Origin of the sequence: Rathayibacter sp. SD072 (genome assembly GCF_017355185.1) — a bacterium.
Lineage (GTDB): Bacteria > Actinomycetota > Actinomycetes > Actinomycetales > Microbacteriaceae > Rathayibacter.
The window spans coordinates 1-57,671 of sequence record NZ_JADILJ010000020.1; the positions used below are offsets into that span (position 1 = coordinate 1).

Genomic DNA, 57,671 nt, shown 5'->3' on the forward strand with positions numbered 1-57,671 from the left:
CTCGGGGGAGTACCGCATCGCAGGCCTGGACGTCTCGGGCCTCCCCGAGCGCGAGCGGGACGTCCTGCGCTCGCGCACGTTCGGCTTCGTGTTCCAGGACTCGTTCGTGCTGCCGCGCGAGAGCGTGGCCCGCAACGCGGCGCTGCCGCTGCGCATGCGGAGGGAGGGGCGCGACGCGCAGATCTCCGCCGTCGCCGACGTGCTCGACCGGTTCGGCCTGCTGCGGCTGGCGGAGCAGTCGGCGGCCACCCTCTCGGGCGGGGAGCGCCAGCGCGTCGCGCTTGCCCGTGCGGTCGTCGGCCGACCCGCGGTCGTCCTCGCGGACGAGCCCACCGGCAACCTCGACTCGGCGACGACGGCGGTCGTGATGGACCTGCTCGTGGAGCTCCACCGCTCCGGGGTCACCGTCGTGCTGATCACGCACTCGGCGGAGGTCGCCGCGGTGGCCGGACGCTCGATCCGGCTCGAGGACGGCTCGATCGCGTCCGACAGCGGCGCGTCCTCGGCGATCGCCCAGCCGGTCGCGCCGTCCGTCGAGGCCGCTCCGGAGGTCGCGCCGTCCGCTGACGCCGGCTCGCCGGCCCGGCGGCCGGGTCGCCGCGGACCGGCCTGGGCGCTCGGCGACGCCGTGTCGGCCCTGCTGCTCTCGCCCGCCCGCACGCTGGGAGTCCTCGCCGCCTTCGTCCTCGCGATCGCGGGGCTCGTGTCCTCGGTCGGGATGAGCGCCACGGCCGCGCAGCAGGTCACGCAGCGACTCGACGCGGCGGCACTCGATCAGGTGACCGTCCAGATGCCCGAATCGGCATCGGACGACGAGCTGCGGAGGGCCGCCACGGCGATCGCCGCCCTCGACGGGGTGGTGGTCGCCGGTCCGAAGGTGTCGCTGGCCGGAGCGGAGAGCCGACCGGGACGCTTCCTCGGTCCCGACGAGGTGACGACCGAGGCGCCGGTGCTGGCGGTCGACGAGTCCTTCCTCGCCGCCGAGCTGGTCGAGGTCGTGCCCGCGACGGCGCCCGCCTGGCTCGACCTCATCGACGGGTCACCGGTGGCGCTCCTGGGACCGGGAGCGGCCGAGGACCTCGGCATCCCCAGGGGTCGCACCGGCGACACCATCCGGATCGCCGGCCAGGCCGTCGTCGTCGCGGGTTTCATCACGTCCTCGGCCCGTGACCCGGCTCTGACGGAGTCGATCCTCGTCTCGCTGACCGACCTGGCCGTCCCGCCCCGGTCCGAGCGGCAGGTCGTCGCCCGCACCCTGCCGGGGCGCCCCGCGGCCCTCGCCGAGTCGATCCCGCTCGCGATCGATCCCGGACGGCCCGAGCGGATCGTGGTGCAGACCGTGGCCGACCTCCGGCTGCTCGCGCGCGGGGTGAGCAGCGATCTCGCGGCGAACCTGCTCGTGATCTCGGCGGTGCTCCTGCTCCTGGTCTGCTTCAGCAGCGCCACGTCGATGTTCCTCACCGTGTCGGCGCGCACCCGCGAGATCGCGCTCCGACGGGCGGTCGGGGCCACCCGGCGCGACATCCGGCTGCTGTTCCTCATCGAGGGGGCGGCGATCGGACTCGCGGGCGGGGTGTCGGGTCTCGCGCTCGGCGTCCTCCTGACCGCGGTGCTCAGCGGCCTGCAGGGCTGGTCGCCGGTCCTGGACCCCGCCAGCGCGCTCGTCGGCGTCGCCTCCGGCGTCGGTGCGGGCGCGGTCTCGGCGGTGGGCCCGGCGTTCCGCGCCGCGTGGATCGAGCCCGCGCTCGCCCTGCGGGCCGGATGAGCCGGGGGAGGAGCGGGGCTCCTCGTGGCACCGGGTGTCTCCTAGGGTGCTGGTATGTCGAGTCCGCACCCCGACCACCGTCCGCAGCCGGGACGGCCCGAGCCGCCCGAGCAGCCGGCCCAGCCCGTTCAGCCCGCTCCACCCACCGGCGCGATGCCCTACGCGCTCGGGTTCCTCGCCCTGACCGGCCTCCCGTTCCTGTCGATGCTGATCGCGGGGATCGTCATGGCGGCCGTCAATCCGTCATCCCGCGCGCGCGGGGGAGTGGCCGCCGAGAACGGCCGCCGGGCGGCGAACTGGGGGCTGACGGTGATCCTGATCACCGTGCTCACGCTGGTCGGGCACTTCGTGCTGCTCTTCGCCCTGACCGCCGACGCCCCGTCGACGTCCTTCTACCCGATCGGCATCCCGATCACGCTCTTCGGGGTGCTCTGCGTGGTCCACCTCGTGGTGATCATCTGCGGACTCGTGACCGCGAACCGCGGCCGCGTCCTCCGGAACCCCCTCGCGATCCCGTTCCTCCGCCGCCGCGCGGCGTGACGCATCAGGACGTCGCGACCGGCCAGACGTAGTCGAGATCGTCCGGGACGCCCGGGAAGAGCGGGGCGTAGTGCTCGGGGTGCTTAGCGATGAGCTTCGACCGGTGCGACCGGTGCAGCTCCTCCCGGCCCAGCCACGGCGGCAGCGGGAATCCACCGAGGAGGTACGCCTCGGCGTCCTCGGGGACCGTCTCGAGCACGGCCATCGTCTTCTCGAGGCACGTGTCGGCGAAGCCGCGGGCCGACCACACGGCGCACGTCTCGCGCTGGTACGCCATCAGGGCGGGCCGGTGGCCACGCCACATCGCGGTCACCGGGTGGTGCTGCCAGCCGTAGCCGGGCACGATCAGCGCCTTCATCACCTGCAGCGTTTCGACGCGCTGCTTGCCGAGCCGGCGGTCGTCGAGGCTCTCGGCGCTCGCGCGGAAGGAGGGGAAGGGGAGGAAGGTCTGCATCCCCTCCAGTGAACACGAGGGCGTCGCGCATCGGCCACCCGGACGTCACGTCGAGGACGCCTTCGGACCGTAGCGTGCGGTCCATGACCGGACTCCCCCTCCTCGCCACCGACGACGTCCAGCTGCGCTGGGCGCGGCCCGAGGTGCTCGACTCCTCGCGGCACCGGATGCTCCGCCTCCTCACCCTCGCCGAGCGCCTGCGCTTCGAGGCCACCGGCCGTCGCGAGGCGCGCGACAGCTTCCTGCTCGGCCGCGTGCTCGTGCGCGAGCTCGCCGCCGAGACCCTCGGCATCGATCCGCTCGAGGTCGTCGTGGAGGCGCGCTGCACGCGCTGCGGCGGCCCGCACGGTCGCCCGGTCCTGGGCGGCGAGCACCCGGCGCTCGAGCGGATGCGCATCAGCATCGCGCACTGCGAGGGCGCGGTCGTGGCGGCGCTGGCCACCGGTCGCGACGTGGGCATCGACGCCGCCCGCACGCGGGTGGTGCGCGAGCGGATCGCCTCCGGCCGGGAGACCGCCGAGCAGGTGCTCGAGGGGCTGCGCGCGCACGCCGTCACCAAGGCCGACGGCCGCGGAACGGGTCTGGACGAGTCGGTGCGCTTCCGCACGCGCGAAGGAGCGACCGAGGCCTGGATCGACGGCTCCGAGCGCTACTTCGCCGTCTCGGAGCCGTCGGTCCACTCGGCGCTCGTCGTCACCCTGGCTCTCGCCCAGGACTGACCAGCGCTCGACCGACCCGCGCGCGACCGACCGGCGCTCGCCGCGCGCCTCAGAGGTGCGGCGCCACGTGCTCCGCGAAGCCGGCGGCGACCTTGGCCGCGACGTCCGGGTACGGGGTGTCCCAGACGTCCCGGTGGAAGATCTCGACCTCGATGTCCCCGGTGTAGCCGGCCTCGACGACCGCCCGCGTCAGCAGCGGGAAGTCGATGACGCCCTCGCCCACGTAGTGCCGCGAGAGCAGCACGTCGGCGGCCAGCGGAGTGGCCCAGTCGCACACCTGGTACGAGGCGATGCGCCCCTCCGCACCCGCGCGGGCGATCTGCGGCAGCACCTGCGGGTCCCACCAGACGTGGAACGTGTCGACGACCACACCGACAGCGGCGGGATCGAAGGGCGCGGCGAGATCCAGCGCCTGGCCCAGCGTCGAGACGACGGCGCGGTCGGACGCGTACATCGGGTGCAGCGGCTCGATCGCCAGCTGCACTCCGGTGCCGCGCGCGTAGCCCGCGAGCTCGGCCAGCGCCTCCGACACCCGGGCGCGCGCGCCGACGAGGTCGCGCGAGCCCTCGGGCAGTCCTCCCGCGACGAGCACGAGCGCCGGAGCGCCGAGGGCCGCGGCCTCGTCGATCGCGCGGCGGTTCTCGTCCAGCGCCGCGCGCCGCTCCGGCCCCTCCGGGACCGTGAAGAAGCCGCCGCGGCACAGGCTCGACACGCGCAGGCCGCTCTCGGCGACCAGGCGCATGGCCTCCGCCATGCCCACCTCGGCCACGGGCTCGCGCCACAGGCCGATCGAGGAGTAGCCGGCGCGAGCGGTGACGTCGAGAGCCTCCCGCAGCGAGGCGAGCTTGATCGTCGCCTGGTTCAGGGACAGCCGCGGATGCACGGTGCCGGCTCCGGCGGCGACGACCGGCTCGAGTGCGGTCATGCGAGCACCGTCCGGAGCGCGTCGACGCCGTTCACGGCGAGCATCCCGGTCCACCGGGCGGCCGCGAGCTCCGGACGCTCGAGCGCACCGGCCTCGTCGGCGAGCCGCACGATCTCGGACAGGTGCGGCAGCGAGCGGGCGGAGTGCAGCCCGCCGACCATCGAGAACGCGGTCTGGTGGCCGTTCAGCCAGGACAGGAACGCGACACCGGTCTTGTAGTACTGCGTCGGAGCGGCGAAGACCTGGCGAGCGAGGGCCTCGGTCGGCCCGAGGATCCGGCGGTAGGCCTCGACGTCGTCCGCGTCGAGCGCCTGGATCGCGGCGGAGGCGTTGGGTGCGAAGGCGGCGAACGCGCCGAGGAGGGCGTCGGAGTGGCGCACCTCGCCGTCGGCGTCCTGCCCGCCCTCGATCAGGCCGACGTAGTTGAAGTCGTCGCCCGTGAAGAGGGTCGCGCCGAGCGGGAGCCGCGCGCGCACGGCGATCTCGGCGTCCGCGTCGAGCAGCGACATCTTGATGCCGCGGATCTTCGCGAGGTTGTCCTCGATGATGCGGATCACGGTGTCCGACGCCGTGGCGACGTCCTCGGAGCCGAAGTAGCCGGTGAGGACGGAGTCGAAGGCCGGTCCGAGCCAGTGCAGGACGACCGGGCGCGACGCCCGCTCGAGCACGGCGCGGTAGACGCGCTCGTAGTCCTCGCCCGACTGCGCCACCCGCGCGAGGTGGCGGCTGGCCATGAGCACGACGCCCACTCCGGCGTCCTCCGCGACCTCGAGCTGCTCGAGGTAGGCGTCGATGACGCGCTCGAGCGGCACCACGTCGTCGGTGAGCTGATCGGTGTTCACTCCGACCACGACGTCGCCGCCGACCGAGGCGGCCTCGGCGCCGCTGCGGCGGATGAGCTCGGTCGTCGCGGCCCAGTCCATGCCCATGTTGCGCTGGGCGGTGTCCATGGCGTCCGCGACTCCGAGGCCCCACGACCAGACGTGGTGCCGGAACGCGAGCGTCGCGTCCCAGTCGACGGCGGCGGGGCTCCCGGGCGTGTTCTCGGCCCAGGTGACCGGGACCACGTGCGCGGCCGCGTAGGCGACCCGCGCGCCGAGCGGGCGACGGGGGCGGACGAGGTCCGGGGCGGGGGAGACGGTGTGCGCGCGGAGCGATCCGTCCGGCGCGATCAGGGTGACGTCGGTCACGGAGCGACCTCGCTGGGGGCGGAGGCGGCGAGGGCGCGCTCGTCGGCCTCGGCGTCGAGCGCGGCGATGTCGATGCGGCGGCCGTCGCGCGCCGACTCGAGGCCGAGCTCGGCGAGGCGGACGCCGCGGGCGCCGGCGAAGAAGTCGTAGGGGTGCGGGCCGTTCTCGACCACGTGGCGGATGAACTCCTCCCACTGCGTCTTGAAGCCGTTCTCGAAGACGTCGTTGACGGGCAGCTCCTGCCAGTCCTCGGCGTAGACGTGCTGCTCGGGCAGATCGGGGTTCCAGGTGGGCTTGGGGGTCGCGACGCGCGGCTGCACCTTGGCGCCGAAGAGCCCGACGACCGCGCTGCCGAGGGTGCCGTCGACCTGGAACTCGACGAGCTCCGGGCGGTTGACGCGCACGGCCCAGGAGGAGTTCAGCTGCACGGTCGCACCGCCGGCGACGTCGAAGATCGCGTAGGCCGCGTCGTCGGCGGTCGCCGTGTACTCGTCGCCGTTCTCGTCGACGCGCACGGGGATGTGGGTCGCGGCCTTGGCGTAGACGCCCTCGACGGCGCCGAACAGGTTCTCGAGCACGTAGTTCCAGTGCGGGAACATGTCGACGATGATGCCGCCGCCGTCCTCCTTGCGGTAGTTCCAGCTGGGGCGCTGAGCGTCCTGCCAGTCGCCCTCGAAGACCCAGTAGCCGAACTCGCCGCGCACCGAGAGGATGCGGCCGAAGAATCCGGAGTCGATGAGGCGCTTGAGCTTCTGCAGCCCCGGCAGGTAGAGCTTGTCGTGCACGACGCCGTTCTTGATGCCGGCCTCCTTGGCCAGCTCGGCGAGCTCGAGGGCCTCGGCGTAGCTCTCGGCCGTGGGCTTCTCGGTGTAGATGTCCTTGCCCGCGGCGATGGCCTTCTTCAGCGCGGGGACGCGCGCCTTGGTGACGAGGAAGTCCGCGTAGATCTGCCACTTCGGGTCGGCGAGGGCGGCGTCGAGATCGGTGGTCCAGTGCTCCAGGCCGTGACGGGCGGCGAGCTCGGCGAGCTTGGCCTCGCTGCGGCCGACGAGCAGCGGCTCGAGCTGCACGCGCGTGCCGTCCGAGAGCAGCACGCCGCCCTGCTCGCGGATCGCGAGGATCGAGCGGACGAGGTGCTGGCGGTAGCCCATGCGGCCCGAGACGCCGTTCATGATGATGCCGAGGGTGCGCGGCGCGGCGGTGGCGGGGGTGGTCGACTCTGACACGGGAGGCCCTTCTGATGTGCGGTGCTGCGACCGGCGGAGAGGCCGGACGGAAAGCGTTTACCAGAGTGTAGGACCGCTCCTCCACCGAGGGCAAGCGCATTCCGCGCCTGGTCGTCGACCGGCCTTCCGGGGCGACGCGGGATGGCGCTCCGGTACGCGCCACGCGGCAGGAGGCGGACGGGAGTGGCATCTCGCGGGAGTCCGCTGTCGGGACGGGACCCGCGCACGATCAGCACGGCGTCGTCGGAGGCGGCGTGCTCGAGCGGGCCCGCTCACTCGAAGAGCGACAGCGTGAGCACCGCGGTGTACCGACCCGCCCTGACGCCCGTCGGCGTCTGCAGGACCAGCTCGGCGTCCGCCGTCCAGCGGCCGGGCCGGGCGCCGTCGGCGATCGACAGCAGCGGGGCCTCGACGAGTCCGGGGCGCGATCCCGCCGATACGCCGTCCAGGACCGTGAGCGCCACGGGGCCCGCCACGGCGGTGTCGCCCTCGAGCAGGCGCGGCGTCCAGCCGAGGTGCTCGACCCCGATCGGCGGCTGACCGCCCGTCCCGGTGAGGGCGGTCGCGGAGCCGAGCACCGACCAGCCCGGGCGGTCCGCGACCGGTGCGCGGGTGTCGCGCACGGTGACCGTCGGCAGTGCTCCGACGAAGCGGCGGACCGCGGCCGTGCTCCCCGACTCGGACAGCGCCGCCGCGTCGCCCGCGACGGTCATCGCGAGCGCGCCGGGATCCGTCGGCGGGTCGATCGCGACGCCGACGTCGACGCCGCCCGTCTCCTGCTCGACGGGCCCCTGCTCGACGGGACTCTGCTCGACCGGCACCTGCTCGTCGGGCACCGCCGACCCGACGGGGGACTCCCGGGGAGCCGTCCTGACCGGCTCCCCGCCGGAGAGGCCATCGGGCGCAGGTGCGACGGGCGTCGCTGCCTCCTCGTCGGTCATCCCGCTCGAGCGCACCCCGCTGATCGGGTCGGCGGCCGGAGCAGGGGCGTCCGAAGGCGCGCTGGTCGCCGTCGGCGCCGGTGCCGACGGCGGCACCGCCTCCGGAGCCGCCGCGGCCGTCGCGAAGAAGAGGGCCAGCACGAGACCGGCGGTGGGGGCGACCGAGGCGAGGGCGGCGGTGCGGGTGCGGTGGATCACGGGTGGTTCCTGGTTCTGCCGTGCGTCGTCGGAGCGGCTCTCCTTCGTACCAGCGTCCCTCGCTCCACCGAGACCCCTCGTCCGGTGCACGCGGTGGCGGACCCCTGGACGTGCAGGAGCCCCGGCCGCGGGAGGGGTTCCTCCGCCCGACCGGGGCTCCTGCGCTGCGCTCCCGGTCAGCAGCTCCGCGACGGGTACGCGACGCTCTGCTCGAGCGTCTCGCCGCCGCCGACGGCGGTCACGACGACCTCGCCCGCCGGAGCGGTCTTCTGGCGCGTCGTGAACGTGTGGGTCGCGTTCGCTCCGACCGCCACCTGCGCGAACGCCATCTGGCCGTAGCTCGAGCGGATCGTCACGTCGACGGGCGCCGCGGATCCGTTCGTCGCCGTGACCGACAGGTACGCCTTCCCGGCGATGCACCGGGTCGAGACGGTCGCCGGCACCACGAGCGCGGGCGCGGCGGCCTCCGGCACCACGATCTCGGGGATCTTCACGTACGAGTTCGGAGTCGCGAACGTGATCCGCAGCCCCGTCGCCGTCACGGCGCCGAAGGAGAGCGTGGTGGCCGAGCCGTTCGCCGCGACCGGAGCGGCCTGCGCGGTGGTCGGTCGCCAGAGGCCGTCGGTGCCGCGGTAGGCGACGCTCGCCGAGGCGAGGGTGCCCTCCGTGTTCGTGAAGGTCAGCCGGTCGACGCGGTGCGCCTCGGCGAGGGTGAGCGTGAAGTCCGAGCTGCTCTTCAGCGCGGTCCCGGACCAGGTCGACCAGGCGGTCGCCGCGCTCCCGTCGCAGGCGTTCGCCGCGGGGAGCGTCGACCACTCCGTCTGGCTGAACGAGGCGCTCACACTCGCCCCCGGGATCCGGCAGAGGTTCACCGGAGGAGCGTCGCCCCAGATCTCGACCTCCGAGATCGACTGCCACGTGTTCGCCGCACTGGTGAGGTGCAGGCGCACGGCCGCGGTGTCGGGGAGGGAGGAGAGGTCCAGCGCCACGGTCGGCGCGGCATCGGCGGCCACCTGCGTCAGCGTCGCCGAGACGGTCGACGTGCGCCAGGCTCCGTCGACCTGGTACTCGACCTCGACCTTCGAGGGCCAGGTCGCAGCCCCGTCCTTGTACGTGTGCACCGTGAGCGAGTCGAGGTCCTGCGGCGAGCCCCACGAGAACGTGAGGCGGCTGTCGCGCGGGTACCCGGAGGAGGTCCAGTCGTCCCAGCCCTTGCCCTTCACGTCGCCGTCGATCAGCTTCGGAGCCAGGTCGGCGCGGCTCGACGCGGTCACCGCGGACTGACGCGCGAGATTCACGATGCCGGGCTCGGCCACCTCGACGGTGCGCGTGAAGCGACGGCCGGCCGAGTACTCGGCGTCACCGGCGAGCACGCCCGTGACCTGCAGCGTGCCGAGGACGTTCGGCCCGGTCGGCTCCCAGTCGACCGCGGTGTCGCGCGTGCCGCCGGGGGAGCGGACCGACACGGTCGCGGGGAGGGAGGCCCCGATGTCGGCCGCGCGGGTGACCGTCTCGGGGAGGCGGTCGTCGACGACCGACCAGAGGCCCGCTCCGACGCCCTTGTCGTCCCAGTAGGACGCGTCCCAGCCGTCGGCCCAGCGCGCCGGGTCCTCGACGGCGGGATTGCGCATCTCGAGTCGGCCGTTCTCGCCGATGGTCATCGGCAGCCAGACGTAGTTCGAGTCGGCCGCGCCGTCGTTCCAGCGGTCGCCCAGGTAGACGTGCCTCCCCGGGCCCAGCGTCAGGACGTCCGTCGACTGCGATCCGAAGGTGGTCTTGCGGGTGTCGCCGACCGAGAGGAGGCCGTCGCCGCCCTCGGGGATCTGGTTGTAGGGCACGTTCTCGGAGGGGTCGCCGGCCTGGACGCCGCGGATCCACGGTCCGAGCACGCTGTCGGCCGTGTAGTAGGTCTGCGGGTTCGGCGCCCACCCGGTCGCTCCCGAGGCGAGCGTGAAGTACTTCCCGCCCTCGGTGAAGATCGCGGGAGCCTCGAGGACGCCGCACTCCTTCACGATCTGGAAGTCGGTGCCGCGGACCGGGGCGCCGGGCGTCCCGTCGGCGAAGACGTACGGGTACCGGCCGTCGGCCGAGTACTGGTTCGCATCGAGGGTGTCGGTCGTCGTCGTGCGCTCGACGTTCGTGTAGTCCGCGTCGAGCTTCGCGATGTACAGGCTCCGGTTCTCCTCCGAGGAGTAGGAGATGTAGGCGGTGCCGTCCTCGTCCTGGAAGACGGTCATGTCACGGGCCTGCCCCGGCACGGCCGCCGAGATGCACGCCTTGTAGTCGGTGCGGTTGTAGAGGCGGTACGCGCCGGTCATGGTGAACGGGCCGGTCGGGCTGTCCGACACCGCGACCGCGGCCATCGAGCGCGCGTAGGTGCTGCCGCCCGGCGTGATCCGGCCGTCGGAGTGCCACCACATCACCCACTGGTCGTTCTTCTCGTTGTAGAGCACCTTCGGGCGCTCGAAGATCGCGGTGTTGGGGGAGGTCTGGTTCGTGTCGAGGTGGTAGTCGATCTCGGCGATGCGGTCGGCGCGCGGGGTGCCCGCGTCGTCGACCGTGTCGTAGAGGGCGTCGAAGTAGGGCTGCTCGAGCTCCTCGGGAGCCTGGACGCTGCGCAGCGCCGTGCCGCGGTTCTCCCAGTTCATCCCGTCGGTCGAGCGGTACACGGCGACTCCGGGGGAGTTGTAGTACCCCTTCGTGCGGTCCTCGCCGTACCAGTAGTGCACATCCGTGCCGTCCTCCTGGACGGTCACGATCTGCCCGCCGTGCGCCTGGATGTGGCGCCCGTCGGTGTCGTACCAGCTCGGCTGGAAGTAGCCCGCCGCACTCCGTCCCGGATCCTGGATCGCGGGATAGGAGTCGTACACGGGCGGCGGATCCGCGCGCGGGACCCCATCGGCGGGATCGGTCACCACCGCGCTCGCGAGCGGCGCGGCCGCGACGGCCGGCGCTCCTGCGGCCAGCAGGCCGGTGACGACGAGAGCCGTCACCGCCCATCCGAACGGTCTCTTCCTGGGCGTCATGCTGTGCTCCTTTGCACGGGGACCTCGGGAGTGTTCACGCGAACAGGTCCCGCGCCCCACCGTACATGGTGACGTCAACATGCGGGAGGGCGTATCGCCCTCGACTCGGGGGCGGACCGCTCAGCGCGGGGCGCGCAGCTCCCGGAGCGCTCCGCCGTGCAGCGGATCCGTGCGCCAGCGGGCGGTGAAGGTGCCCGCGGCGGCGTCGAGCACGAGGTGCAGCCGGTGCGGCGTCTCGAGGAACAGGACGTCGACGAGCAGCTCGCCGCCGGGGGCGCGGCCGGCGCTCGCCGCGAGCACGCCCGTGGTCGTCCACTCCCCGGATCCCGGAGCGATGAGGAGCCGGTCCTCGCCCTCGATCAGCGCGAGCGTCCATCCGCTCCGCTCCGCCGAGATCTCGAGACCGGTGAGCGAGAGGACGTCGGAGTGGGAGGGCCGGAAGCGGCCGGGCGCCACATCGCCGGCGGCGGGCTCGAGCGGAGGCAGGCCGAGCGCTCCGAGACGTCTCGCGAGCGCCTGCTCCGCACCGCTCGGAACCGGCGAGCCCGAGGGCAGGAGCGCCGGCAGCAGGTGCTCCCACACCCGCGCGAGCAGTCCCTCGGTGTCGGTCGTCTGCCCGGTGATCGCGAGGACCGCGTCGTGCTCCGGCAGCACGAGGCCGAACTGCCCGTAGGCGCCGTCGGCCCGGTACCCGTGGCTCGAGCGCCAGAACTGGAAACCGTAGCCCTGCCTCCAGTCGGCGTTCCCCTCGGCGGGCGTCGGCACCTGCGCCGTCGACGCCTCCGCCACCCACGCGGGGTCGAGGAGCTGCTCCGATCCCCAGCGCCCCTCCTGCAGGTAGAGGAGGCCGAGCGCCGCGGCGGCCTCGGTCGTGGCGTGCAGCCCGCTGTAGCCGATCTCGCGGCTGGAGGCGTCGCGCGTCCAGGCGACCTCGCCGATGCCGAGCGGATCGAGCAGCCGCGGGCGGAGGAAGTCGACGAGCGACCCGCCGCTCACCCGCTGCACGATCGCGGCGGCCGCGAAGGTGCACGGCTGGTTGTAGGCGAAGACGCTGCCGGGCTCCTCCTCGGGCGGCAGGAGCAGGAAGCCCCGGACCATGTCGACCGGATCGATCGCGCGCGCCCGGTCGATCGTCTCCTCGCGGTGCCCGCTGGCCATCGCGAGCACGTGGCGGACGCGGATCGAGCGCGAGCGCGGATCCGTCACCTCGTCGTCGAGCTCGGGGAAGTACGAGAGCACGGTGGCGTCGAGGTCGACGAGGCCCTCGGCGACGGCCAGGGCGACGGCGGTCGCGGTGAAGCTCTTCGAGTAGGAGTAGAGGAGGTGCAGCCGCTCGGCGGTGTACGGCGCCCACCAGCCCTCGGCCACCACGCTGCCGCCTCGCACGAGGACGAACCCGTGCGGCTCGATCCCCGGTGCCGCGTCGAGGGAGTCGACGAGGGCGAGGACGCCGGCGGCGTCGACTCCGCGGGAGGACGGTGAGCTTCTCGGCAGCGAGCGGTGCATCCCTCGATGCTACGGGCGCGGTCCGACAGTCGGGCCCGGCGCCTCGGGAGGCGGGGCGTCCGGGAACGGGCCGAGGCCCAGGAGGAAGCGCAGCAGCACCTCGGCCGGCGCGCGGACCGCGGGGCCCAGGCCCAGCTCCCAGCCTGCGTCGGTGGCGGCGAGCGAGCGGCCCCGGATCGCCGCGCGGATCGGGAGCGGTGCACGCTGCATCCGCTCCATGGCGATCGCGCCCGAGACGCGGGGCGGCAGGTCGACGCCGGTGACGAGGCTCAGCTCGACGCGGACCACGTCGACCAGGTCGGCGATGCCACGGGATCCGGAGCCGGAGCGGCGGGCCGCGGCGAGGGCCGCGAGGGCGCCGGGGATCTCGGACGACATGGGAGGGGTGCTCGCCTCGCGGGCGCCGACGCGGGTGGCGAAGCGCTGCCCGGTGCTGCTCGAGAGCCGGACGACCAGCTCGCCGAGCACCGCGGAGGCGGGGACGGGAGAGGCGGAGGGGGCGGAGACGGCACCGGCCGCCTCGCCCTCCAGGAAGGAGGGGGAGGCGGCCAGTGCTGCCAGGCGGTCGAGCCGATCGGCGACGAGCGGGCGCCAGTCGTTGCTGACCCCCGACTCGTCGACGTCGGGCCGAGCGCTCAGCGGGAGGAACCGCGACCAGTCGGGCACGGGACTCCGATCAGCGTCCGCCGGCGCGGCGCTTGTTGTAGACGTCGAAGGCGACCGCGAGCAGGAGCACGAGGCCCTTGACCGCCTGCTGCCACTCGATGCCGATGCCCATGATCGACATGCCGTTGTTCAGGACGCCGATGATCAGACCACCGAGGATCGCGCCGCCGATGGTGCCGACGCCGCCCTGGACCGCCGCGCCGCCGATGAAGGCGGCCGAGATGGCCTCGAGCTCGAAGCCGTCTCCGGCCTTCGGGCCCGCGAGGTTCAGGCGGGCGGTGAAGACGAGTCCGGCAAGCGCCGCGAGGACGCCCATGTTGACGAACAGCCAGAAGGTGACGTTGCGCGTCTTGATGCCCGAGAGCTCCGCGGCGTGCAGGTTGCCGCCGATGGCGTAGACGTGGCGGCCGAAGACCGAGCGGTTCATCACGACGCCGTAGACCAGCACCAGCACGGCCAGCACGATCAGGGTCACCGGGATGCCCTTGAAGGTGGAGAGCGCGAAGGCGAAGGCGCCGATGACGAGCGCGACGAGGACGAGCTTGGTGACGAACCAGGCGCCCGGCTCGACGCTCTGGTTGTACTTCTGGCGGCCGCGGCGGGTGCGCAGCGACTGCACGGCGAAGGCGATGATGGCCAGCGCGCCGACTCCGAGCGACAGCGGGTCGAGTGCGGTCTCGCCGAACAGGTCGGTGAGGAAGCCGTTGCCCAGCGCGCGGTACTCGATCGGGAACGAGCCGATGTTCGCGTTGCCGAGGACGACGAGCGCGAGACCGCGGAAGATCAGCATGCCCGCCAAGGTCACGATGAACGCGGGTATCCCCACGTACGCGATCCAGAAGCCCTGCCAGGCGCCGACGAGGGCGCCGATGCCGAGCGACAGGATGATCGACAGCCACCACGGGAGACCCATGTTCACCGCGAAGACGCCCGAGACCGCTCCGACGAACGCGGCGACCGAGCCGACCGAGAGGTCGATGTGCCCGGCCACGATGACCATCACCATGCCGATGGCGAGGATCAGGATGTAGCCGTTCTGGACGATCAGGTTGGAGATGTTCTGCGGGCGCAGGAGGATCCCCTCGGTCATGATCTGGAACAGCAGCACCACCACGATGAGGGCGATGAAGATGCCGTTCTTGCCGAGGTCGCCCAGCACGTGGCTGAGGCGCTTCGTGAACGCGTTCTCGGTGGGGTTCACCTGCGCACCCGCCGCCGTGGGCGGGGTGTTCTGCAGATCGGTCATCGTTGCTTCTCCTGGGTCATGAGGGTGAGGACCGCCTCGGGGGTCGCCTCGGCGATGGGCAGCTCGCCCGTGATGCGGCCTTCCGACAGCGCGTACACGCGGTCGCAGATGCCGAGGAGCTCGGGGAGCTCGGAGGAGATGACGATGATCCCCTTACCCGCGGCCGCGAGCTTGTTGATGATGGTGTAGATCTCGTACTTCGCTCCCACGTCGATGCCGCGGGTGGGCTCGTCGAGGATCAGGACGTCGGGGTCGGAGTAGATCCACTTCGACAGGACGACCTTCTGCTGGTTGCCGCCCGAGAGCTTGCCGGTCTTGGCGAGCACGGTCGGCGACTTGATGTTCATGCTGCCGCGGTACTCGTTGGCGACCTCGAACTCGCGGTTGTCGTCGACGAGTCCGCCCTTCGACACCTTCTCGAGGGAGGCCAGCGAGATGTTCCGCTTGATGTCGTCGATGAGGTTGAGGCCGTAGTGCTTGCGGTCCTCCGTGGCGTAGGCGAGCCCGTGGGCGATCGCCTCCGACACGGTGCGCATCTTGATCTCCTTGCCGGCCTTGAAGACCTGGCCCGAGATGCGGCTGCCGTAGGAGCGGCCGAAGAGGCTCATCGCGAACTCGGTGCGCCCGGCGCCCATGAGGCCGGCGATGCCGACGATCTCGCCGCGGTGCACCGTGAGGTTCACCTTGTCGACCATGACGCGCGTCGGGTCCTGCGGGTGGTGGGCGGTCCAGTCCACGACGCGGAGGATCTCCTCGCCGATGTGCGGGGTGTGGTCCGGGTACCGGTGGTCGAGGTCGCGCCCGACCATGTCCTTGATGATCCGGTCCTCGGTCACGTCGTCGTGCGCGATCGTCTCGATCGTCTTGCCGTCGCGGATGACCGTGACGGTGTCCGCGATCTTCTTGATCTCGTTCAGCTTGTGGCTGATGATCAGCGACGTGATGCCCTGCTCCTTGAGGTGCAGGATCAGGTCGAGCAGGTGGTCCGAGTCCTCGTCGTTGAGCGCCGCGGTGGGCTCGTCGAGGATGAGCAGCTTGACCCGCTTGGAGAGCGCCTTGGCGATCTCGACGAGCTGCTGCTTGCCGACTCCGATCTCCTGGATCTTCGTCGTCGGGTTCTCCTTCAGACCCACCCGGGCGAGCAGCGCGGCCGCCTCCTGGTTGGTCTTGTTCCAGTCGATCAGCCCCGCGAAGCCGCGGACCTCGTTGCCGAGGAAGATGTTCTCGGCGATCGAGAGGTAGGGGCTGAGGGCCAGCTCCTGGTGGATGATGACGATGCCCTTGGCCTCCGAGTCGCGGATGCTGCCGAACTGCATCACGTCGCCCTCGAAGACGATGTCGCCCTCGTACGTCCCGTGCGGGTAGACCCCGGACAGGACCTTCATCAGCGTCGACTTGCCGGCGCCGTTCTCGCCGCAGATCGCGTGCACCTCGCCGCGCGCGGCGTTCAGGGTCACGTCCTGCAGCGCTTTGACGCCCGGGAACGTCTTGGTGATCCCGCGCATCTCGAGAATGTTGGTGCTCACTACGCCTCACTCCTTCAGGGAGCCGGGCCCCCTCTCGGGGACCCGGCTCGGATCTCTCAGTACCGACTCGCGACCTGCGCCCTCGGGCGCCGATCCGGTCACGGCCCCTCGGGGGAGGCCCGGCTCGCTTCCACCCCTCCTAATGAGAGGAGTGGACACGGCAGCGCCCCCTCGAGGAGGCGGCCGCGTCGCTCTTTCTCTTCCCTCAGGAAGTGATCGCGGGTCTCGGTGCGGTGAGCTGCAAGGCGGAGAAGGAAGCGATGGTGGAACCATCGCGCCCGCCGACAACGCCGCAGATCGCCGTACCGAGGCCCGCGATGCGACTAGCCGTTGATCTCGGCGTCGGTGTAGTAGCCGCCGTCGACCAGGACCGACTCGATGTCGTCCTTGGTCACGATGACCGGCTCGAGCAGGTACGACGGGACGATCTTCTCGCCGTTGTCGTAGGTCTCGGTGTCGTTGACCTCGGGCTCGGAGCCCTCGAGGACGGCCTGCGCCATGAGCACGGCCTCCTTGGCGAGCTCGCGGGTGTCCTTGTAGATCGTGGCGTACTGCTCGCCCGAGATGATCGCCTTGACGGAGTCGAGCTCGGCGTCCTGACCGGTGATGACCGGGAAGTCGGTGCCCACGGTGTAGCCGGCGTCGGTGAGGGCCGAGATGATGCCGCGGCTCAGGCCGTCGTAGGGCGAGAGGACGCCCTGGACCTTGGATCCGTCGGAGTACGTCTTGGTCAGGATGTCCTCCATGCGGCTCTGGGCGACCTCGGGGTCCCAGCGCAGCGTGGCGACGGTGTTGAACTCGGTCTCGTCGCTCGCGACGACGAGGGTTCCGTCGTCGAGGAAGGGCTTGAGGGTCTCCATCGCGCCGTTGAAGAAGAACGTGGCGTTGTTGTCGTCGGGGCTTCCGGCGAACAGCTCGATGTTGAACGGACCGGCGGGCGCGTCGGCCACGGGGGCTCCGGTCAGGTCGGTGAGGCCCAGGCCCGCGAGGAGCGAGGTGGCCTGCTGCACGCCGACCTTGAAGTTGTCGAAGGTCGCGTAGTAGTCGACGTTCTCCGAGTCGCGGATCAGGCGGTCGTAGGCGATGACCGGGATGTCGTTCGCGGCCGCCTCCTCGAGCACGCTCGTGAGGGTGGTGCCGTCGATCGAGGCGACGATCAGGGCCTTGGCGCCCTTGGTGATCATGTTCTCGAGCTGCGAGACCTGGGTGGGGATGTCGTCCTCTGCGTACTGCAGGTCGACCTCGTAGCCGGCCTCCTCGAGCTGCGACTTGACGTTGTCGCCGTCGGCGATCCAGCGCTCGGAGGACTTCGTCGGCATCGCGACGCCGACGAGTCCGCCTTCGCCACCGCCTTCGCCGCTGCCCGAGTCGCCGCCGCTGGAGCAGGCCGCGAGGGAGAGGATCATCGCTCCGCCGGCGAGGCCGGCGAGGAGGGAGCGCTTCATAGTGGTCACTGTGATTCCTTCGTCATTGAATGCAGTGGGAGTGGCCGCTCCCGGGTGCGGGGCGGGATGTGAGCGCTCATGTGAGCGATCACATGGAGTGATGCTAGACCCGCGGATCGCTTTCGTGTAACCGGGTTTGTTGCGACTCGGTAACGGCGCGCCCGGAGGGACGCTCCGCGACGGTCACTCGTCGCAGGGTGCGGGGCACCGAGGTCGACCCGCGGACGACCAGCTGCGGGGCGATCGGAGGTGCCGACTCCGGCCGCTCGCCCTCGATCAGGCTCAGCAGCGTCGCCATGCAGCGGCGGCCGAGCTCCGCGAAGTCCTGGCGCACGCTGGTCAGCGGCGGCCAGTAGAACGCGGCCTCGGGGATGTCGTCGTAGCCGATGACGCTGACGTCCTCCGGCACGCGAATGCCGCGCTCGTGGAACGCGCTCAGCAGACCCAGCGCCATCTGGTCGTTCGCCGCGAAGACGGCCGTGAAGTCGAGGAAGCGCGAGAGCTCGAGTCCGACGCGGTGGCCGCGCTCGGCGCTCCAGTCGCCCAGCAGCGGCGGCCTCATCGCCACGTTCCGGTCATCGAGCTCGGCGAGGAACCCGCGCATCCGCGCCTCCGCCTCGATCCAGTCCTGGGGGCCGGCGAGGTGCACGATCTCGGTGTGGCCGAGGTCGATCAGGTGCGCGGTCGCCAGGCGGGCCCCCGCCATCTGGTCGACGTAGAGCGCGTCGTCGCGCGAGTCGTCCGAGGTCTGCAGGGTCACGTGCGGGATGCGCAGGGCGGCTCCGGACAGGATGTCGAAGACCCGGATCTGCGGCGCGATGACCACGAGACCCTCGACGGCCTGGTTCAGCAGGTGGCGGATCCCGGCCTGGATCGACTCGCCGTCGGTGCCGTCGACGTTGGCCGTGACGACGAGGTAGCCGGCGTCCCGGGCGGCCACCTCGATCGCCTGGATGCTCGAGGCGGGCCCGTACTGCAGGCTCTGCGAGGAGAGCACCCCGATGGTCCTGGTGCGGCTGGTGACCAGTGCCCGCGCGGCGAGGTTGGGGCGGTAGTCGAGCTCGGCCATCACCTCGAGGACGCGCCGCTTGGTCTCGGCGCGCAGGCTCGGGTGGTCGTTCAGGACGCGCGAGACGGTCTGGTGCGACACCCCGGCGGCGCGCGCGACGTCGTAGATGCTGGGAGCCCGGGGCGCGGGCTTGTCTTCCGGCATCGGGGCACCGTGGCTCTCTGTGATCGGGCGGCGCCCTCTCGCAGGGACCGTCCGAGCCCGCGTCAGCGCGGGACCCGCCCGTCCGCGGGCGCGTGTGAGCACACCTTACGTCGCTCGGGGCCCCGGAGTGCTCGCCCGCAGCACCACGGAGGTCGCCACGGGGTCGGCGGGGGCGTCGTCGTCGCCCAGCGCGACGGCCAGCGAGCGCTCGCCGAGCTCGCGCAGCGGGACGGCCACGGTGGTGAGCGCGGGATGCACGTCGCGCACCGTCGGGATGTCGTCGAACCCGGCGACCCCGACGTCGACTCCGGGTTCCAGGCCCGCTTCGCGCAGGGCGGAGGAGACCCCCATCGCCATCACGTCGCTGACGGCGAAGACGAGGTCGATCTCGTCGCGGTGCGCGGCGAGGAGCGCCCGCGCGCCGTCGAAGCCGCCGTCGCGCGAGAACGGCGCCTCGACGACGAGCTCGTCGGCGAGCGAGAGGCCGTGGGCCTCGAGGCCCTCGCGGAACCCCTGGACGCGGTCGTGGGAGGTGAGGATCGCGGGGCTGCCCGAGACCACTCCGAAGCGCCGGTAGCCCTGCTCGACGAGCGCCTCGGCCAGCGCTCGCGCGCCCGCGCGGTTGTCGAGCACCACGGTGGGGAAGGGCAGGCCGCCCTGGCTGATCAGCACGACGCGGCCGCCCGCGTCCTCGAAGGAGCGCAGCTCGGCGACGAGGGCCTCGCGCTCGTCCTCGCCGGCGAAGCGGCTGCCGGCCAGGATCATGACGCGAGGCCTCGCACCACGCAGCGCGCGCACGACGGCGAGCTCGCGGGCCGGGTCGCGGCCGGTGACGGCCATCGTGACGACGAGCCCGAGCTCCTCCGCCGCGCCGGCGACCCCCGAGGCGATGGTCGAGAAGTACGGGTCGGCGATGTCGCTGACGATGAGGGCGACCGTGCTGGTCGAGCCCTTCGCGACGGCCTGGGCCGAGAGGTTGGGGGAGTAGCCGAGCCGCTGAGCCGCCGCGAGGACGCGGACGCGGTACTCCTCGGCGACCTTGCGCTGACTGCCGTTGAGCGACCGGGAGGCGGTGGCGAGCGAGACGCCCGCCTCGCGCGCGACGTCGTGGAGGGTCACTCCGGAGCTGCGTCCTGATCGTGCCGGCACGGGCGCGTCCCTTCGGTCCCGGACATTCTGGCACAGGGGGTGCGCGCGGGACCGGAGCGGTGGCCGTGCGCCGAGGGAACCCCGGACCGTCGAGACCGCCCGGTGCGGCGGGCTCCCTCGACGGTCCGGGGTTCCCTCGATGCGCGGCGGGTACCGTGGACGGATGCGCCTGATCCTCATCCGCCACGGCCAGACGCCCTCGAACGTCGCCGGGCTCCTCGACACCCGCATCCCCGGCCCCGGGCTCACGGAGCTCGGGCGCACGCAGGCCGAGCTGCTCCCCGAGACGCTCGCGGGCGAGGGGATCGGCGCGATCTACGTCTCGACGATGCGCCGCACGCACGAGACGGCGGCTCCGCTCGCGGCCGCCCTCGGGCTCGAGCCGATCGAGCGCGACGGGATCCGCGAGATCGCGGCGGCCGGTCTCGAGATGCGCGGCGACGAGGCGGCGGTGACCGAGTACATGGACACCGTGTTCCGCTGGGCGGGCGGCGAGACGGGGCTGCGGCTGGCGGGCGGCGAGACGGGCGAGGAGTTCGCGGCGCGGTACGACTCCGTCGTCGCCGAGGCCGAGGCCTCGGGCCTTCGAACGGTCGCGCTGGTCAGCCACGGCGCCGCGATCCGCGGCTGGGCCGGGCTGCGGGCGAAGGACCTCGGCGCCCGGTTCATCGCCGATCATCTGCTCGACAACACGGGCGTCGTGGTGCTCGAGGGAGGCGGCTCGGACTGGGTGCTCGAGTCGTGGCAGGGCGAGCCCGTGAGTGGGGTCGGAGCGGCCGCTCCGTCCGGTCCGGCGGGGGACACGACGGCCTGATCCGGAGTGACGGTCGGTTTTCCGGAGATGGTCGCGTAACGATCGTGCAACGACAGGGAATGCCTGTTGATCAGGAGTTCTCCGCGCTCGGCGTCCCTGCTGAGGGATGCCGCGACCCCCTCTCGAATAGTCGGACATTTGCCGGATCGGGGCTCCGCGGCTACCGTGGACGGCGGTCTTCGAGACCCCGATGAACCGGTCCGCGCCCGTGCCCCGTCCCCTGTGACGGCGAGCCGCGAGCGTACGGTCAGCGGGAGCGGAGGCGGCCCCGAGGCCGCCTCGGACTCACCCCGATCGCCTCCGTCCCCCGGCCGCTCCTCGCGGCGGGCAGCACGCGGAGGCCCGCGTCGGGCGGTCCCACGCGCCCCGACCCGGCACCACGAGATGACAGAGCGCGGGATCCGTCCTGCGCCCCGACGGAGCGTACGTGCAGCAGAACCAGAACGACATCAGCGAGCCCGCGGGCGGAGGGGTCCTGGAGGACCTCGCCGTTCCCGCCCTCGAAGCGAGAGGCCTCTTCAAGGTCTTCGGCAGGCGTCCCGCGGAGGTGGTCGAGCGGCTGCGGGCGGGTGCCGATCGCGGCGACCTCGCCTCCTCCGGGACCGCGGCCGTGATCGACGCCTCGTTCGCGGTGCGCCGCGGCGAGATCTTCGTCGTGATGGGCCTCTCGGGCTCGGGCAAGTCCACGCTCATCCGCATGCTGAACGGCCTCCAGGAGCCGTCGGCGGGCGAGGTCCTGATCGACGGATCGAGCATCACGGGGGTGTCCGACGCCGAGCTGCGGCGCGTCCGCCGCGCCTCCGTCTCGATGGTGTTCCAGCACTTCGCGCTGCTGCCGCACCGCACGGTGCTCGAGAACGTCGCCTACCCGCTCGAGATCCAGGGCGTGCCGGCGGCCGAGCGGCGCGAGCGCGCACTGCTCGCCGTCGAGCGCGCCGGACTCGCCGGCTGGCACGAGAAGACGCCCGGCGAGCTCTCCGGAGGCATGCGCCAGCGCGTCGGACTCGCCCGCGCCCTGGCCGCCGATACCGGCATCGTCCTGATGGACGAGGCGTTCTCGGCGCTCGACCCGCTCATCCGGCGCGAGATGCAGGAGCAGCTGATCGAGCTGCAGCAGGAGCTCGGGAAGACGATCGTCTTCATCACGCACGACCTCAACGAGGCGATGCTCCTCGGCGACCGGATCGCGGTCATGCGCGACGGCCGCATCGTGCAGATCGGCACTCCGGAGGAGATCCTCACCGATCCGGCGACCGACTACGTCGCGCAGTTCGTGCAGGACGTCGACCGCGCCCGCGTGCTGACCGCGGCCGCCGTGATGGAGCCGCCCCGCTCCGTCGTCACCCTCGCCGCCGGACCGCGTGCGGCGCTGCGCGGAATGCGCGACCTGCAGACCTCGGCGGCCTTCGTCGTCGGGACCGGCCGCCGACTCCTGGGCACCGTGCGCGACCGCGACGTGATGGAGCAGGTGCGCCGCAGCGACTCCGACCTCGCGGCCGTCGTCACCTCGGACGTGGTCACCGTGTCGCCGGACACCCCGCTCAGCGAGATCATCGAGCCCGCCGTCGAGTCGGAGCTGCCCGTCGCGGTGGTCGACGGGCGCGGACGCCTGCTCGGCGCGATCCCGCGGGTCACGCTCCTGGCCGCGCTGGGCGACGTCGACCCGCGCACCGGCGAGCAGCCGGTGATCGAGCCGCCCGCGACGATCCCGACCGAGATCGTCACGGCGACGCTGCGCGCGACGGGCGGCCCCGTCGACGACTCCGTCCTCGCGAGCGAAGGAGGCGTCCGATGATCCGCCTGCCTCTGGGCGACGCCGTCGAGAGCGGCATCGACGCCCTGACGAGCACCTTCCAGCCCGTCTTCGACGTGATCAGGACCGTCTTCGGAGCGCTCTACGACGGCGTGGACGTCGTGCTCGCCACTCCGCCGTTCTGGGTGATCATCGCGTTCCTCGCGGTGCTCGCCTACGCCGCGCGCGGCTGGGGCCTCGCGATCGGCACCGCGGTGGGGCTGCTGGTCATCGTGAGCGTGGACCAGTGGGAGAACGCGATGGACTCGCTCGCGCTGGTGCTCGTCGCCTCCGTGATCGCCATCGCCGTGAGCGTGCCGCTGGGCGTGCTCGCCGCGCGCAACCGGACGGCGTCGACGATCATCCGCCCGGTCCTCGATCTGATGCAGACGATGCCGGCGTTCGTGTACCTGATCCCGGCGCTGATCTTCTTCCGCGTCGGAGTCGTGCCGGGCATCGTCGCGACCATCGTGTTCGCGATGGCGCCGGGAGTGCGCCTGACCGAGCTGGGGATCCGGGGCGTCGACCCCGAGCTCGTCGAGGCGGGCGAGGCGTTCGGCTCGTCCAGATGGCGGATCCTGCGCCAGATCCAGCTGCCGCTGGCGCTGCCCTCGATCCTCGCCGGGCTGAACCAGGTGATCATGCTCGCGCTCTCGATGGTCGTCATCGCGGGCATCGTCGGCGCGGGCGGCCTGGGCGGCGACGTCGTCGCGAGCCTCAACCGGATCGACGTGGCGCTGGGCTTCGAGGCGGGCATCTCGGTGGTGATCCTCGCGATCGTGCTGGACCGGATGACGGGGGCGCTGGGGAAGCCCTCGCCCGCGCGAGCCGCCCGGGCCGGGAACCGCCGCGCCGTCGTGCTCACCCGCTCCGCCGTCGCCGCGGTGTCGGTCGCGGTCGTCGCCTCCCTCGGCGCGTCGGCCGTCGCCGGGCCGGCGAGCACCGCCTCCGTCGACAACGGCGACCGCACCGACGTGAGCCTGGCCGTCTTCCAGGGCTGGGACGAGGGCATCGCCGTGTCGGCGCTCTGGGGCGCGGTGCTCGAGGAGCAGGGCTACGACGTCGAGCTCTCGGACATCGACGTGGCGCCGGGCTTCGCAGGGCTCGCCGCCGGGAGCTTCGACCTGGCGCTGGACACCTGGCTGCCGACGACCCACGGCAGCTACCTCGAGCGCTACGGCGACGACCTCGTCGACCTGGGCGCGTGGAACGACGAGGCGAAGCTGACCATCGCGGTGAACGAGGACGCTCCGATCGACACGCTCGAGGAGCTCGCCGCGAATCCGGACGTCGTCGGGAACCGCCTCGTCGGCATCGAGCCGGGGTCGGGGCTGAACACCGTCACGACCGAGGACGTCATCCCGGGGTACGGCCTCGAGGGGATGGAGTACCTGACCTCGTCGACGCCGGCGATGCTGCAGGAGCTCGAGACCGCGACGGCGAACGGCGAGGACATCGCCGTGACGCTCTGGCGCCCGCACTGGGCGTACGACGCGTTCCCGGTGAAGGACCTCGACGACCCGGAGGGGCTGCTCGGCGAGGCGGAGGACATCCACTCGTTCGGCTCGAGCTCGTTCGAGAGCGACTTCCCGACGCTGAGCAGCTGGATGCGCGACTTCCGGATGGACTCCGAGACGCTCTACTCGCTCGAGAACGCGCTGTTCAACGACGGCGCCGACGACCGCGACGCGGCGCTCGCGGCCTGGATGGACGAGAACCGCGGGTACGTCGACTCGATGACGAGCTGACCTCGACTGCTCCCGCGAGAGGCCGCTCCGGTACGCGACACGCCGTCGAAGGCGTACCGGAACGGCATCTCGCGGACGGCGTCAGGCGCGGGCCGCCGCGTACTGCGCGCGGATCGCGGGGCGGTGGTCGGCCGCCGGCTCGGCGACCGAGGTGACCTCCCACTCCGGGCGCGAACCCGTGAGTGCCCACGCGGCCTGCACGGCGGCGCCGTCGGCCACGTACTCGCCGGGGGTCGGCACCACGACGGGAACGTCGAACACCTGCGAGGCGGCCAGCTGCACGGCGCGGTTCTGCGCCGCTCCGCCGATCAGCAGGACGCGGTGCGCGACCACTCCGAGTCCGCGCACCGCGTCGAGGCCGTCGGCGAGCCCGCAGAGCATGCCCTCGATCGCCGCGCGGGCGAGGTTCGACCGCGTGGTCGAGGCGATGGTCATGCCGTGCAGGCTCGCGGTCGCGTCGGGCAGGTTCGGGGTGCGCTCGCCCTCGAAGTAGGGAACGAGGACGAGTCCGTCGGCACCCGGCTCCGCCTGCAGCGCGAGTTCGGCGAACTCGTCGAAGCCGGCGCCGAGCAGGGCGGCGGTCGAGGACAGCACGCGGGCGGCGTTGAGCGTCGCGACGAGCGGCAGGAATCGGCCGCTCGCGTCGGCGAAGCCGGCGACGGTCCCGGAGGGGTCGCGCACCGGGTCCTCGGTCACCGCGAACACGGTGCCGCTGGTGCCGATGCTGACGACCACGTCGCCGGGTCCCGCGCCGAGACCGAGGGCGGCGCCGGCGTTGTCACCGGCGCCGGGACCGACCACGAGGCCCTCCGCCGTCCGTCCGGCCTCCTCCGACGGGCCGAGCACCCGGGGGAGCCGCGGACGGTGGCCGAGCGCGTGCTCGAGCAGCTCGAGGTCGTAGCCGTCGGCGCCCCAGTACGACGTGCCGGAGGCGTCGGAGCGGTCGGTGGTCAGGGCGTCGAGATCGACGCCGCGGGGCGATCCGGGGCCGAAGCCGAGCAGTCGCCAGGTCAGCCAGTCGTGGGGGAGGGCGACGGCCGCGACCCGCGCCGCGTTCTCGGGTTCGGCGTCGCGCAGCCAGCGGAGCTTCGTGGCCGTGAAGGAGGCGACCGGGACCGTGCCCGTGCGGCGCGCCCACTCCTCCGCGCCGAGCTCGGCGACCAGCGCCTCGGCGGCACCGGCGCTGCGGGTGTCGTTCCAGAGCAGTGCGGGGCGGATCACCTCGCCGTCGGCGTCGAGCACGACCATGCCGTGCTGCTGCCCGCCGATCGAGATCGCGGCGACGTCGGCGAGTCCGCCGGCGTCCGCGATCGCCTCGGTCAGAGCGTCCCACCAGGCCGAGGGGTGCACCTCGGTGCCGTCGGGGTGGCTCGCGCGGCCGGTGCGGACGACCGCTCCGCTCTCGAGGTCGCGCACGACCACCTTGCAGCTCTGGGTCGACGAGTCGACTCCTGCGACCAGCGTCATCGCCGTGTCCGTTCCTCCCGCAGCAGCGGGATGCGTCTTCGTGGGGGTACGAGGGAACGGACGAGACCCCGTGCCGCAGGGCAGGGGGTCTCGTCCGTCAGGGGAGTGCCGGGCGGCTCAGCGGGCGCCGAGCAGGTGCTCGGTCGCGAGCTGCTGCAGGCGCACGAAGCCGAAGCCCTTGCCGCCGAGGTAGGCGTCGGCGTCGAACGACTCGTACGACGCGGTGTCGGCGAGCAGGTCGTCGTACGACTCGCCCTCGTTCAGCGTCGGGGTCTGCAGCTCGGCGACCTTGGCGGCGGCCAGCGCCTCCTGCACCTCGGGGTCGGCGCGGAAGGCCGCGGCGCGCTCCTTCAGCAGCAGGTAGGTGCGCATGTTCGCGGCGGCCGAGTCCCAGACTCCGGTCTCGTCCTCGGTGCGCGAGGGCTTGTAGTCGAAGTGGCGCGGGCCGTCGTAGGAGGGGACTCCGCCGGGGCCGCCGTTCTCGAGGAGGTCGACGAGCGAGAACGCGTTGTGCAGGTCGCCGTGACCGAAGACGAGGTCCTGGTCGTACTTGATTCCGCGCTGGCCGTTGAGGTCGATGTGGAAGAGCTTGCCGTGGTAGAGCGCCTGGGCGATGCCGGCGGTGAAGTTCAGGCCCGCCATCTGCTCGTGGCCGACCTCGGGGTTGACGCCGACGAGCTCGGGGCGCTCGAGCGAGTCGATGAACGCGATCGCGTGGCCCAGCGTCGGCAGGAGGATGTCGCCGCGGGGCTCGTTGGGCTTCGGCTCGATGGCGAAGCGGATGTCGTAGCCCTTGTCGGTGACGTAGTCGCCGAGCAGGTTGACGGCCTCGCGGTAGCGCTCGAGAGCGGCGCGGATGTCCTTCGCGGAGTCGTACTCGGCGCCCTCGCGGCCGCCCCACATGACGAAGGTCTGCGCGCCCAGCTCGGCGGCGAGGTCGATGTTGCGGAGGACCTTGCGCAGCGCGAAGCGGCGCACGTCGCGGTCGTTCGAGGTGAAGCCGCCGTCCTTGAAGACCGGGGCGCTGAAGAGGTTGGTGGTGACCATCGGCACGACGAGGCCGGTCGACTCGAGCGCACCCTTGAGGCGGTCGATCTGGGTCTGGCGCTCGGCGTCGGTCGAGCCGAACGCGAAGAGGTCGTCGTCGTGGAAGGTGAGGCCGTAGGCGCCGAGCTCGTCGAGCTTCTCGACGGCGTGCACCACATCGAGGGGCTCGCGGGTCGGGCCGCCGAAGGGGTCCGTGCCGTTGTAGCCGATGGTCCAGAGGCCGAACGAGAACTTGTCGGCGCGGGTGGGGGTCAGGGACATGGATCCGATCCTTTCCGGCGACGTCGCCGAATTGTTGTTGTGGCCAACATATCGGGGGCGGCGGCTGCGCGCAATGCGGATCGAGTGCCTCCGCGTCGACATCCGCCGGATATGTCGCGGGTCGCGACAAACCTGTTGCGGAAGCGCTTCGACTCTGCGTACAGTGCTTAGCAGCACAGCCCCGTCGAAGCGTTTCGAGCATCGGAGGGGTCCGACGACGAGGTCCGGCAGGAGGAACGATGGCGACCATCCACGACGTCGCCCGCGCTGCCGGGGTCTCGATCAGCACGGTGTCCTACGCCCTCTCGGGCAAGCGCTCCATCGCCGCCACGACCCGTCAGCGGGTCGACGAGGCCGTGCGCGAGCTCGGCTACCGGCCGCACGCCGGAGCCCGGATGCTGGCCGGGGCGCGCACGCACATCCTGGCCCTCTCGGCGCCGATGCGCGGCGAGCTGCACCTGCCCACCCACATGCGCTTCGTGACCGAGGTGCTCGAGCGGGCCCGCGAGTCCGACTACGACGTGCTGCTGCTCGTCACCGACGAGGCGTCCAGCGGCATCGGCCGCGTCTCCTCCTCCTCCCTCGTCGACGGCATCGTGCTCATGGGCGTCGACGACGACGACGACCGCGCCGCGCTCATCCGCGATGCGGGGGTGCCGGCGACCTTCATCGGCGTCCCCTCCGACGCCCACGACCTGGCCTGCGTCGACCTCGACTTCGCCGAGGCGGCGCGGCGCAGCGTCCGCACGCTCGCCGAGCAGGGCCACCGCTCCCTCGGGCTCATCGAGCACCCGCAGTCGTACACCGACCGCAACGCCGGCTTCGTGCGCCGCTTCGACGACGCGTTCCGAGCGGAGTGCGACGCGCTCGGCCTCGAGGTCGTCGTCGAGCGCCCGCACCTCGGCCGAGCCAGCGCCGCGTCCGCCGTCGACGCGATCCTCGGATCCCCCCTCGCCCCGACCGCGCTCGTCCTGCACTGCAACGAGCCGGTCGCCGAGGCCGCCGTCGAGCGCGTGCTCGAGCGCGGCCTCTCCGTCCCCGGGGACCTCTCGGTCCTCGCCGCCTGCGCGAGCTACGACGGGGCGGCGCTGCCGGTCCCGGTCAGCTCGTTCCCCCTGCCGTTCGACGCGATGTGCCGTGCGGCCGTCGGTCGCACCCTGCAGCAGATCGAGTCCGGACGCACCGTCGGGGTCGATCTCCTCCCGCCCCACTACGTCGATCGCGGCTCCGTCGCGCTCGCGGCGATCCGCGCCCGTTCGCCGATCGCCTCCTGACGCCCCTCCCTCCTCGTCCTCTTTTCCCGACTCCCCGTCGGCCGATCGTCGAAACGCTTCGACGCATGGCTGATCGGAGAGCGCTCCACCACCACCCACGCAGTCACAGCCCAGCGGCACCGTCCGAAGGAGAACACCCGCTATGTCGCCTCGTCCCCGCACCGCCTTCCACCGCCCCACCGCCGCCGCGGTCGGCTCGCTCAGCCGCCGCGGCCTGATCGCCGGAGGCGTCGGCATCGGCGCGATCTTCGCGCTCGCCGCCTGCTCCGGAGGAGGATCCGACGCCGGATCCGACGCCCTCGCCACCGAGGTCGACGGCGCCGGCCGCACCCTCACCATGTGGGACTTCGAGACCCCCGACAGCGACCGAGGCATCGCCTGGCTCGCCGCCCGCGACATCTTCACGAAGGAGACGGGAGCCGAGATCGCCTACGAGTTCAAGGCGTTCGAGCAGCTGCGCACCGGCGCCAGCCAGATCTTCAACTCCAACTCTGCCCCCGACGTCGTCGAGTACAACAAGGGCAACGCGACCAGCGGACTGCTCTCGAGCCAGGGCCTGCTCACGAACCTCGACGAGGCCGTCGAGTTCTACGGCTGGGACAAGCTCGTCCCGGGAGCCCTCCAGACGACCGCCAAGTACGACGAGGACGGCATCATGGGCTCCGGCTCCTGGTACGGCATCCCGAACTACGGCGAGTTCACCTTCGTCTACTACAACGAGGACGTCTTCGCGGCGAACGGCATCGAGGTGCCGACGACGTACGACGAGTTCATCGCGGTGCTCGACGCCTTCGTCGCCAAGGGCATCACCCCGCTCGCCGAGGCCGGCGCCGAGTACCCGCTGCAGCAGCTCTTCTACCAGCTCGCGCTGCTGAAGGCCGACCGTCAGTGGATCACCGACTACCAGACCTACACGGGCGAGGTCGACTTCTCGGACGCCGCGTGGTCCTACGCCGCCGACCAGCTCCAGGAGTACGTCGACAAGGGCTACATCTCGCCGGACGCCTCCGGTCTCAAGGCCGAGGACGCGGGCACCGCCTTCATCTCGGGCGAGTACCCGATCTTCTTCTCGGGCTCGTGGTGGTTCGGCCGCTTCAAGACCGAGATCACCGGCTTCGAGTGGAACACCTTCCTCTTTCCGGGCGCCGAGTTCACGATGGGCTCCGCCGGCAACCACTGGGTCATCCCGGAGACGGCGAAGAACAAGGACCTCGCCTACAAGTGGATCGACATCACGATGCGTCCCGAGATCCAGAACCTGATCGGCAACAACGGAGGCATCCCGCTGGTCGTCGACGAGTCGGCGATCACGGACGAGAAGAGCAAGGAGCTGCTGTCGCAGTGGAAGACGGTCGTCGACGGCGACCAGCTCTCCTTCTACCCCGACTGGCCCACCGCCACCTTCTACGACGACCTCGTGGCCGCGACGCAGGAGCTGCTCAACAAGTCGACGTCGACCGACGAGATGCTGTCGCAGCTCCAGGAGAAGTACGACGACGGCGTCGACGACATCAAGTGACGCGCAGCGTCACTTGAAGGCGGCCAGCCCCGCGCCCACAGGCGCGGAATGACCGCGGAAGCCTCGACAACGCGACGGCGACCCCTCAATGGGGTCGCATGAAGCTCCGCTGAGCTTCCGCCTCCCCTCCCGCGAGACGCCACTCCGGTACACGACACGACGTCGGACCCGTACCGGAGCGGCATCTCGCGGCCCCCTCCCGCACGCCTCCCCGCACACCCCTCTAGGAGTACCCATGACGACGACCGCACCGCGTCGCGCGGAGAGCGCGCCACCGCCTCCGGCCGCGAAGCCCCCGCGCGAGAAGCGCTCGAGCGGCTACTGGCTCTACCTCATCCCGGGCTTCGTGCTCTTCGCGTTCATCGTGCTGATCCCGCTCGTCTGGAACGTCTACATCAGCTTCACCTCGTGGCGCGGCATCAAGCCGCCGATCTTCATCGGCCTCGAGAACTGGGTCGAGCTGATGGGCGACGACCAGTTCTGGACGTCGTTCCTCAACTCCGTCTACATGATCATCGCCATGGTGATCGTGCCCACGATCCTCGGCCTCCTGCTCGCCGCGATCCTGTTCGACCTGGTCGGCAAGAAGTTCGGCGGCAAGCTCGCGAGCTTCCTCCGCGCCACCTACTACCTCCCGCAGATCCTCCCCACGGTGATCGCGGCGATCGTCATCGGCTGGATCCTCCGCCCCGACAACGGCGCGCTCAACTCGATCCTCGAGGCGGTGGGCCTCGGCTCGCTCTCGCACGACTGGCTCGGCAAGCCGGACACCGCGATGCTCTCGATCATGGTCGTGATGATCTGGGTCCAGCTGGGCTACCCGGTCGTCATCTTCATGGCGGCGCTGCAGCGCGTGGATCCCGAGCTCTACGAGGCGGCGGAGCTCGACGGCGCGAACTGGTTCCAGCGCTTCCGCTGGATCACCGTGTCGATCATCCGCCCCGAGATCTTCGTGGTCACCCTCACCTGCACGATCGCCGCGCTGAAGGTCTTCGGACCGATCTACGCGCTGACCCGCGGCGGTCCCGGCGACTCGACGATCGTGCCGAGCTACTACTCCTACACCGAGTTCTTCCAGAAGCAGCAGGTGGGCTACGGCGCCACCATCGCGACCGCGCTCACGATCGTCATCGTGATCCTGGCCGTGCTGTTCATCCGCGCCCAGGAGCGCGTCGAGCGCAGCGAAGGAGCCCGCTGATGTCGGCCGTCGAGACCCTGCCCCTCACCCAGGCGGGCACCGCGGACAGCGACCTGACCACGTCGCGCCGCGCGCCCAAGCCCGCCAAGGGCACGACCAAGCGCACGATCGGCGACTGGGCGATCCTCGTGGTCGCGATCGTCATCGGCCTCGTGATCATCAGCCCGGTGCTGCTGATCCTGCTCAACTCGTTCAAGACGCCGGCCGAGTACTCCGCCGGTGGCCCGCTCGCGTTCCCGACCGGCCTCTCCTTCGACGGCCTGTCGACCTTCTGGGAGCGGGTGAACTTCCCCGAGAAGCTCGGCAACTCGATCCTCATCTCGGGATCGGTCGCGATCCTCGCAGTCGCGCTCTCGGTCCTGAACGCCTACGCGATCGGCATCGGCCGCGTGAAGGGCCGCAGCTGGATCATCGTGCTGTTCCTGCTGGCGAACATGCTGCCGCAGGAGGCCCTGCTCTACCCGCTGTACTACATGTTCAAGGCGGTCGGGATCTACGACAGCCAGCTGTCCGTGATCATCATCTTCACGGTCATCCAGTCGGCCTTCGGCACGTACCTGCTCTCGAGCGTCTACGGCACGTTCCCGAAGGAGATCCTCGAGGCCGCGGCGCTGGACGGCGCGTCGAAGTGGCAGGTGCTCACCCGGGTGATCGTGCCGATCTCGCGGCCGACCCTCTCGGTGCTGATGATCTTCTTCTTCATCTGGACCTGGAACGAGTTCCTCATCCCCCTGGTGTTCCTCGTGAGCGACGCGACGCAGACCGTCCCGATCGCGATCTCGAGCCTCCAGGGCGACAAGATCATGGACGTCACGACGACCAGTGCGAGCGCCTTGCTGGGCCTGCTCCCGACGCTGATCTTCTTCCTGATCTTCCAGCGCACGCTGACCCGCGGCATCACCGCCGGCGCGGTCAAGTAGCACCACCTCCGCGAGCGGGGGCCTCTCCGGCCCCTGCTCCGCGGCGCCCGCACTCCGCACGACCACCTCCACCGCCACCAGAGAGGCACACGCATGAAGTTCACCGACGGGTTCTGGCAGACGAGGGCCGGATTCACCGCCCTGTTCGCGCAGGAGGCGTACGACATCCGCGCCACCGGCTCCGCGCTGGAGGTGATCGCGCCGACGAAGGTCATCCAGGGCCGGGGCGACGTGCTGAACCGCCCCGCGCTCACCGTCACGGTCTCCTCGCCCGCGGAGGGCGTCGCGAAGGTGCGCATCGAGCACTGGCGCGGCGCGGCGACCCGTCCCGGGTTCGCCCTGGCCGAGGGATCGGTGGGCGAGGCGAGCGTCACGGAGGCGGGCGGAGTGCTCCGCACGGGCGACCTCGAGGTCCGCGTCGCGCAGGGCGCACCCTGGTCGCTGGAGTTCTGGGACACCGCGACCGGCACCCGTCTCACCGGCTCCGGCCACAAGTCCCAGGGCTACCTCACTGGACCCGACGGCGACGCGTACGTGCACGAGCAGCTCGACCTCGGCGTCGGCGAGCTCGTCTACGGTCTCGGCGAGCGCTTCGGACCGTTCGTGAAGAACGGCCAGACCGTCGACGTCTGGAACGCCGACGGCGGCACCTCCTCGGAGCAGGCCTACAAGAACGTCCCCTTCTACCTCTCCAACCGCGGCTACGGCGTGCTCGTCAACGACCCCGGGCTCGTCTCGTTCGAGATCGGCTCGGAGTCGGTCGAGCGCGTGCAGTTCTCGGTCGGCGGCGAGGCGCTGGAGTACCTGGTGATCCAGGGCCCGACGAAGAAGGACGTGCTCCGCCGCTACACGGGGCTCGCCGGCCGCCCCTCCGTCGTGCCCGCGTGGAGCTACGGCCTCTGGCTGACCACGAGCTTCACGACGAGCTACGACGAGGAGACCGTCAACTCCTTCATCGACGGCTTCGCCGAGCGCGAGCTGCCGCTGTCGGCCTTCCACTTCGACTGCTTCTGGATGCGCGAGTTCCAGTGGACCGACCTCGAGTGGGACTCCCGGACCTTCCCCGATCCCGAGGGCATGCTCGCCCGCCTGCACGACCGGGGCCTGAAGACCTGCGTCTGGATCAACCCCTACATCGCCCAGGCCTCGCCGCTCTTCGCGGAGGGCCGCGAGAAGGGCTACCTGCTGAAGACGACGTCGGGTGACGTCTGGCAGTGGGACCTCTGGGTGGCCGGCATGGCGCTGGTCGACTTCACGAACCCGGAGGCGACGCGCTGGTTCCAGGACAAGCTGCGCGTCCTCGTGCGCCAGGGCGTCGACTCCTTCAAGACCGACTTCGGCGAGCGGATCCCGGCCGAGGGCGTGGTCTGGGCCGACGGCACCGATCCGGAGGCCATGCACAACTGGTACACCCAGCTCTACAACCTCGCGGTGCACCAGGTGCTCGTCGAGGAGCTGGGGGAGGGACGCGCGACGCTCTTCGCCCGCAGCGCCACGGTCGGCGGGCAGGCCCTCCCGGTCCACTGGGGTGGCGACAACACGTCGTCCTACGTGTCGATGGCCGAGACCCTCCGCGGCGGCCTGTCGCTCGCGCTCGGCGGGTTCGGCTTCTGGGCCCACGACATCGGCGGCTTCGAGGGCACGCCCGACCCGGGCGTCTTCAAGCGCTGGCTGGCCTTCGGACTGCTCTCCTCGCACTCCCGACTGCACGGCTCGACCTCGGTGCGCGTGCCCTGGGAGTTCGGCGACGAGGCCGTCGACATCACCCGTCGCTTCACCGAGCTCAAGCTCTCGCTGATGCCGTACCTGTACGCGGCGGGGGCGGAGGCGGCCCGCGAGGGGATCCCGGTGATGCGGCCGATGACGCTCGAGTTCGAGGACGACCGGAACGCCTCTCACCTGGACACGCAGTACATGCTCGGCCACGACCTGCTGGTCGCCCCGGTGTTCACCGCCGACGGCTCGGTCGAGTTCTACCTGCCCCGCGGCCGCTGGACCAGCTGGTGGACCGGCGAGACCACCGACTCGACGGGGGAGTGGCGCCGCGAGGTGCACGGCTTCGACACCCTGCCGCTCTACGTGCGCGAGGGGGCGGTGGTGCCGGTGGGCTCCCGGACCGACGTGGCCGAGTACGACTACCTCGACGGGCTGGAGCTCCGGGTGTTCCCGGGCGGCGACGGCGTGCGCGAGGTGCGCATCGTGGCGCACGACTCCGGCGACGAGACGGTCTTCACCGTCAGCCGCTCGGGCGCCGACGTGAGCGTCGACGGGCCAGAGGGCAGCTGGACCTGGAGCCGCGCGGGGGCGTGAGCCTGCGGACTGTCGGCTGAGAGGAGGGGATATCGCCTGACAGCGGTCATCCCCTCCTCTCAGCTGACGATGCGCGCGGCCGACGGCTGCGATGCGCGCGGCGGGGGTGCCGAGAGCCGCCGATAGGCTGATGCGAGACCAGAGGAGACCGCGGAATGCCCGATCACGCGACGCGCGGCAACACTCTCGACCGGGTCCGACGCCACAACCTGGCCGCGATCCTGCGCCTCGTGCACCGCGGCGGCCCCCGCTCGCGCTCGCAGCTGACGCGGGCCACCGGGCTCAACCGGTCCACGATCGCCGCGCTCGTGGGCGAGCTGGTGGAGCTGGGCATCGTGCGCGAGCGCGATCCCGACACGCTCAATCAAGTGGGGCGGCCGAGCCCGATCGTCGAGGCCGACCCGCGGGTGGTCGCTTTCGCCGTGAACCCCGAGATCGACGCCGTGACGGTCGCCGTGGTCGGCTTCGACGCCGAGGTGCGCCGCCGCCTCCGCCGCACCGCGATCGTGCCGACCGCCGAGGCGGCGGCCGCGCTCGCCGCGGACGCGATCGCCGAGCTGCGCGCCGAGCTGCCCGCCGACGCCCGGACGGTCGGCATCGGAGTCGCGGTTCCCGGCCTCGTCCGCGACGCCGACGGTCTCGTCCGCACCGGCCCGCACCTGGGCTGGAGCGACGAGCCGTTCTCGCGGATGCTCGCCGACGCGACCGGACTGCCCGTCCTCTCGGCCAACGACGCCAACCTCGGTGCGCTGGCCGAGAGCGTGCTCGGCGCCGGCCGCGACGTCTCGCACCTGATCTACCTCAACGGCGGCGCGAGCGGCGTCGGCGCCGGCGTGATCGTCGGAGGCGCCCCGCTGCACGGCATCGACGGCTACGCGGGCGAGATCGGCCACACCCTCGTCAACAGCGCGGGGGTCGACTGCCACTGCGGCGCCGTCGGCTGCCTCGAGACCGAGGTCGGCCGCGCCGAGCTGCTGCGCGTGCTGGGCCTGGAGGAGAGCGAGCGGCTGGAGGAGGCGCTCGCCGCCTCCGACGACCCGGCCGTCCGCGCCGAGGTCGAGCGCCAGCTCGGCCACCTCGCGGTGGCGCTGCGCAACGTCGTCAACATCTTCAACCCGCAGCTGGTCGTGCTCGGCGGGTTCCTCGGCGCCCTCGTCGGCGTGGCGCCGGGGTTCCTCGAGGAGCGCCTGACGCACGGCGGGCCGTTCCGGGTGGCGCTGGACTCCGTCCGCATCGCGCGCACCGAGCTCGGCGGCGACCTGCTGATGATCGGAGCGGCCGAGCTGGCGTTCGAGCACCTGCTCGCCAATCCGCTGGCCGCGCCGCTGCATCCGCTCGGCCCGTGACGGCCGGGGCTTGGGCAGGGCGGCGGTAAGCGCTTACCCTGCTGGAGGACCACCGGGACCGGACGCCACCGTCGGCGCCCCGGCCCGCACCACCGCTGCGGCGGTCGAAGGAGAGAGCACATGCCCGTTCGCTACGGAGGCGACTACAACCCCGAGCAGTGGCCGAAGGAGGTGTGGCCCGAGGACGTGACCCTGATGAACCGCGCCGGCGTGAATCTCGCGACGGTGGGCGTCTTCTCGTGGGCGCACCTGGAGCCGCGCAACGGCGAGTTCGACTTCGCCTGGCTCGACGAGGTCCTCGACGGCCTGCACGCCGGCGGCGTGCGCGTCGACCTCGCCACCGCCACCGCGTCCCCGCCGCCGTGGCTGAGCCACGAGCACCCCGAGATGCTGCCCGTCACCGCCGACGGAGTGGTCCTCGGAGTCGGCTCGCGCCAGCAGTACGCGCCGTCCTCGCCCGTCTACCGCCGCTACGCCGCGCGCCTGGTGCGCAAGCTGGCCGAGCGCTACGCCGGCCACCCCGCGCTCGAGATGTGGCACATCGGCAACGAGTACGGCTGCCACGTCTCGCACGACTACTCCGAGTCGGCGGTCCTCGCGTTCCGCGAGTGGCTGAGCGTGAAGTACGGCAGCATCGAGGCGCTCAACGAGGCCTGGGGCACCGCCTTCTGGTCGCAGCGCTACTCGAGCTTCGAGGAGGTGCGGCCTCCCGCGGCGATGCCGACGCTGCCCAACCCGACCCAGCGCCTCGACTTCGACCGCTTCTCCTCCCGCCAGCTGCTCGAGTGCTACCTGGCCGAGAAGGAGATCCTGCGCGAGTACTCGCCCGAGACTCCCATCACCACGAACTTCATGGGGCTGTTCAAGCCCGTCGACTACTGGGCCTGGGCCCCGCACGTCGACGTCGTGTCGGACGACCTCTACCCCGACCCCGCCGACCCGGAGGCGCCCTTCACCGCCGCGGTCGCGCGCGACCTCATGCGCTCGCTCGGCGAGGGCCGCCCGTGGCTGCTGATGGAGCAGGCCACCAGCGCCGTCAACTGGCGCCGCAGCAACGCGCCGAAGAAGCCCGGGCAGATGCGCGCCTGGAGCTACCAGGTGCTGGGCCGCGGAGCCGACGGCATCCTCTTCTTCCAATGGCGGCAGTCGCGCGCCGGCGCCGAGAAGTTCCACTCGGGGCTCGTGCCGCACGGCGGTCCCGAGACCCGCGTGTTCCGCGAGGTCGAGGAGCTGGGCGCCGAGCTCGGCCGCCTCGACGAGATCCTCGGGACCGAGGTGGAGTCCCGCGTCGCGATCGTGTTCGACTGGGACAGCTGGTGGTCGATCGAGCAGGACGCGACTCCGGGCGCGATCGACTACGCCGCGCACGTCACCGCGTGGCACCGCGAGTTCACCCGCCGCCACGTCACGGTCGACTTCGTGCGCGCCTCCGGGCCGTTCGACGGCTACGACCTCGTCGTCGCGCCCGCACTCTTCGCGGCCCGGGCCGAGGATCTGGCCGGCCTCGCCGCGTACGCGGAGGGCGGCGGGCACCTCGTCACGACGTTCCAGAGCGGCATCACCGACGAGGACGCGCACATCACCGAGGGCGGCTACCTCGGCGCGCTGCAGTCGACGCTCGGCGTGCGCGTCGAGGAGTTCGCTCCGCTCGCCTCCGCCGACGCCTTCTCGGACGAGCTGCCCGACTCGACGGTCACCGGTTCGCTGGAGGGCGTCGTCACCCGCTGGCGCGAGTACCTGCACGCCGAGGGCGCCGAGGTGCTGGCGCGCTTCACCGACGACCTCGACGGCTGGCCTGCGATCACGCGGCGGGAGACGACCGGCGGCGGATCCGCCTGGTACGTCGCCACGTGGCCCGCGCCCGAGCTCCTGGGAACCGTCGTCGAGCGCGCGCTCGCCGACGCGGGCGTGGAGGGCGTCGTCGCCGAGCCGATCGAGGGAGTGGAGCTCGTGCGCCGCGGCGCGCTCGTCTTCGCGATCAACCACGGCCGCTCCGACGCCGTCGTGCCGATCGCCGGAGTCGACGTGCTGTCCGGCGAGCGTGCCGACTCCGTCACCCTGGCACCCCAGGGGGTCGCACTGCTGCGGGTGGGATGAGAGCGCTCACGGCGTCGAGCCCCGTCGATCACGTCCCCGGATGAACTGATAGTCGAATCAATTCGATCGAGGGGGAGTGCAGGAGCGCCCGCGGCGGTTAGCGTGAGGAGCGGTGCAGGGATGCGAGCATCCCGCGCCGCTCCTCGCGGCCGTTCCGGCGCCGCTCCCGCACGATTCCGCCCCGCTCCCCGCGCCTCGCGCAGGAAGGCCTCCGTGACCACCGTCGCCCCGACGCCCACCGGCTCCGTCCCCGTCCACCGCCACCCCGGCGACGCCCTGACCACGCGTCAGCGCCTCGTCTACGTCATCGTCCTGGGAGCGCTCACCGCGCTCGGGCCGTTCACGATCGACCTCTACCTCCCCGCCTTCCCGGTGCTGCAGGACGAGCTGAACGTGTCGGAGGCGGCGGTGCAGCTGACGCTGACGGGCACGACGCTCGGCTTCGCCCTCGGCCAGCTGATCGTCGGCCCGTGGAGCGACGCGGTCGGCCGGCGCCTGCCGCTGATCCTCGCCACCGCGGTGCACGTGCTCACCTGCATCGGCGCCGCGTTCGCCCCCGACATCGTCTGGCTCGGCGTGTTCCGCGTGCTGATGGGCGCGGGAGCCGCGGCCGGCGGCGTCGTGGCGATGGCGATGGTCCGCGACCTCTTCGGCGGGCGTCCGCTGGTCCTGATGCTCTCCCGCCTGGCGCTGGTCTCGGGCCTGGCGCCCGTGCTCGCCCCGGTGATCGGCTCGCAGCTGCTGCTGGTCATGGACTGGCGCGGCGTGTTCGTCTTCCTCGCCGCCTACGGCCTCGTCGTGATGATCGCCGTCGCCCTCCTCATCGTCGAGACGCGCCCGCGCACCGCCCGCGGCGACCGCGACCGCCGCTCGCTGCTGCAGCGCTACCGCTCCGTGCTCGGCGACCGCCAGTTCGTGGGAGTGGCGCTCATCGGCGGCATGACCTTCGCCGGCCTCTTCACCTACCTCTCCAGCTCGGCCTTCCTGTTCCAGGGCCTCTACGGCTTCGATCCGCAGCAGTACGGCCTGCTCTTCGCCGTCAACTCGCTCGGAGTGGTCGTGGGCGTCCAGGCGTCCTCGCGGCTCAGTCGCCGCGTCGGCCCGCAGTGGATCCTCGCGATCACCACGATCTCGCTGTTCACCACCGCCGGGCTCATCGCGCTCTTCGACGCGCTCGGCTTCGGCCTGTGGGGCACGCTCGTGCCGCTGTGGCTCTTCATCGCGTCGTGCGGCTTCAGCTTCCCGTGCGTGCAGGTGCTCGGACTCGTGAACCACGGCAAGGAGGCGGGCACCGCGGCGTCGCTGCTGGGCGCCGTGAACTTCGGCATGGCGGGGATCCTCTCGCCGATCTCGGGGATCTTCGGCGCCTCCTCCGCGATCCCGATGGCGCTGGTGATGATGACGACCGCGGCGATCTCCATCCTGGCGCTCTGGCTGATCGTGCGGCCGCGCACCGTGGCGGCGCTGCAGGACTGACGCAGCGGCTCCGCGCCCCGCGCGCAAGCCCCTGCACGTGAACGTCCGGCGGGGGAGGATGTCGGGATGGTGAACCGCGAGAACCGATCGACGACCGAGCCCGCCTCCGCGAGCCCCGACGCGGTGCAGCGCGAGCGGATGGGGACGTCCGCCCCGTCCGCGGATCCCGCGGCGACCAAGGTCCTCACGCAGGAGGTCGCGCACCGCGTCTCGCGTCGCTGGCCGCTCGTCTCGGCGTCGATCGCCCTGCTCCTCACGGTGATCCTGGCGATCATGATCGCCTACCGCCCGACCACCGCCTTCGGCTTCGACGTCGAATGGATGGACGAGATCGTCGAGCACCGCTCGAGCGTCTGGGACATCCCGGCCCTCGTCATGAACACGGTCGGCGCGGGCATCACCGGCACGGCGGTCATCCCGCTGGCCATCGTGGCCGTCCTGCTCGTGTTCCGCAGGCGCTGGGCTGCGCTGTACTACACGGTCGCCGCCCTGGTCAGCGTCGGCCTGACGCAGCTCGTCAAGGAGCTCGTCGGCCGCGCCCGCCCCGAGGACATGCTGGTCACGAGCGATTACGGCTCGTTCCCCTCCGGCCACACGGCGAACGCGGCGACGACCGCGATGGTGCTCGCGCTGATCTTCCCGCTGGTCTGGGTCTGGATCGCGGGCTTCCTCTACTCCGTCGCCATGATGGCCAGCCGCACGTACCTCGGCGCGCACTGGCTGAGCGACACCATCGGCGGCCTGCTCCTGGGCGTCGGAGTAGCGCTCGTCGTCTGGGCGCCGCTCGCCGGGCGACTGCGCAGCGAGAGCGAGCTGCCGCATCCGCCGATCTGGGTGAAGCGCTCGGACGTGCGCTAGTCAGGAGCCGAGCGGCGCGAGCCCGTCGAGCTCGTTGAACGTGTAGACGTGCAGCCCGTGGAGCCGGTCGCCCGCGGCCTCCTCGAGTCGGGAGACGAAGGCGGTGGGATCGAACCGCCGGCCGCGCAGCAGGCCGCCCGCCACCGAGGTGCTCCGCTTCAGGAACCCCAGCGAGGAGCCCACGCCGATCCTTGCGCCCAGGCTCAGCAGCTTCGCCCGCTCGACCGGTCCCGGCACCCCGGCCCACAGCTCCGCCTCGATGCCCTCCGCCCGGAGAAGGTCGGCGTAGCGCACCACGGCGTCGACGTCGAAGCACATCTGCGTGACGATCGAGCGGAGGAAGGGCGCCCGCTCGCGCAGGTGCGTCAGGATGCTCTCGTCCGAGAGGTGCGGGTGCCCCTCCGGGTACCCGGCGATGCCGACGGCCAGGTCAGGCGTGATCTCGACGGCGTCGCGGAGGAGCTCCAGGCTCGTCGAGTAGGTCCCGCTCGCCTTCTTCGCGTCACCCGACACGACGAACACCTCGTCGATGCCGCTGTCGCCGAGCCGGCCGAGCGCCCGCTCGAGGGCCGGGCGCCCTTCGACGTTGCGCGCGGCGAGATGCGGAACCACCCGGAAGCCGAGTGCGGCGAGCTCGACGGCCGCATCCAGCGTCCGCTCGGTGCCGTGCTGCGGGAGGCTCGTGACGGTCAGGGTGATCGCGGGCGGCTCGGCGAACGCGCGGCGGGCCCGCTCGGCGATGTCGTCGGACGGGATGATCTCGAAGCGCGTCCTGGTCACCCGTCCACCCTCCCACGACCCGGTGTCGGAGGGTCGCCCTAGCCTGGAGGCGTCCGCCGCCCGGCGGCACGGAGGGAGTCGCATGTACCTGGAGGCCGGCCGAGTGGTCACGAGCCCCACCGACCTCTCGAACTGGGCGGCCTGCGAGTGGGCGGTGCTCCGGCGCTTCGACGCGATGCTGGGCCGGTCGCCGCGGCTGGACCCCGTGGTCGACGCGATGCTCGACCGCACCGCCGTCCTCGGCGACGAGCACGAGCACCGCTTCCTGGCCGAGCTCAAGCGCACCCACGACGTCCTCGAGTTCGAGCGGCCCGAGCCCGCGGGGTACGCGGCCGCGGCCGACGCCGCCGTCGAGGCGATGCGCGCCGGCGTCGACGTCCTGTTCCAGGCCACGTTCTTCGACGGCGCGTTCATCGGCTTCTCCGACTTCCTCCTCCGCACCGCCGACGGCGCGTACGAGGTCTACGACACCAAGCTCGCCCGGCACGCCAAGATCCCGGCGCTGCTTCAGCTGGCCGCCTACGCCGAGCAGATGAGCGCCCGCGGGATCCGCGTCGGCGAGCAGGTGCACCTCGTGCTCGGGGACGGCACGGTCACCAGCCACGAGCTGGCGTCCATCGCGCCGGTGCAGCGCGTGCAGCGGGCGCGCCTGCGCGCGGTGCTGGACGAGCGGGTGGCGGCCGACGAGCCGCTCGCCTGGGGCGACCCCCGCTACGCGGCGTGCGGACGCTGCCCCGTCTGCGCTCCCGAGGTGCAGGGGCACCGCGATCCGATCCTCGTCGCCGGGATGCGGCTCGACCAGCGGGCGAAGCTGGTGGCGGCCGGGGTCTCGACCCTCGACGCGCTCGCCGAGCACGACGGCCCGGTCCCGGGGATGGGGGCCGGCACCCTCGACGCCCTCCGGGCGCAGGCGCGCCTCCAGGTGCTGTCCGAGTCCTCGCCGGTGCCCGCCGTCGAGGTCGTCGACGCCTCCGTGCTCGCCGCCCTGCCCGCTCCCGACCCGGGCGACCTCTTCTTCGACTTCGAGGGCGACCCGCTGCACACCGAGGACAACCGCGAGTGGGGCCTCGACTACCTGTTCGGCATGGTCGACGACCAGGAGGAGTTCACGGCCTTCTGGGCGCACGACCTCGGCGCCGAGCGGCGGGCGCTCGTCGACTTCCTCGCGTTCCTGCGCGAGCGCCGCTCCCGCTACCCCCGGATGCACGTCTACCACTACGCGTCCTACGAGCGCACGCACCTGCTCTCGCTCGCCCTGCGCCACGGCGTCGGCGAGGAGGAGGTCGACCAGCTGCTGCGCGACGGCGTGCTCGTCGACCTCTACCCGGTGGTGCGGCGGGGGCTCCGGGTGGGCTCGCGCAGCTACTCCATCAAGAAGCTCGAGCCCCTCTACATGGGGTCCGAGCAGCGCGACGCCTCCGGAGTGACGAACGCGGCCGACAGCATCGACGTCTACGTGAAGGCGCGCGCCGCGTTCGCCGACGATCCCGTGAAGGGTCAGCGCGAGCTCGATCTCGTCGCCGACTACAACGCCTACGACTGCCGCTCGACCCTGCGCCTGCGCGACTGGCTGCTGTCGCTCGCGCCGCCCCGCGACGAGCCCCTGCCGCTCGTCGAGATCGATCTCCCGGTGCCGCGCGAGCCCGATCCGACGGCCGTCGCCCTGCTCGAGCAGGTGGCGGGCGTCGAGCCGTGGGAGCGGACCGCCGACCAGACCGCCCTGGCCCTCGCGGGCGCGGCGATCGACTACCACCGCCGCGAGGCCAAGACCTTCTGGCAGGAGCACTTCGACCGCCTCCGCCAGCCCCTCGACGAATGGGCCGACGTCCGCGACGTCGTGATGATCGACCGGGTCGAGGTCGTCCGCGACTGGTCGAAGCTCCCGAAGGCGCGCACGCAGTCGCGCGAGCTGCGGATCCTCGGCCGACTCGCGCCGGGGAGCAGGCTCGGCACCGGATCCTCGCCCTACCTCGTCTACGACGCCCCGCCGCCGCCCGGAGCGCCGTCGCCCGGACCCGGGCTGCGCGGCGCGTCCGACCGGTCCGAGATCCTCGCGGTCGACGACGACGGCGAGCGCATCGTCCTCCTGCTCAAGGAGGGGCTGAGGGCGGGGGAGGACCCGCACGACGACACCCCCGTCGCGCTGGCGCCCGCGCCGCCGCCGCGGGCGGCCCCGCAGCCCGAGGCGATCGCGGAGTGGGGTCGCGACGTGCTCGACGCGCTGCCCGAGCTCCTGCCCGACCCCGCGCTCGACGTGCTGCGGCGGACGCCGCCCGCCGCGGTCGCCCCGGTCGACGGCGACGACGTGATCGGAGCCGTCGTCGAGACCCTGCTCGGGCTCGACCGGGCCACCCTCGCGGTGCAGGGCCCGCCCGGCACCGGCAAGACCTACGTCGGCTCGCACGTCATCGCGCGGCTCGTGCGCGAGCACGGCTGGCGCGTCGGCGTCGTGGGTCAGTCCCACTCCGTCGTCGAGAACGTGCTCACGGCGGTCGTGGGCCGGGGAGTCGATCCGTCGCGCGTCGCGAAGGTGCCCAAGGGCGGCACCTCGGCCGAGGCGCTCGAGGCGGTCGCCTGGGCGCCCGTGAAGAACGGAGCGGCGCTCGCCGCGGTGCTCGCGGAGGGCGGGGGCTGCGTCGTCGGCGGCACCGCGTGGACCTTCGCGAACGCGGGCACGGTGCCCCGCCGCTCCCTCGACCTGCTCGTCGTCGACGAGGCGGGCCAGTTCTCGCTCGCGCCCACGATCGCGAGCGCGGTCGCGGCCGAGCGCCTCCTGCTCCTCGGCGATCCGCAGCAGCTGCCCCAGGTCAGCCAGGGCTCGCACCCCGAGCCGGTGGACGAGTCGGCGCTCGGCTGGCTGGCCGACGGCCACGACGTGCTGCCCGCCGAGTACGGCTACTTCCTCGCGCAGACCTACCGGATGCACCCCGAGCTCGCCGCCGCCGTGTCCGAGCTGTCCTACGAGGGCGCCCTGACGTCGCGGGCGCCGGAGGAGCGCCGCCTCGAGGGCGTCAGGCCGGGCCTGCACTCCGTCCCGGTCGTGCACGCCGGCGACACCACGTCCTCGCCCGACGAGGCCCGTCGCGTCGTCGAGATCGCCCGGTCGATGATCGGCCGCACCTGGGTCGACGAGCACGGCGAGCGGAGCCTCACCGCGGCCGATGTGATCGTGGTCGCGCCCTACAACGCGCAGGGCGGCCTGCTGCGCGCCGCCCTCGACGCGGCGGGGCTCGACGAGACGGCCGTGGGCACCGTCGATCTCTTCCAGGGACGCGAGGCGGTGGTCGCGATCGTCTCCCTCGCGGCGTCCTCGGGCGCCGACGTCCCGCGCGGGCTCGAGTTCCTCCTCCTGCCCAATCGGCTGAACGTGGCGATCTCCCGCGCGAAGTGGGCGGCCTACCTCGTGCACTCGCCGGCGCTCGCCGCCTCGCTGCCCACGTCGCTCGTCGGACTCGAGCGGCTGTCGCGCTTCATCCGCCTGCTCGAGCGGGGCGCGGGGGCGCCGGAGTGACGGAATCGGTGGCCCACGGGCCGCATCAGCGATGTTCTCAGCGGCCATCGACGTGGTGGACGACGTGATCCGTCGCTACGTTGGAGGCATGAGAATCCTCCTGGTCGGCGCCGGCGGCGTCGGCGACGCCTTCGCCCGGATCGCCGCCCGTCGCACCTTCTTCGAGCAGATCATCGTCTGCGACTACGAGCTCGCCCGGGCCGAGCGCACCGTCGCCTGGATCGCCGAGCGCCACGGCGTCGAGGGAGTCGAGGACCGCTTCGTCGCCGCCCGCATCGACGCCTCCGACGCCGAGAGCGTCGAGACCGTGGCGCGCGCTCACGGCGCCACCCACGTGATGAACGCCGTCGAGCCCAAATTCGTGCCGACGATCTTCGCCGGAGCGCTCGCCGCCGGAGCGGACTACGTCGACATGGCCATGAGCCTGTCGCGCCCGCACCCCGACGAGCCGCACGCGCAGACGGGGGTCAAGCTCGGCGACGAGCAGTTCGAGGCGGCGGGGGAGTGGGAGTCGCGCGGGCGGCTCGCCCTCGTCGGCATGGGCGTCGAGCCCGGCCTCTCGGACGTCTTCGCCCGCTACGCGTCCGACCACCTCTTCGACGAGATCGACGAGCTGGGCGTGCGCGACGGCGCGAACCTCGTGGTGCGCGACGAGAGCGGGGCCGAGGTCTTCGCTCCCTCCTTCTCGATCTGGACGACGATCGAGGAGTGCCTGAACCCGCCGGTGGTCTACGAGGAGGGACGGGGCTGGTTCACCACGCCGCCCTTCTCCGAGCCCGAGGTGTTCGAGTTCCCCGAGGGCATCGGCCCCGTCGAGTGCGTCAACGTCGAGCACGAGGAGGTGCTCCTCATGCCGCGCTGGCTCGAGGCGAAGCGGGTCACCTTCAAGTACGGGCTCGGCGAGCAGTTCATCGGCGTCCTGCGCACTCTGCACCTGCTGGGCCTGGACGGCGTCGAGCCGATCCGGGTGCGCTCCTCGGAGGGCCCCGTGATGGTCGCTCCGCGCGACGTGGTCGCGGCCGCACTGCCCGACCCCGCGGGCATCGGCCCCCGCATGACCGGCAAGACCTGCGCGGGCCTGTGGGTCAGCGGCGCGAAGGACGGCGCCCACCGCGAGGTGTACCTCTACCACGTGAGCGACAACGAGTGGACGATGGCCGAGTACGGCGCCCAGTGCGTGGTCTGGCAGACGGCGCTGAACCCCGTCGTGGCCCTCGAGATGCTCGCCACCGGCGCCTGGTCGGGCGCGGGGGTGCTCGGTCCCGAGGCGTTCGACGCGGCTCCGTTCCTCGAGCTGATGGCGCGCCCGATCGAGGAGGGCGGGTACGGCCAGGCCTGGCACGTCCGCGAGGACACGCGACCCTAGGCTGAGCGCATGACCAACGACGACGGGCTCGCCTCGGCGAGGGACGAGGCGCGAGCGGCACTCGAGGCCGCCCGCGCACTGCAGGCCGAGGCGGCTCGGGCCCTCGAGCGCGCCGAGGCGGCCGCCGCGGCTCTGGGCGCCGTCTCGGGTCCGGAGGAGGCCAGCGCGGTCGTCGACGACGTCCGGTTCGTCGAGGCGGTGCAGGGCGACGCGGCTCCCGAGGCGGTTCCGGCGGCCCCGGGCCCCCTCGCCGAATCGTCCGTCGACGCCGTCCGCGCCGGCTACGCCTTCGCCGGACCGGTCCTCGAGCTCGGCGCCCTCGTCAACGGCGAGGCCCGTCCCGACGTCCCCGTCCGCCTGCCGCTCGGCATGCTCAACCGCCACGGTCTCGTCGTGGGCGCGACCGGCACCGGCAAGACCAAGACGCTGCAGGTCCTCGCCGAGCAGCTCTCGGCCGCCGGAGTCCCGGTGTTCGCCGCCGACATCAAGGGCGACCTCTCGGGTCTCGCGACCCCCGGCACCGCCGACGAGAAGCTCCTCGCCCGCACCCGAACCATCGGCCAGGAGTGGCGGGCCGACGCGTCTCCCGCCGAGTTCTTCGCCCTGGGCGGTATCGGCACGGGCGTCCCCGTGCGCGCGACCGTCACCGGGTTCGGCCCGCTGCTGCTGTCGAAGGTCCTGGGTCTGAACGCGACCCAGGAGTCGAGCCTCGGCCTCGTCTTCCACTACGCCGAGGGCGAGGGCCTCCCGCTGGTCGACCTGTCGGACCTCCGCGCCGTGCTCACCTACCTCGTCGGCGACGAGGGCAAGGGGGAGCTCGCCGAGCTGGGCGGTCTGTCCAAGGCCACCGCGGGCGTCATCCTCCGCGAGCTCATCGCGTTCGCCGACCAGGGCGCCGACGTGTTCTTCGGCGAGCCCGAGATCGACACCGCCGAGTTCCTCCGCACCACCGCCGACGGCCGCGGCGTCGTGAGCCTGCTCGAGGTCCCCGGAGTCGCGGACCGGCCCGCGCTCTTCTCGACGTTCCTGATGTGGCTGCTCGCCGACCTCTTCAACGACCTGCCCGAGGTGGGCGACCTCGACCGCCCGAAGCTCGTCTTCTTCTTCGACGAGGCGCATCTGCTCTTCCGCGACGCCTCGAAGGACTTCCTCGCGGCGATCACCCAGACCGTGCGCCTCATCCGCTCGAAGGGGGTCGGCATCGTCTTCGTCACGCAGACGCCCAAGGACGTCCCGGGCGACGTCCTCGCGCAGCTCGGCTCGCGCATCCAGCACCAGCTGCGCTCCCACACGCCCGACGACGCGAAGGCGCTGAGAGCCACCGTGTCCACGTACCCGGAGTCGGACTACGACCTCGGCGAGACGCTCCAGGCACTGCCGATCGGCGAGGCGATCGTGACGGTCATGAACGAGCGCGGAGCCCCCACCCCGGTCGCCTGGACGCGCCTGCGCGCACCGCAGGGCTCGATGTCGCCGACCCCGGAGTCGGAGCGGGAGGCGAGCGTGCAGCGCTCCCCGCTGCTCGCGCGCTACGGCACCCCGCTCGACCGCGACTCCGCCCGCGAGATCCTCACCCGTCGGCTCGACGCCGCCGCCGACGCGGAGGAGGAGCGCCTCGCCGCCGAGGAGCGCGCCGAGGAGGAGGCCCGCCTCGCGAAGGAGCGGGCCCGCCGCGAGAAGGAGCGCGCGGCCGCCGAGCGCCGCGCCGACGCCGCCGCCGAGCGCACCCGCCGCCGCACCGCGCCGACTACCCGCAGCCGCACCTCCCGCGCCGACAAGGGCGTCGTCGAACAGGTCCTCGGGTCCTCGGTCGGCAAGACCCTGCTCCGCGAGGTCGTCCGAGGCATCTTCGGCACCGCCCGCCGCCGCCGCTGACGGGGCCGCCGCCGCCGCTGCCGGGGCCGTCTGCGGCGTTGTCCTCGGTCGCGATACCGCCGGTATCGCTTCCTCGTCCGCCTTGCAGCCGACCCCGTCAGCGGCGGCGGCCCTGTGGGCGCCTTCGACGAGGGCGGGCGGCGGCCCTGCGGGCGCCCCTCCAGGGGGTGGCGGCCCTGCGGGCACCACCTGCTGATCGAGGAGCGCGCGCAGCGCGCGTATCGAGATCGACCCGCGCCGGAGCACCCCGCTAACGTCCGCGTGTTAGCGTCACTCCTCGTGACCGAGAGCCTCAGCACCCGAGACCGCATCCTCCGGGCGACCGCCGAGCTGCTGGCCGAGGGAGGCCGCGACGCCGTCTCGACCCGCGCGATCAGCTCGGCGGCCGGCGTCCAGGCGCCCACCATCTACCGCACCTTCGGCGACCTCCGCGGACTGCTCGACTCCGTCGTCGCCGCGGGTGTCGCCGACGCCGTGGCCGAGTTCGAGCGCGGCGACGCCCCGGAGGATCCCGTCGACGCCCTCCGCGCCGCCTGGGACCAGCACGTCGCCTTCGGACTCGCGCAGCCGCACGTCTACGCGCTGATGTTCACCGCCCGCCCGGGGGAGGAGTCGGAGGCCGCGCGCCTGTCCCTCGGAGCGCTGCTCGCGCACGTCCGCGCCGTCGCGGAGGCCGGACGGCTCACCGTCGATGTCGAGCACGCCGCCCGGCTGCTCCAGTCCGCGGCCCTCGGCTGCACTCTGACGCTCACCGCCGGCCACGACGGCGACGACGACCTGTCCTCGCGCTCCCGCGAGGCGGTCCTCGCGGCGATCACGACGTCGGAGGCGGGACCCACCGATCCCGCGGCCCGCGCCCTCGTCGCCCACGCGGTCGCCCTGCGTGCGGCGCTGGGCTCGGTCGACGTCCTGAGCGACGCCGAGCGGACGCTGCTCGAGGAGTGGCTCGTCCGCATCGCCCGCTGATCCGCACGGCCCGCTGACGAGGTTCCGACCCTCGACACCGGCCCCCCGGGAAAAGGAGAACGGTGCCCGTGCTGGCGAGAGCGACGGACACCGTTCGGCGGAGGATGGGGGATTCGAACCCCCGAGGGCTTTCACCCAACACGCTTTCCAAGCGTGCGCCATAGGCCACTAGGCGAATCCTCCAGGCGCGACCGTGATCGCGACCTCATGCACACTACACGGAACCGAGGCCTGCTGCAGACCACGGGGCGCTCGTCACCTCCCGCGGATCGGGTTAGACTGTCTCCCGGCTCCCCGCGTGGCGCCATCCAGGCCAACTCCCCCAGGGCGGAAACGCAGCAAGGGTAACCGGGCTCTGGCGGGTGCGCGGGGGGTCTTCCTCCGTTAACGGGACCCGCACGGCTCCTCCCCAGCCCGCCTCGCGTGCACGCTCTCCCATCCTGGAGCGACTGCCCAGTCTCGCCGCGGGCACCGTCGGTAGGGTGGCTCCGATGGTCCAGAGCATCTACATCTCGTCCGCTGAAGGTCACTCCGGCAAGTCCACGGTCGCCCTCGGCGTCCTCGACATGCTCAGCAGCCAGGTGCAGCGGGTGGGCGTCTTCCGCCCTATCGCCCGCTCCACCTCCGAGCCCGACTACGTGCTCGAGATGCTGCTCGGCCACTCCGACTCCGGTCTCGCCTACGACGACTGCATCGGCGTGACCTACGAGGACGTGCACGCCGACGGCGAGGCCGCCCTCTCGCGCATCGTCGAGCGCTACAAGGGCGTCGAGGCGCAGTGCGACGCCGTCGTGATCCTCGGCTCCGACTACACCGACGTCGGCAGCCCCACCGAGCTGGGCTACAACGCCCGCATCGCCGCCAACCTCGGCGCCCCCGTCCTGCTGGTGCTCACCGGGCGCGACGTGTCCCGGAGCGAGCAGCTGGGCCAGGCGCCCGCGCGCACCCCGGAGGAGATGCGGCAGATCACCGAGCTCGCCGCGGTCGAGCTGCGCACCGCGCACGCCACGCTCATCGGAGTGGTCGCCAACCGCGCTGATCCCGCCACCGCCACCTCCGCCGTCGAGGCGATCCGCGGGGGACTGCCGGCGGGCGTCCCCGTCTGGGCCATCCGCGAGGATCCGTTCCTCGTCGCGCCCAGCGTGTCCCGGCTCGTCGAGGCGGTCGACGGGGTCGTCGTCGCCGGCGACCCCGAGCTGCTCGGCCGCGAGGCGCTCGGCGTCGTCGTCGCCGGCATGTCGATGGTCAACGTGCTCCCGCGACTCATGGAGGGCGGCGTCGTCATCGTCCCGGGCGACCGGCCCGAGGTCGTGCTCGCGGTGATCATGGCGCACGCCTCCGGCAACTTCCCGACCGTCTCGGCGATCATCCTCAACGGCGGCTTCGAGCTGCCCGAGCCGATCGTCCGCCTGATCGAGGGCGTCGACACCCCGCTGCCGATCATCATGACCGAGCTCGGCACGTACGACACCGCCGTGCGCGTCACCGCCGCCCGCGGCCGCCTCGCCGCCGACTCGCCGCGCAAGCGCGACACCTCCCTCGCCCTCTTCGAGGAGGCGATCGACGCGGTCGAGCTGCTGACCCTGCTCGACGTCGGGCGGTCCGACGTCGTCACGCCGCTCATGTTCGAGTACGGGCTCATCGAGCGCGCCCGCATCGCCGACCGCCACATCGTGCTGCCCGAGGGCGGCGACGACCGCATCCTGCGCGCCGCGGCCACCGTGCTCAAGCGCGGCATCGCGCGCCTGACGATCCTGGGCGAGGAGTCGGAGGTGCGCGGCCGGGCCGCGGGCCTCGGCGTCGACATCGACGGCGCACGCGTGCTCAGCGTCCTCGATCCCGAGCACCGCGCGCGGTTCGCCGAGGAGTACGCCCGCATCCGCGCGCACAAGGGCATCACCTACGACCACGCCTTCGACACCGTCACCGACGTCTCGTACTTCGGCACGATGATGGTGCAGCTCGGCCTCGCCGACGGCATGGTCTCGGGCGCCGCGCACACGACGGCGCACACCATCCGCCCCGGCTTCGAGATCATCAAGACCAGCCCCGGCGTCTCGGTGGTCTCGAGCGTCTTCCTGATGGCGCTCGCCGACCGCGTGCTCGTCTACGGCGACTGCGCGGTGAACCCCGATCCCACCGAGGCGCAGCTGGCCGACATCGCGATCTCCTCGGCCGAGACCGCGCAGCAGTTCGGCATCGACCCGCGCATCGCGATGCTCTCGTACTCCACCGGCGAGAGCGGGGCCGGAGCCGACGTCGAGAAGGTGCGCGCCGCGACGGCGCTGGTGCGCGAGCGCCGTCCCGACCTGCTGGTCGAGGGTCCGATCCAGTACGACGCGGCAGCGGACGCGGCGGTCGCCGCCTCGAAGATGCCCGGCTCGCAGGTCGCCGGCCGCGCCACCGTGTTCATCTTCCCGGACCTCAACACGGGCAACAACACCTACAAGGCGGTCCAGCGCTCGGCCGGAGCAGTCGCGATCGGCCCCGTCCTGCAGGGCCTCCGCAAGCCCGTCAACGACCTCAGCCGCGGCGCCCTCGTCCAGGACATCGTCAACACCGTCGCGATCACGGCCATCCAGGCCGCGACGCAGGCGATCGTGCCGCCCACCTCCGCCATCCCCGTCGTGCGCTGACGCCACCCACGTCGCCGCCCCTCCGACCCCGACCCCCAGGAGTCCCCTCATGTCCGTCGTCCTCGTCGTCAACAGCGGTTCGTCGTCGTTCAAGTACCAGCTCATCGAGATGACGACGGAGGAGACGCTCGCGAGCGGCCTCGTCGAGCGGATCGGCGAGGAGACGGGTCGCACGAAGCACACCCGCGACGGCGAGAGCATCGAGATCGAGGGCCCGATCCCGGACCACACGGCCGGGTTCGACGCCATGATCCGCGCCTTCGACGAGAACGGGCCGAGCCTGTCGGAGTTCCCGCCCGTCGCGGTCGGGCACCGCGTCGTGCACGGCGGCAAGCGCTTCTACGAGGCGACCGTCGTCACCGACCTCGTCAAGATCAACATCGAGGACCTCTCCGACCTCGCCCCCCTGCACAACCCGGCGAACCTCGAGGGCATCGAAGCCGCGCAGAAGGCGTTCCCCGACGTGCCGCACGTCGCCGTCTTCGACACCGCGTTCCACCACACGCTGCCGCCCGAGGCGTCGACGTACGCGATCCCGGCCGAGCTCGCCGACAAGCACCGCATCCGCCGTTACGGCTTCCACGGCACGTCGCACAAGTTCGTGTCCGAGGCCGCCGCCGCCTACCTCGGCCGCCGCCGCTCCGATCTCACGACGATCGTCCTCCACCTCGGGAACGGCGCGTCGGTCTGCGCGGTCGACGGCGGAGCCTCGGTCGAGACCTCCATGGGCATGACCCCGCTCGAGGGGCTCGTCATGGGCACTCGCTCCGGTGACCTCGACCCGGCGGTCGTCTTCCACCTCGCCCGCAAGGCGGGCCTCTCGATCGACGAGCTCGACGCGGTCCTCAACCGCCGCAGCGGTCTCCTGGGCCTCTCCGGCCGCGGAGACATGCGCGACGTGCAGGAGGCGTCGGAGGCCGGCGACGAGAAGGCCGCCGCCGCCCTCGAGGTCTACTACCACCGCCTCCGCCACTACATCGGCGCGTACTACGCCCAGCTCGGCCGCGTCGACGCGATCGTCTTCACCGCCGGAGTCGGCGAGAACGTCCCCGCGGTCCGCGCCGGCGCCCTCCGCGGCCTCGAGGGCCTCGGCATCGAGCTCGACCCCGAGCGCAACGCGGCCCGCGACCGCGGAGCCCGCCGCATCTCGACCGACGACTCCCGCGTCGCCGTCCTCGTCATCCCCACCAACGAGGAACTCGAGATCGCCCGGCAGTCCTTGTCGGTCGTCTAGCCGCTGCGCCGCTCCAGGACCCGCGGTCGGCGTGCGAGGTGGTCGACGTCGGCTGCCCGCCGCCGACTCGGTCACCACGCAGGGGAGGGGGACTCGTCCTTCGAGAGCCCGGTCACCAGGACGCAGTTCTCGCTCCGCTCTCCGCCTGAGTTCTGCAGGCCGAGCGGTCCGCGACCGAGGTCAGGAGCTGCTCCGACGACCCGAATCGACTCGGCAAGCCCTGCCGACCTCGGTTGCGGACAGGACGACGAATCAGACAGGCGGTACCGGGCGGGAGGCCCGACGGCAGCTTCCCGTGGGCCCGCCGGAAATCGCCGGCACACGACTCCGGGCCACGCCTCCGACCCGGTCGGCTCGCCGCTGGGGACGGAGCTGCGCCCGTCCGCTCCGGAACGTCGGGCCCGCACCGCGGATCCCGGTGGAGCGCGTCGGACTGCTCTGACCGGTTCTCCGCTCGTCCTGCCCTTGCTCGCCCCGGCGATCACGGCTCCCGGACCGACCGCTCCCTCTCGAGACGGCTCTCGCCCCGGCCCGGCACCACGACGGCGATCTGGCGGCGGAGGTGCGCGAGGAGGGCCGGCAGCGGATCGCCGAGGTGGAGGGTCGCCGTCGTCGTCACGTGGATGACGGACGTGATCACGCGGGCGCGGATCGCCGCATCGAGCCGGTCGATCCTGCTGTCCCGGCGCAGGATGCCGCCCACCCCCTCCTCGAGCCGCTGCGACAGGGCCAGGCCTTCGCGGCGGTGCTCCTCCTCCGGGTCGCCGGACACGAGCTCGTGCAGATAGATCCGCCCGTTCTCCGGATGCTCGCGGACGCAGGCGACGACGGGCGTGATCAGGGCGAGGACCCTCTCGAGGGCGTCTCTCGCCGGCGCCCGGGCGGCGGCGAGCCCGTCGTCGATGGCCGCTCCGAACTTCCGGTTCTGCACCATGATCAGCAGCTCGGCCTTCGTCGCGGCGTAGAGGTAGAGCGTGCCGATCGCCACGTCGGCGCGGTCGGCGATCTGCTGGGTGGTCACTCCGCCCACTCCCCGCTCGGCGAAGAGCGCGCGCGCCGCCTGCTCGATGCGGCGCTGCTTGTCCTCCTTCGCCCGCTCACGACGGCCCGGCGGCTTCTCCTCGGAACCCATGCGACTCCTCCTTGACAAAATTACTGAGTGTGCTCATGCTTGAGTCTACTCGGACGAGCGGGGAGGAGCACCTCCCGCCGCCGGATCGGACAGGAGACCGGATCGACATGGCAGGGTCATCGAACGCGGAGGCGGGACGGGCGTCCTTCCTCGATGCACCGACGCGCCGACTGCGCGTGCGCGGCGAGGACGTCGTGTACCGCGACCTCGGCACCGCCCGCGACGGAGTGCCTCCGCTCGTCGCCCTCACCCGCCTCGGCGCCAATCTCGACAGCTGGGACCCGGAGGTCGTCGACCCGCTGGCCGCCGAGCGCCGGGTCCTGCTGATCGGGTACCGCGGGGTGGGCGGCTCGGGCGGCGGGGTGCGACGGTCCTTCGAGGAGGCGGCCGACGACCTCATCGCCGCGGTCGGGGCGCTGGGGCTCGAGCGGATCGACCTCTTCGGCCAGTCGATGGGCGGGATGGTCGCGCAGGCGGTCCTCGAGCGGGCTCCGGCCCTCGTCGACCGCGTGGTCCTCGCGTCGACCGGCCCGGAGGGCGGGCCTGGCCTCACCCGGATGACCGGCGTGATGGTCCGCACCATCCTGCGAGGGGCGCTGACCGCCACCGACCCCACGGCTCTGCTCTTCTTCACCCGCACTCCGGTCGGTCGCCGGGCGGCGGTCGAGCACGACGCGCGGCTGAAGCGCCGTCGGGCCGACCGCGACCGTCCGGTCCCGCTCGGTGTCCTCCGCGCCCAGCTGCAGGCGGTGAAGCGCTGGGGCGGGCAGCCGGCACCCGGACGCACGTTCCCCCAGCCCGCGCTGATCCTGCACGGCGATGCCGACCGCATGGTCCCGCCCGAGAACACCGAACCGCTGCGCCGCCGCTTCGACGACGCTCTCGTGATCGTCTTCTCCGACTCCGGCCACGGAGCGGTGCCCCAGAACCGGCTCGCCGTCCTCGACGCCGTCCGGACCTTCCTCCGCCGCTGATCCGCGGCCCGCACACCTCACCAGGAGACACCCCCATGCGAGCATTCGTCCTCGACGCCTACAAGCAGCCCCTCCACGAGACCGACGTCGCCGAGCCCGTCGTCGGCCCCCGCGACGTCCTCGTGCAGGTCGCGGCCGCCGGCCTCAACCAGCTCGACGAGAAGATCCGGGCGGGGGAGTTCACGACGCTCCTCCCGTACAAGACGCCGTTCGTCCTCGGGCACGACGTCGCCGGCACGGTCCTGCGCGTGGGTTCCGAGGTGCGCCGGGTGCAGGTCGGCGACAACGTCTACGCCCGCCCCCGCGACCACCGCATCGGCACCTTCGCCGAGCGGATCGCGATCGACGAGGCCGACGTGGCCCGCGCCCCGTCCTCGATCAGCGCCGTCGACGCCGCCTCCCTGCCCCTGGTCGCGCTGACCGCCTGGCAGGCGCTCGTCGAGAGGGGGCGGGTCCAGCCCGGTCAGAAGGTGCTGATCCACGCCGGCTCCGGAGGCCTGGGCAGCATCGCGATCCAGCTCGCGAAGCACCTCGGCGCGCATGTCGCGACGACGGCCTCCGCCGCCAACGCCGACTTCGTCCGGGAGCTGGGTGCCGACGTCGTCCTCGACTACCGCTCGCAGGACTTCGAGCAGGAGCTCTCCGGGTACGACCTCGTGCTCGACAGTCTCGGCGGCGAGAACCTCGAGAAGTCGCTCCGGGTCCTCCGGCGCGGGGGGAGGGCCGTCGGCGTCTCCGGCCCGCCCGACCCCGCCTTCGCGAAGGCGAGCGGCATGAACCCGGTGCTGCGCCTCGCGGTCGCCGCTCTCAGCCGCAAGATCCGCGGGCAGGCGAAGAACCTGGGGGTGGGCTACGAGTTCCTCTTCATGCGCGCCAGCGGCGAGCAGCTGGACCGCATCACCGAGCTCGTCGACGCCGGGGCCCTGCGCCCGGTCGTCGGAGCGACGTTCCCCTTCCACGAGACGCCCGCCGCGATGGAGTCGCTGCACTCGTCCCGCGCCCGCGGCAAGACCGTCGTCCTCGGCCTCTGACCCCCACCCCTCCCCGCGCGACCGTTCCAGAAGGAGCACCCACCATGAGCACCGCAGACCCCGTCATCACGTCCTACGCACTCGCCCCCGCGAAGAGCATCACCACGCACGGCAAGACCTTCGCGTACCGCGAGCTCGGCCCGGAGGAGACGGTCCCCGTCGTCTTCTTCGTGCACCTGGCCGCGACCCTCGACAACTGGGACCCGCGCATCGTCGATGCGATCGCGCAGAACCGCCGCGTGATCACCTTCGACCAGCAGGGCGTCGGCGCGTCCGGCGGCACCGTTCCGGGCACGATCGAGGAGGCGGCCGACGATGCGTACGCCTTCATCCGCGGCCTCGGCTACGACACGATCGACATCTTCTCGTTCTCGATGGGCGGCATGATCGCCCAGGACGTCGTCGTGAAGCACCCCGAGCTGGTGCGCAGGCTGGTGCTCACCGGCACCGGCCCTCGCGGCGGGAAGGACATGGACAAGGTCGTGGGAGTCACCTACTACGACCTCGTCCGCTCGGTCCTCGCCCGCTCCGACATCAAGGAGTTCCTCTTCTTCAACCGCGACGCCGCCGGCAAGAAGGCGGCGAAGGAGTTCGTCGGACGCCTGAAGGAGCGCACGGTGGATCGCGACGAGAAGATCAGCAACAAGGCCTTCACCACCCAGCTCAAGGCGATCCAGCGGTTCGGCCGCTCCGCCCCGTCGGACCTCTCGATCATCACCCAGCCGACCCTCATCGCCAACGGCGACAACGACCGCATGGTGCCGTCGGTGCTGTCCCGCGATCTGCACAGGCGCATCGCCGGGTCCGAGCTCGTCATCTACCCGAACTCCGGCCACGGCGGGATCTTCCAGTACTGGGAGACGTTCGCCCCGGTCGCCGTGAAGTTCCTGTCCGCCTGAGCCGGGAGACGGTCATGACCACGACGAAGCCCCCTGTGTCGAAGCACTTCAGCACCTCGATCCTGCTCTGGATGCGGCAGGACAGGCCCCGATCGGCGGGGATGGACCGCTGGCGCGGACCGCACTCCGGGATCATCGCCGCCACTCCGGGCCTGTCGGAGTACCGCCAGATCCATCTCGCCGAGGAGAACCCGGGCCGCTGGCCCGCGACGGACGGCGTCGAGACGGCGATCCCCGCGGACCGCAGGGTCGACGGACTGGCCGAGGTGACCTTCGAGAACGCCCTCTCGCCTCTCGCCGGACGCGCGCAGACGGCGCTCGCCTTCGAGGACGAGGTGAACATCTTCCGCCGCACCCTGCTCTACGCCGGCCCTCCCGGGACCTCCCGCTGGTACGACGTCGCCCCGGGTGAGCGGCCCGGAGCGCGCCTCTACGTCCACCTGCGCCGCCGCGACGGCGAGGGGACGGTCGCGTTCCACCGCTTCGTCAAGAAGGAGCTGGTGCCGGCGCTCGTCGCGACCCGCGTGCTCCGCGAGCTCCGCACGCAGGTCTTCCTCCCCTGGACGGAGAAGACCTGGGACACGCCGGACGTGGCCCACGACAATCCGGCCGATCAGCACCTGCACGCCGCGCTGATCCTCGGCTTCGCCGACGAGAGCGCACGGGAGGAGTTCCTCACCGGCGACGCCGCCCGCACGCTCTCGGACCTCCTCGCCCCGCACGTCTCGGCGGTCCACGCCTACGACGTCACCGCGGCGCTGACGTACGTCTCCGACGGCGTCGTCCTCCCCTCCGTCCAGGAGTGAGCCGAGGGAGCGGGCGCCGCCCCGCCGCGCCTGCTCCCGCCGCTCCTCCGACCACCCTCCGCACAGACAAGGATCCTCCGCATGAGCTCCACCATCGCCTTCGAGCGCACCTCGCCGCAGGTCGCCCGGATCACCTTCGCCAACCCGCCCGTGAACCTCGTCGTCGGCGAGACCGTGCAGCGCCTCGCCGAGATCGTCGAGCAGCTCTCCCACGACTCCGACATCCAGGTCGTGGTGTTCGACAGCGCCGTGCCCGACTTCTTCTACAACCACTTCGACCTCGCCGCCGCGGTCGACTTCGCACCGCCGGAGGACGAGAGCGCCGCCGGTCTCTGGACGCAGCTGGTCCTCGACCTGTCGAAGGCCTCCTACGTGACCATCGCCCTCATCCGGGGCCGCACCCGCGGCGGAGGCGACGAGCTCGCCCTTGCGCTCGATCTGCGCTACGCGAGCCTCGAGCAGGCGTTCTTCGGTCAGCCCGAGGTGGGCTCGGGGATCCTCCCCGGTGGCGGCGGCAGTGAGCGCCTGCCTCGCACGATCGGGCGCGACCGCGCCCTCGAGGCGATCCTCACCAGTGACGACTACGACGCGGCCACCGC

At 72.1% G+C, this 57,671-nt stretch carries 43 protein-coding genes, 1 tRNA gene and 1 other RNA gene (1 of these 45 running past the window's edge); 27 read left to right on the forward strand and 18 right to left on the reverse strand.

Annotated elements, in window-relative coordinates; genetic code table 11:
- On the forward strand, positions 1-1,765 hold a 1,765-nt coding region (locus IOC53_RS09715; RefSeq protein WP_207405197.1), incomplete at its 5' end, for an FtsX-like permease family protein.
- 54 nt (positions 1,766-1,819) lie between these two features.
- Positions 1,820-2,305, forward strand: coding sequence for a DUF4870 domain-containing protein (locus IOC53_RS09720; protein ID WP_207405199.1), 486 nt, complete (start codon positions 1,820-1,822; stop codon positions 2,303-2,305).
- A 4-nt stretch (positions 2,306-2,309) separates the two neighbouring features.
- On the opposite strand, the gene IOC53_RS09725 is transcribed toward IOC53_RS09720, so the two are convergent.
- The gene (locus IOC53_RS09725) at positions 2,310-2,759 is read right to left on the reverse strand and encodes an MSMEG_6728 family protein (RefSeq protein ID WP_207405200.1); all 450 of its coding nucleotides are present in this window, start codon (positions 2,757-2,759) and stop codon (positions 2,310-2,312) included.
- Between the two features lie 83 nt (positions 2,760-2,842).
- Here IOC53_RS09725 and IOC53_RS09730 point away from each other — a divergent pair, with 83 nt between their 5' ends.
- A complete protein-coding gene (locus IOC53_RS09730) occupies positions 2,843-3,478 on the forward strand; it encodes a 4'-phosphopantetheinyl transferase superfamily protein (protein ID WP_207405203.1) in 636 nt (211 codons plus the stop codon).
- A gap of 49 nt (positions 3,479-3,527) precedes the next feature.
- Here the strand turns inward: IOC53_RS09730 and IOC53_RS09735 are convergent, their stop codons facing one another.
- From IOC53_RS09735 to IOC53_RS09790, 12 genes are all read right to left on the reverse strand, one after another.
- Positions 3,528-4,403 carry a sugar phosphate isomerase/epimerase gene (locus IOC53_RS09735; protein ID WP_207405205.1) on the reverse strand — a complete coding sequence of 292 codons (876 nt, stop codon included), beginning with the start codon at positions 4,401-4,403 and terminating at the stop codon, positions 3,528-3,530.
- On the reverse strand, positions 4,400-5,593 hold the full coding sequence (locus tag IOC53_RS09740; RefSeq protein WP_207405207.1) for a DUF993 family protein: 1,194 nt from the start codon (positions 5,591-5,593) through the stop codon (positions 4,400-4,402). Before IOC53_RS09740 ends, IOC53_RS09735 begins: the two co-directional genes overlap by 4 nt.
- Positions 5,590-6,765, reverse strand: coding sequence for a Gfo/Idh/MocA family protein (locus IOC53_RS09745; RefSeq protein ID WP_207405284.1), 1,176 nt, complete (start codon positions 6,763-6,765; stop codon positions 5,590-5,592). The genes IOC53_RS09740 and IOC53_RS09745 overlap by 4 nt, the downstream gene beginning before the upstream one ends.
- Positions 6,766-7,091: 326 nt before the next feature.
- Positions 7,092-7,958, reverse strand: a complete 867-nt coding sequence (locus IOC53_RS09750) for a hypothetical protein (RefSeq protein ID WP_207405208.1) — start codon at positions 7,956-7,958, stop codon at positions 7,092-7,094.
- A 176-nt stretch (positions 7,959-8,134) separates the two neighbouring features.
- Positions 8,135-10,984, reverse strand: coding sequence for a discoidin domain-containing protein (locus IOC53_RS09755; RefSeq protein WP_242683157.1), 2,850 nt, complete (start codon positions 10,982-10,984; stop codon positions 8,135-8,137).
- A 120-nt stretch (positions 10,985-11,104) separates the two neighbouring features.
- Complete coding sequence (locus IOC53_RS09760) at positions 11,105-12,490, reverse strand: serine hydrolase (protein ID WP_207405211.1); 1,386 nt, start codon at positions 12,488-12,490, stop codon at positions 11,105-11,107.
- A gap of 9 nt (positions 12,491-12,499) precedes the next feature.
- Positions 12,500-13,156, reverse strand: a complete 657-nt coding sequence (locus IOC53_RS09765) for a hypothetical protein (RefSeq protein WP_207405213.1) — start codon at positions 13,154-13,156, stop codon at positions 12,500-12,502.
- A 10-nt stretch (positions 13,157-13,166) separates the two neighbouring features.
- The gene (gene mmsB / locus IOC53_RS09770) at positions 13,167-14,402 is read right to left on the reverse strand and encodes a multiple monosaccharide ABC transporter permease (RefSeq protein ID WP_207405216.1); all 1,236 of its coding nucleotides are present in this window, start codon (positions 14,400-14,402) and stop codon (positions 13,167-13,169) included.
- Positions 14,399-15,928 (reverse strand): multiple monosaccharide ABC transporter ATP-binding protein, encoded by a 1,530-nt coding sequence (mmsA, locus tag IOC53_RS09775; protein ID WP_207405218.1) that lies wholly within the window; start codon positions 15,926-15,928, stop codon positions 14,399-14,401. Before mmsA ends, mmsB begins: the two co-directional genes overlap by 4 nt.
- 323 nt (positions 15,929-16,251) lie before the next feature.
- Positions 16,252-17,373: a multiple monosaccharide ABC transporter substrate-binding protein gene (gene chvE, locus IOC53_RS09780; protein ID WP_242683162.1), complete on the reverse strand. Its 1,122-nt coding sequence runs from the start codon at positions 17,371-17,373 to the stop codon at positions 16,252-16,254.
- A 103-nt stretch (positions 17,374-17,476) separates the two neighbouring features.
- A complete protein-coding gene (locus IOC53_RS09785) occupies positions 17,477-18,586 on the reverse strand; it encodes a LacI family DNA-binding transcriptional regulator (protein ID WP_207405220.1) in 1,110 nt (369 codons plus the stop codon).
- Positions 18,587-18,691: 105 nt separating this feature from the next.
- Positions 18,692-19,735 (reverse strand): LacI family DNA-binding transcriptional regulator, encoded by a 1,044-nt coding sequence (locus tag IOC53_RS09790; protein ID WP_307786141.1) that lies wholly within the window; start codon positions 19,733-19,735, stop codon positions 18,692-18,694.
- 163 nt (positions 19,736-19,898) lie between these two features.
- Between IOC53_RS09790 and IOC53_RS09795 the strand changes: the two genes are divergently transcribed.
- The 3 genes from IOC53_RS09795 to IOC53_RS19465 all read left to right on the forward strand — a co-directional run bounded on the left by IOC53_RS09795 (position 19,899) and on the right by IOC53_RS19465 (position 24,089).
- Positions 19,899-20,549, forward strand: coding sequence for a histidine phosphatase family protein (locus tag IOC53_RS09795; RefSeq protein ID WP_207405224.1), 651 nt, complete (start codon positions 19,899-19,901; stop codon positions 20,547-20,549).
- A gap of 427 nt (positions 20,550-20,976) precedes the next feature.
- Positions 20,977-22,344: a glycine betaine/L-proline ABC transporter ATP-binding protein gene (locus tag IOC53_RS09800; protein WP_374070610.1), complete on the forward strand. Its 1,368-nt coding sequence runs from the start codon at positions 20,977-20,979 to the stop codon at positions 22,342-22,344.
- Positions 22,341-24,089 (forward strand): ABC transporter permease/substrate binding protein, encoded by a 1,749-nt coding sequence (locus tag IOC53_RS19465; protein WP_207405226.1) that lies wholly within the window; start codon positions 22,341-22,343, stop codon positions 24,087-24,089. The genes IOC53_RS09800 and IOC53_RS19465 overlap by 4 nt, the downstream gene beginning before the upstream one ends.
- An 81-nt stretch (positions 24,090-24,170) precedes the next feature.
- Here IOC53_RS19465 and xylB read toward each other — a convergent pair whose 3' ends face one another.
- Both xylB and xylA read right to left on the reverse strand, forming a co-directional pair.
- A complete protein-coding gene (gene xylB / locus IOC53_RS09810) occupies positions 24,171-25,556 on the reverse strand; it encodes a xylulokinase (protein ID WP_207405228.1) in 1,386 nt (461 codons plus the stop codon).
- 117 nt (positions 25,557-25,673) lie between these two features.
- Entirely contained in the window at positions 25,674-26,864 is a 1,191-nt protein-coding gene (gene xylA / locus IOC53_RS09815; RefSeq protein ID WP_055791178.1) for a xylose isomerase, read from the reverse strand.
- 239 nt (positions 26,865-27,103) lie between these two features.
- On the opposite strand from xylA, the gene IOC53_RS09820 reads away from it, so the two are divergent.
- The 9 genes from IOC53_RS09820 (at position 27,104) to IOC53_RS09860 (ending at position 39,862) form a co-directional block, all read left to right on the forward strand.
- On the forward strand, positions 27,104-28,138 hold the full coding sequence (locus IOC53_RS09820; protein ID WP_207405230.1) for a LacI family DNA-binding transcriptional regulator: 1,035 nt from the start codon (positions 27,104-27,106) through the stop codon (positions 28,136-28,138).
- A 142-nt stretch (positions 28,139-28,280) separates the two neighbouring features.
- Positions 28,281-29,657 (forward strand): ABC transporter substrate-binding protein, encoded by a 1,377-nt coding sequence (locus IOC53_RS09825; protein WP_207405232.1) that lies wholly within the window; start codon positions 28,281-28,283, stop codon positions 29,655-29,657.
- A gap of 235 nt (positions 29,658-29,892) precedes the next feature.
- Positions 29,893-30,855 (forward strand): carbohydrate ABC transporter permease, encoded by a 963-nt coding sequence (locus IOC53_RS09830; protein WP_207405234.1) that lies wholly within the window; start codon positions 29,893-29,895, stop codon positions 30,853-30,855.
- Positions 30,855-31,775 carry a carbohydrate ABC transporter permease gene (locus IOC53_RS09835; protein ID WP_207405236.1) on the forward strand — a complete coding sequence of 307 codons (921 nt, stop codon included), beginning with the start codon at positions 30,855-30,857 and terminating at the stop codon, positions 31,773-31,775. Before IOC53_RS09830 ends, IOC53_RS09835 begins: the two co-directional genes overlap by 1 nt.
- Positions 31,776-31,868: 93 nt before the next feature.
- The gene (gene yicI, locus IOC53_RS09840) at positions 31,869-34,085 is read left to right on the forward strand and encodes an alpha-xylosidase (RefSeq protein WP_207405238.1); all 2,217 of its coding nucleotides are present in this window, start codon (positions 31,869-31,871) and stop codon (positions 34,083-34,085) included.
- A 155-nt stretch (positions 34,086-34,240) separates the two neighbouring features.
- On the forward strand, positions 34,241-35,431 hold the full coding sequence (locus IOC53_RS09845) for an ROK family transcriptional regulator (RefSeq protein WP_207405240.1): 1,191 nt from the start codon (positions 34,241-34,243) through the stop codon (positions 35,429-35,431).
- A 120-nt stretch (positions 35,432-35,551) separates the two neighbouring features.
- A complete protein-coding gene (locus tag IOC53_RS09850; RefSeq protein WP_207405242.1) occupies positions 35,552-37,528 on the forward strand; it encodes a beta-galactosidase in 1,977 nt (658 codons plus the stop codon).
- 120 nt (positions 37,529-37,648) lie between these two features.
- Positions 37,649-39,004 carry a multidrug effflux MFS transporter gene (locus IOC53_RS09855; protein ID WP_207405244.1) on the forward strand — a complete coding sequence of 452 codons (1,356 nt, stop codon included), beginning with the start codon at positions 37,649-37,651 and terminating at the stop codon, positions 39,002-39,004.
- Between the two features lie 66 nt (positions 39,005-39,070).
- Entirely contained in the window at positions 39,071-39,862 is a 792-nt protein-coding gene (locus IOC53_RS09860) for a phosphatase PAP2 family protein (protein WP_242683158.1), read from the forward strand.
- Here the strand turns inward: IOC53_RS09860 and IOC53_RS09865 are convergent, their stop codons facing one another.
- Positions 39,863-40,642, reverse strand: coding sequence for a methylenetetrahydrofolate reductase (locus IOC53_RS09865; RefSeq protein WP_207405246.1), 780 nt, complete (start codon positions 40,640-40,642; stop codon positions 39,863-39,865).
- Between the two features lie 82 nt (positions 40,643-40,724).
- On the opposite strand from IOC53_RS09865, the gene IOC53_RS09870 reads away from it, so the two are divergent.
- From IOC53_RS09870 to IOC53_RS09885, 4 genes are all read left to right on the forward strand, one after another.
- Positions 40,725-44,153, forward strand: a complete 3,429-nt coding sequence (locus IOC53_RS09870) for a bifunctional RecB family nuclease/DEAD/DEAH box helicase (protein WP_207405248.1) — start codon at positions 40,725-40,727, stop codon at positions 44,151-44,153.
- An 88-nt stretch (positions 44,154-44,241) separates the two neighbouring features.
- Entirely contained in the window at positions 44,242-45,519 is a 1,278-nt protein-coding gene (locus tag IOC53_RS09875) for a saccharopine dehydrogenase family protein (protein WP_207405250.1), read from the forward strand.
- A gap of 9 nt (positions 45,520-45,528) precedes the next feature.
- Positions 45,529-47,394 carry a helicase HerA-like domain-containing protein gene (locus tag IOC53_RS09880; RefSeq protein ID WP_207405252.1) on the forward strand — a complete coding sequence of 622 codons (1,866 nt, stop codon included), beginning with the start codon at positions 45,529-45,531 and terminating at the stop codon, positions 47,392-47,394.
- A 279-nt stretch (positions 47,395-47,673) separates the two neighbouring features.
- Positions 47,674-48,360, forward strand: a complete 687-nt coding sequence (locus IOC53_RS09885) for a TetR/AcrR family transcriptional regulator (protein WP_207405254.1) — start codon at positions 47,674-47,676, stop codon at positions 48,358-48,360.
- Between the two features lie 98 nt (positions 48,361-48,458).
- On the opposite strand, the gene IOC53_RS09890 is transcribed toward IOC53_RS09885, so the two are convergent.
- Positions 48,459-48,543, reverse strand: a tRNA-Ser gene (locus tag IOC53_RS09890).
- A gap of 102 nt (positions 48,544-48,645) precedes the next feature.
- Between IOC53_RS09890 and ffs the strand changes: the two genes are divergently transcribed.
- From ffs to IOC53_RS09905, 3 genes are all read left to right on the forward strand, one after another.
- Positions 48,646-48,742, forward strand: an RNA gene (ffs, locus tag IOC53_RS09895) — signal recognition particle sRNA small type.
- A gap of 109 nt (positions 48,743-48,851) precedes the next feature.
- Positions 48,852-50,996, forward strand: a complete 2,145-nt coding sequence (pta, locus tag IOC53_RS09900; RefSeq protein ID WP_207405256.1) for a phosphate acetyltransferase — start codon at positions 48,852-48,854, stop codon at positions 50,994-50,996.
- Between the two features lie 49 nt (positions 50,997-51,045).
- Complete coding sequence (locus tag IOC53_RS09905; RefSeq protein WP_207405258.1) at positions 51,046-52,230, forward strand: acetate/propionate family kinase; 1,185 nt, start codon at positions 51,046-51,048, stop codon at positions 52,228-52,230.
- A gap of 481 nt (positions 52,231-52,711) precedes the next feature.
- Here the strand turns inward: IOC53_RS09905 and IOC53_RS09910 are convergent, their stop codons facing one another.
- Entirely contained in the window at positions 52,712-53,362 is a 651-nt protein-coding gene (locus IOC53_RS09910) for a TetR/AcrR family transcriptional regulator (protein ID WP_207405260.1), read from the reverse strand.
- A gap of 107 nt (positions 53,363-53,469) precedes the next feature.
- On the opposite strand from IOC53_RS09910, the gene IOC53_RS09915 reads away from it, so the two are divergent.
- From IOC53_RS09915 to IOC53_RS09935, 5 genes are all read left to right on the forward strand, one after another.
- Positions 53,470-54,336 carry an alpha/beta fold hydrolase gene (locus tag IOC53_RS09915; RefSeq protein ID WP_207405262.1) on the forward strand — a complete coding sequence of 289 codons (867 nt, stop codon included), beginning with the start codon at positions 53,470-53,472 and terminating at the stop codon, positions 54,334-54,336.
- A 35-nt stretch (positions 54,337-54,371) separates the two neighbouring features.
- A complete protein-coding gene (locus IOC53_RS09920; RefSeq protein WP_207405264.1) occupies positions 54,372-55,367 on the forward strand; it encodes an NADP-dependent oxidoreductase in 996 nt (331 codons plus the stop codon).
- Positions 55,368-55,411: 44 nt separating this feature from the next.
- On the forward strand, positions 55,412-56,266 hold the full coding sequence (locus IOC53_RS09925; RefSeq protein ID WP_207405266.1) for an alpha/beta fold hydrolase: 855 nt from the start codon (positions 55,412-55,414) through the stop codon (positions 56,264-56,266).
- 14 nt (positions 56,267-56,280) lie between these two features.
- Positions 56,281-57,072, forward strand: a complete 792-nt coding sequence (locus tag IOC53_RS09930) for a strictosidine synthase (protein WP_207405268.1) — start codon at positions 56,281-56,283, stop codon at positions 57,070-57,072.
- An 81-nt stretch (positions 57,073-57,153) separates the two neighbouring features.
- Positions 57,154-57,671: the 5' portion of an enoyl-CoA hydratase/isomerase family protein gene (locus IOC53_RS09935; RefSeq protein ID WP_207405270.1), read on the forward strand. It continues 304 nt past the right edge of the window; 518 of the gene's 822 nt are visible here — the first part of the coding sequence; its start codon is at positions 57,154-57,156; the stop codon falls past the right edge of the window.

Bases quoted from the DNA above. Each gene is read 5' to 3' on its own strand.
- IOC53_RS09915 (WP_207405262.1), top strand. From the start codon at position 53,470: ATGGCAGGGTCATCGAACGCGGAGGCGGGACGGGCGTCCTTCCTCGAT.
- IOC53_RS09725 (WP_207405200.1), bottom strand. From the start codon at position 2,759: ATGCAGACCTTCCTCCCCTTCCCCTCCTTCCGCGCGAGCGCCGAGAGC.
- IOC53_RS09905 (WP_207405258.1), top strand. From the start codon at position 51,046: ATGTCCGTCGTCCTCGTCGTCAACAGCGGTTCGTCGTCGTTCAAGTAC.
- IOC53_RS09910 (WP_207405260.1), bottom strand. From the start codon at position 53,362: ATGGGTTCCGAGGAGAAGCCGCCGGGCCGTCGTGAGCGGGCGAAGGAG.
- IOC53_RS09855 (WP_207405244.1), top strand. From the start codon at position 37,649: ATGCGAGCATCCCGCGCCGCTCCTCGCGGCCGTTCCGGCGCCGCTCCC.
- IOC53_RS09880 (WP_207405252.1), top strand. From the start codon at position 45,529: ATGACCAACGACGACGGGCTCGCCTCGGCGAGGGACGAGGCGCGAGCG.
- xylA (WP_055791178.1), bottom strand. From the start codon at position 26,864: ATGTCCCTGACCCCCACCCGCGCCGACAAGTTCTCGTTCGGCCTCTGG.
- IOC53_RS09745 (WP_207405284.1), bottom strand. From the start codon at position 6,765: ATGAACGGCGTCTCGGGCCGCATGGGCTACCGCCAGCACCTCGTCCGC.
- xylB (WP_207405228.1), bottom strand. From the start codon at position 25,556: ATGACGCTGGTCGCAGGAGTCGACTCGTCGACCCAGAGCTGCAAGGTG.
- IOC53_RS09930 (WP_207405268.1), top strand. From the start codon at position 56,281: ATGACCACGACGAAGCCCCCTGTGTCGAAGCACTTCAGCACCTCGATC.
- IOC53_RS09845 (WP_207405240.1), top strand. From the start codon at position 34,241: ATGCCCGATCACGCGACGCGCGGCAACACTCTCGACCGGGTCCGACGC.
- IOC53_RS09835 (WP_207405236.1), top strand. From the start codon at position 30,855: ATGTCGGCCGTCGAGACCCTGCCCCTCACCCAGGCGGGCACCGCGGAC.
- IOC53_RS09860 (WP_242683158.1), top strand. From the start codon at position 39,071: ATGGTGAACCGCGAGAACCGATCGACGACCGAGCCCGCCTCCGCGAGC.
- IOC53_RS09920 (WP_207405264.1), top strand. From the start codon at position 54,372: ATGCGAGCATTCGTCCTCGACGCCTACAAGCAGCCCCTCCACGAGACC.
- yicI (WP_207405238.1), top strand. From the start codon at position 31,869: ATGAAGTTCACCGACGGGTTCTGGCAGACGAGGGCCGGATTCACCGCC.
- pta (WP_207405256.1), top strand. From the start codon at position 48,852: ATGGTCCAGAGCATCTACATCTCGTCCGCTGAAGGTCACTCCGGCAAG.
- IOC53_RS09755 (WP_242683157.1), bottom strand. From the start codon at position 10,984: ATGACGCCCAGGAAGAGACCGTTCGGATGGGCGGTGACGGCTCTCGTC.
- IOC53_RS09785 (WP_207405220.1), bottom strand. From the start codon at position 18,586: ATGCCGGAAGACAAGCCCGCGCCCCGGGCTCCCAGCATCTACGACGTC.
- IOC53_RS09875 (WP_207405250.1), top strand. From the start codon at position 44,242: ATGAGAATCCTCCTGGTCGGCGCCGGCGGCGTCGGCGACGCCTTCGCC.
- IOC53_RS09760 (WP_207405211.1), bottom strand. From the start codon at position 12,490: ATGCACCGCTCGCTGCCGAGAAGCTCACCGTCCTCCCGCGGAGTCGAC.
- IOC53_RS09825 (WP_207405232.1), top strand. From the start codon at position 28,281: ATGTCGCCTCGTCCCCGCACCGCCTTCCACCGCCCCACCGCCGCCGCG.
- IOC53_RS09730 (WP_207405203.1), top strand. From the start codon at position 2,843: ATGACCGGACTCCCCCTCCTCGCCACCGACGACGTCCAGCTGCGCTGG.
- IOC53_RS09820 (WP_207405230.1), top strand. From the start codon at position 27,104: ATGGCGACCATCCACGACGTCGCCCGCGCTGCCGGGGTCTCGATCAGC.
- mmsB (WP_207405216.1), bottom strand. From the start codon at position 14,402: ATGACCGATCTGCAGAACACCCCGCCCACGGCGGCGGGTGCGCAGGTG.
- chvE (WP_242683162.1), bottom strand. From the start codon at position 17,373: ATGAAGCGCTCCCTCCTCGCCGGCCTCGCCGGCGGAGCGATGATCCTC.
- IOC53_RS09925 (WP_207405266.1), top strand. From the start codon at position 55,412: ATGAGCACCGCAGACCCCGTCATCACGTCCTACGCACTCGCCCCCGCG.
- IOC53_RS19465 (WP_207405226.1), top strand. From the start codon at position 22,341: ATGATCCGCCTGCCTCTGGGCGACGCCGTCGAGAGCGGCATCGACGCC.
- IOC53_RS09830 (WP_207405234.1), top strand. From the start codon at position 29,893: ATGACGACGACCGCACCGCGTCGCGCGGAGAGCGCGCCACCGCCTCCG.
- IOC53_RS09870 (WP_207405248.1), top strand. From the start codon at position 40,725: ATGTACCTGGAGGCCGGCCGAGTGGTCACGAGCCCCACCGACCTCTCG.
- IOC53_RS09850 (WP_207405242.1), top strand. From the start codon at position 35,552: ATGCCCGTTCGCTACGGAGGCGACTACAACCCCGAGCAGTGGCCGAAG.
- IOC53_RS09735 (WP_207405205.1), bottom strand. From the start codon at position 4,403: ATGACCGCACTCGAGCCGGTCGTCGCCGCCGGAGCCGGCACCGTGCAT.
- IOC53_RS09720 (WP_207405199.1), top strand. From the start codon at position 1,820: ATGTCGAGTCCGCACCCCGACCACCGTCCGCAGCCGGGACGGCCCGAG.
- IOC53_RS09795 (WP_207405224.1), top strand. From the start codon at position 19,899: ATGCGCCTGATCCTCATCCGCCACGGCCAGACGCCCTCGAACGTCGCC.